The sequence below is a fragment of the uncultured Nonlabens sp. genome, from assembly GCF_947495285.1.
In the GTDB taxonomy this organism is placed as follows: Bacteria; Bacteroidota; Bacteroidia; order Flavobacteriales; family Flavobacteriaceae; genus Nonlabens.
In genome coordinates this window covers 1-57,671 of the sequence record NZ_CANLXZ010000012.1, presented here as the reverse complement: position 1 = coordinate 57,671, position 57,671 = coordinate 1, and the positions used below count along the sequence as shown (strand labels likewise).

45 protein-coding genes and 1 pseudogene (1 of these 46 running past the window's edge) are annotated in these 57,671 nt (G+C 34.2%); 21 read left to right on the top strand and 25 right to left on the bottom strand.

Annotation, left to right across the window (positions count from 1 at the left end; all coding sequences use genetic code 11):
* On the bottom strand, nucleotides 1–4,564 hold the 5' portion of the coding sequence (locus Q0838_RS06760; RefSeq protein ID WP_298952661.1) for a LamG-like jellyroll fold domain-containing protein. Its footprint begins 56 nt before the window's first position; only the first 4,564 of its 4,620 coding nucleotides appear in the window; the start codon lies at nucleotides 4,562–4,564; its stop codon lies off the left edge, out of view.
* Nucleotides 4,565–4,941: 377 nt separating this feature from the next.
* Complete coding sequence (locus tag Q0838_RS06755; protein ID WP_298952660.1) at nucleotides 4,942–6,171, bottom strand: glycosyltransferase; 1,230 nt, start codon at nucleotides 6,169–6,171, stop codon at nucleotides 4,942–4,944.
* Nucleotides 6,172–6,370: 199 nt separating this feature from the next.
* Between Q0838_RS06755 and Q0838_RS06750 the strand changes: the two genes are divergently transcribed.
* From Q0838_RS06750 to Q0838_RS06715, 8 genes are all read left to right on the top strand, one after another.
* A complete protein-coding gene (locus Q0838_RS06750) occupies nucleotides 6,371–7,135 on the top strand; it encodes an AAA family ATPase (RefSeq protein WP_298952658.1) in 765 nt (254 codons plus the stop codon).
* Between the two features lie 5 nt (nucleotides 7,136–7,140).
* Nucleotides 7,141–8,037, top strand: a complete 897-nt coding sequence (locus Q0838_RS06745) for a ParB/RepB/Spo0J family partition protein (RefSeq protein WP_298952656.1) — start codon at nucleotides 7,141–7,143, stop codon at nucleotides 8,035–8,037.
* Complete coding sequence (locus tag Q0838_RS06740) at nucleotides 8,030–8,614, top strand: DUF5683 domain-containing protein (RefSeq protein ID WP_298952654.1); 585 nt, start codon at nucleotides 8,030–8,032, stop codon at nucleotides 8,612–8,614. Before Q0838_RS06745 ends, Q0838_RS06740 begins: the two co-directional genes overlap by 8 nt.
* Before the next feature lies 1 nt (nucleotide 8,615).
* The gene (gene dapB / locus Q0838_RS06735; protein WP_298952652.1) at nucleotides 8,616–9,317 is read left to right on the top strand and encodes a 4-hydroxy-tetrahydrodipicolinate reductase; all 702 of its coding nucleotides are present in this window, start codon (nucleotides 8,616–8,618) and stop codon (nucleotides 9,315–9,317) included.
* A gap of 39 nt (nucleotides 9,318–9,356) precedes the next feature.
* Nucleotides 9,357–10,997, top strand: a complete 1,641-nt coding sequence (gene lepB / locus Q0838_RS06730) for a signal peptidase I (protein WP_298952650.1) — start codon at nucleotides 9,357–9,359, stop codon at nucleotides 10,995–10,997.
* Between the two features lie 12 nt (nucleotides 10,998–11,009).
* Nucleotides 11,010–11,624 carry a WbqC family protein gene (locus Q0838_RS06725; protein WP_298952648.1) on the top strand — a complete coding sequence of 205 codons (615 nt, stop codon included), beginning with the start codon at nucleotides 11,010–11,012 and terminating at the stop codon, nucleotides 11,622–11,624.
* Nucleotides 11,625–12,473, top strand: a complete 849-nt coding sequence (locus tag Q0838_RS06720; RefSeq protein WP_298952646.1) for a DUF1853 family protein — start codon at nucleotides 11,625–11,627, stop codon at nucleotides 12,471–12,473.
* A 247-nt stretch (nucleotides 12,474–12,720) separates the two neighbouring features.
* Complete coding sequence (locus tag Q0838_RS06715) at nucleotides 12,721–13,212, top strand: DNA starvation/stationary phase protection protein (RefSeq protein WP_298952644.1); 492 nt, start codon at nucleotides 12,721–12,723, stop codon at nucleotides 13,210–13,212.
* A gap of 409 nt (nucleotides 13,213–13,621) precedes the next feature.
* Here Q0838_RS06715 and Q0838_RS06710 read toward each other — a convergent pair whose 3' ends face one another.
* The 3 genes from Q0838_RS06710 to gyrA all read right to left on the bottom strand — a co-directional run bounded on the left by Q0838_RS06710 (nucleotide 13,622) and on the right by gyrA (nucleotide 17,998).
* Nucleotides 13,622–13,804, bottom strand: a complete 183-nt coding sequence (locus Q0838_RS06710; RefSeq protein ID WP_298952642.1) for a hypothetical protein — start codon at nucleotides 13,802–13,804, stop codon at nucleotides 13,622–13,624.
* Between the two features lie 468 nt (nucleotides 13,805–14,272).
* Nucleotides 14,273–15,457 carry a tetratricopeptide repeat protein gene (locus Q0838_RS06705; protein WP_298952640.1) on the bottom strand — a complete coding sequence of 395 codons (1,185 nt, stop codon included), beginning with the start codon at nucleotides 15,455–15,457 and terminating at the stop codon, nucleotides 14,273–14,275.
* 15 nt (nucleotides 15,458–15,472) lie between these two features.
* Nucleotides 15,473–17,998 (bottom strand): DNA gyrase subunit A, encoded by a 2,526-nt coding sequence (gyrA, locus tag Q0838_RS06700; protein ID WP_298952638.1) that lies wholly within the window; start codon nucleotides 17,996–17,998, stop codon nucleotides 15,473–15,475.
* 268 nt (nucleotides 17,999–18,266) lie between these two features.
* Between gyrA and Q0838_RS06695 the strand changes: the two genes are divergently transcribed.
* Entirely contained in the window at nucleotides 18,267–20,831 is a 2,565-nt protein-coding gene (locus Q0838_RS06695) for an ATP-dependent Clp protease ATP-binding subunit (protein WP_298952636.1), read from the top strand.
* A 390-nt stretch (nucleotides 20,832–21,221) separates the two neighbouring features.
* On the opposite strand, the gene Q0838_RS06690 is transcribed toward Q0838_RS06695, so the two are convergent.
* A complete protein-coding gene (locus Q0838_RS06690; RefSeq protein ID WP_298952634.1) occupies nucleotides 21,222–22,760 on the bottom strand; it encodes an NAD(P)H-hydrate dehydratase in 1,539 nt (512 codons plus the stop codon).
* A gap of 147 nt (nucleotides 22,761–22,907) precedes the next feature.
* Between Q0838_RS06690 and gcvT the strand changes: the two genes are divergently transcribed.
* A complete protein-coding gene (gcvT, locus tag Q0838_RS06685) occupies nucleotides 22,908–23,990 on the top strand; it encodes a glycine cleavage system aminomethyltransferase GcvT (protein ID WP_298952633.1) in 1,083 nt (360 codons plus the stop codon).
* Between the two features lie 11 nt (nucleotides 23,991–24,001).
* Entirely contained in the window at nucleotides 24,002–24,817 is an 816-nt protein-coding gene (locus Q0838_RS06680) for a sugar nucleotide-binding protein (protein ID WP_298952631.1), read from the top strand.
* A gap of 71 nt (nucleotides 24,818–24,888) precedes the next feature.
* Here the strand turns inward: Q0838_RS06680 and Q0838_RS06675 are convergent, their stop codons facing one another.
* The 4 genes from Q0838_RS06675 to Q0838_RS06660 all read right to left on the bottom strand — a co-directional run bounded on the left by Q0838_RS06675 (nucleotide 24,889) and on the right by Q0838_RS06660 (nucleotide 29,863).
* Nucleotides 24,889–26,133 (bottom strand): DUF3999 family protein, encoded by a 1,245-nt coding sequence (locus Q0838_RS06675; protein ID WP_298952629.1) that lies wholly within the window; start codon nucleotides 26,131–26,133, stop codon nucleotides 24,889–24,891.
* A complete protein-coding gene (locus Q0838_RS06670; RefSeq protein ID WP_298952627.1) occupies nucleotides 26,117–28,534 on the bottom strand; it encodes a DUF2339 domain-containing protein in 2,418 nt (805 codons plus the stop codon). Before Q0838_RS06670 ends, Q0838_RS06675 begins: the two co-directional genes overlap by 17 nt.
* A 188-nt stretch (nucleotides 28,535–28,722) precedes the next feature.
* Entirely contained in the window at nucleotides 28,723–29,562 is an 840-nt protein-coding gene (locus Q0838_RS06665) for a 1,4-dihydroxy-2-naphthoyl-CoA synthase (protein ID WP_298952626.1), read from the bottom strand.
* A gap of 34 nt (nucleotides 29,563–29,596) precedes the next feature.
* Nucleotides 29,597–29,863: a hypothetical protein gene (locus Q0838_RS06660; protein WP_298952625.1), complete on the bottom strand. Its 267-nt coding sequence runs from the start codon at nucleotides 29,861–29,863 to the stop codon at nucleotides 29,597–29,599.
* Nucleotides 29,864–30,382: 519 nt separating this feature from the next.
* Here Q0838_RS06660 and Q0838_RS06655 point away from each other — a divergent pair.
* The 6 genes and pseudogenes from Q0838_RS06655 to Q0838_RS06635 form a co-directional block, all read left to right on the top strand.
* Nucleotides 30,383–30,774, top strand: a pseudogene (locus Q0838_RS06655) (transposase); the annotation flags it as partial.
* Between the two features lie 17 nt (nucleotides 30,775–30,791).
* On the top strand, nucleotides 30,792–35,987 hold the full coding sequence (locus tag Q0838_RS06650; RefSeq protein ID WP_298952624.1) for a T9SS type B sorting domain-containing protein: 5,196 nt from the start codon (nucleotides 30,792–30,794) through the stop codon (nucleotides 35,985–35,987).
* A gap of 138 nt (nucleotides 35,988–36,125) precedes the next feature.
* Nucleotides 36,126–36,248 carry a T9SS type A sorting domain-containing protein gene (locus Q0838_RS14375; protein ID WP_366942028.1) on the top strand — a complete coding sequence of 41 codons (123 nt, stop codon included), beginning with the start codon at nucleotides 36,126–36,128 and terminating at the stop codon, nucleotides 36,246–36,248.
* Nucleotides 36,249–36,505: 257 nt separating this feature from the next.
* Nucleotides 36,506–36,916: a DUF2452 domain-containing protein gene (locus Q0838_RS06645; RefSeq protein ID WP_298952623.1), complete on the top strand. Its 411-nt coding sequence runs from the start codon at nucleotides 36,506–36,508 to the stop codon at nucleotides 36,914–36,916.
* Nucleotides 36,917–37,074: 158 nt separating this feature from the next.
* Nucleotides 37,075–37,437, top strand: coding sequence for a BlaI/MecI/CopY family transcriptional regulator (locus Q0838_RS06640; RefSeq protein WP_298952622.1), 363 nt, complete (start codon nucleotides 37,075–37,077; stop codon nucleotides 37,435–37,437).
* Nucleotides 37,434–39,230: a M56 family metallopeptidase gene (locus tag Q0838_RS06635; RefSeq protein WP_298952621.1), complete on the top strand. Its 1,797-nt coding sequence runs from the start codon at nucleotides 37,434–37,436 to the stop codon at nucleotides 39,228–39,230. Before Q0838_RS06640 ends, Q0838_RS06635 begins: the two co-directional genes overlap by 4 nt.
* Before the next feature lie 413 nt (nucleotides 39,231–39,643).
* Here the strand turns inward: Q0838_RS06635 and Q0838_RS14370 are convergent, their stop codons facing one another.
* Both Q0838_RS14370 and Q0838_RS06630 read right to left on the bottom strand, forming a co-directional pair.
* Entirely contained in the window at nucleotides 39,644–39,979 is a 336-nt protein-coding gene (locus tag Q0838_RS14370; RefSeq protein WP_366942027.1) for a DUF5916 domain-containing protein, read from the bottom strand.
* On the bottom strand, nucleotides 39,915–42,083 hold the full coding sequence (locus Q0838_RS06630) for a DUF5916 domain-containing protein (protein ID WP_366942026.1): 2,169 nt from the start codon (nucleotides 42,081–42,083) through the stop codon (nucleotides 39,915–39,917). Before Q0838_RS06630 ends, Q0838_RS14370 begins: the two co-directional genes overlap by 65 nt.
* A gap of 232 nt (nucleotides 42,084–42,315) precedes the next feature.
* Here Q0838_RS06630 and Q0838_RS06625 point away from each other — a divergent pair, with 232 nt between their 5' ends.
* A complete protein-coding gene (locus Q0838_RS06625) occupies nucleotides 42,316–43,536 on the top strand; it encodes a GAF domain-containing sensor histidine kinase (protein WP_298952620.1) in 1,221 nt (406 codons plus the stop codon).
* 81 nt (nucleotides 43,537–43,617) lie between these two features.
* On the opposite strand, the gene Q0838_RS06620 is transcribed toward Q0838_RS06625, so the two are convergent.
* The 8 genes from Q0838_RS06620 to Q0838_RS06585 all read right to left on the bottom strand — a co-directional run bounded on the left by Q0838_RS06620 (nucleotide 43,618) and on the right by Q0838_RS06585 (nucleotide 51,334).
* A complete protein-coding gene (locus Q0838_RS06620; RefSeq protein ID WP_298952618.1) occupies nucleotides 43,618–44,046 on the bottom strand; it encodes a PepSY-like domain-containing protein in 429 nt (142 codons plus the stop codon).
* Nucleotides 44,047–44,144: 98 nt separating this feature from the next.
* Nucleotides 44,145–45,695, bottom strand: a complete 1,551-nt coding sequence (locus Q0838_RS06615) for an SDR family oxidoreductase (RefSeq protein WP_298952616.1) — start codon at nucleotides 45,693–45,695, stop codon at nucleotides 44,145–44,147.
* A 170-nt stretch (nucleotides 45,696–45,865) separates the two neighbouring features.
* Nucleotides 45,866–46,786, bottom strand: coding sequence for an EamA family transporter (locus tag Q0838_RS06610; RefSeq protein WP_298952614.1), 921 nt, complete (start codon nucleotides 46,784–46,786; stop codon nucleotides 45,866–45,868).
* Nucleotides 46,787–46,908: 122 nt separating this feature from the next.
* A complete protein-coding gene (locus tag Q0838_RS06605; RefSeq protein WP_015363839.1) occupies nucleotides 46,909–47,103 on the bottom strand; it encodes a cold-shock protein in 195 nt (64 codons plus the stop codon).
* A gap of 343 nt (nucleotides 47,104–47,446) precedes the next feature.
* A complete protein-coding gene (locus Q0838_RS06600; protein ID WP_298952607.1) occupies nucleotides 47,447–47,899 on the bottom strand; it encodes a KTSC domain-containing protein in 453 nt (150 codons plus the stop codon).
* A gap of 71 nt (nucleotides 47,900–47,970) precedes the next feature.
* On the bottom strand, nucleotides 47,971–48,990 hold the full coding sequence (locus Q0838_RS06595) for a hypothetical protein (RefSeq protein WP_298952605.1): 1,020 nt from the start codon (nucleotides 48,988–48,990) through the stop codon (nucleotides 47,971–47,973).
* A gap of 176 nt (nucleotides 48,991–49,166) precedes the next feature.
* Complete coding sequence (gene lpxD / locus Q0838_RS06590; protein ID WP_298952603.1) at nucleotides 49,167–50,159, bottom strand: UDP-3-O-(3-hydroxymyristoyl)glucosamine N-acyltransferase; 993 nt, start codon at nucleotides 50,157–50,159, stop codon at nucleotides 49,167–49,169.
* A gap of 125 nt (nucleotides 50,160–50,284) precedes the next feature.
* A complete protein-coding gene (locus Q0838_RS06585; RefSeq protein ID WP_298952601.1) occupies nucleotides 50,285–51,334 on the bottom strand; it encodes an NAD(P)-dependent alcohol dehydrogenase in 1,050 nt (349 codons plus the stop codon).
* A gap of 210 nt (nucleotides 51,335–51,544) precedes the next feature.
* Here Q0838_RS06585 and Q0838_RS06580 point away from each other — a divergent pair, with 210 nt between their 5' ends.
* Nucleotides 51,545–51,997, top strand: a complete 453-nt coding sequence (locus Q0838_RS06580) for a tRNA (cytidine(34)-2'-O)-methyltransferase (RefSeq protein ID WP_298952733.1) — start codon at nucleotides 51,545–51,547, stop codon at nucleotides 51,995–51,997.
* Between the two features lie 52 nt (nucleotides 51,998–52,049).
* Here Q0838_RS06580 and Q0838_RS06575 read toward each other — a convergent pair whose 3' ends face one another.
* Nucleotides 52,050–52,736: an OmpA family protein gene (locus Q0838_RS06575; protein WP_298952599.1), complete on the bottom strand. Its 687-nt coding sequence runs from the start codon at nucleotides 52,734–52,736 to the stop codon at nucleotides 52,050–52,052.
* A gap of 280 nt (nucleotides 52,737–53,016) precedes the next feature.
* Here Q0838_RS06575 and Q0838_RS06570 point away from each other — a divergent pair, with 280 nt between their 5' ends.
* Nucleotides 53,017–54,324 carry a DUF2254 domain-containing protein gene (locus tag Q0838_RS06570; protein ID WP_298952597.1) on the top strand — a complete coding sequence of 436 codons (1,308 nt, stop codon included), beginning with the start codon at nucleotides 53,017–53,019 and terminating at the stop codon, nucleotides 54,322–54,324.
* Nucleotides 54,325–54,344: 20 nt separating this feature from the next.
* On the opposite strand, the gene Q0838_RS06565 is transcribed toward Q0838_RS06570, so the two are convergent.
* The 4 genes from Q0838_RS06565 to nadC form a co-directional block, all read right to left on the bottom strand.
* The gene (locus tag Q0838_RS06565) at nucleotides 54,345–54,770 is read right to left on the bottom strand and encodes a DUF2147 domain-containing protein (RefSeq protein ID WP_298952596.1); all 426 of its coding nucleotides are present in this window, start codon (nucleotides 54,768–54,770) and stop codon (nucleotides 54,345–54,347) included.
* A 66-nt stretch (nucleotides 54,771–54,836) separates the two neighbouring features.
* On the bottom strand, nucleotides 54,837–55,400 hold the full coding sequence (locus Q0838_RS06560) for a chalcone isomerase family protein (RefSeq protein ID WP_298952594.1): 564 nt from the start codon (nucleotides 55,398–55,400) through the stop codon (nucleotides 54,837–54,839).
* Nucleotides 55,401–55,428: 28 nt separating this feature from the next.
* Complete coding sequence (locus Q0838_RS06555; RefSeq protein WP_298952592.1) at nucleotides 55,429–56,361, bottom strand: YihY/virulence factor BrkB family protein; 933 nt, start codon at nucleotides 56,359–56,361, stop codon at nucleotides 55,429–55,431.
* The gene (gene nadC, locus Q0838_RS06550) at nucleotides 56,354–57,220 is read right to left on the bottom strand and encodes a carboxylating nicotinate-nucleotide diphosphorylase (RefSeq protein ID WP_298952590.1); all 867 of its coding nucleotides are present in this window, start codon (nucleotides 57,218–57,220) and stop codon (nucleotides 56,354–56,356) included. The genes Q0838_RS06555 and nadC overlap by 8 nt, the downstream gene beginning before the upstream one ends.
* Before the next feature lie 196 nt (nucleotides 57,221–57,416).
* On the opposite strand from nadC, the gene Q0838_RS06545 reads away from it, so the two are divergent.
* Complete coding sequence (locus tag Q0838_RS06545; protein WP_298952588.1) at nucleotides 57,417–57,602, top strand: hypothetical protein; 186 nt, start codon at nucleotides 57,417–57,419, stop codon at nucleotides 57,600–57,602.
* Nucleotides 57,603–57,671: the final 69 nt, after the last annotated feature.

Genomic DNA, 57,671 nt, shown 5'->3' with positions numbered 1-57,671 from the left:
GATAATTACCACTAGCTATTTGAGATGTATCTAGTTTCAGTATACCTACTTTTCCAGTCATATCATAAGCTTTTACCTGCTGTCCCAGCAAATTGATTATGTATAAATCACTTACTTCTATTTCTACCGGCTTTTTAATATGAACCTCAGATAGATTATTAGGTGTAAATACAACTACATCTGTTTGATTTACATCCACTAATTCGTTACTTAGAGTTTGTGGTAATGTGAATATTACAGAAAATCTATCTTCATAAGTACCAGCAGTTAATGATGGGCTTGTATAATCACCGTTCATCAAATCTACATAAGTATTTAAAACATTATCTCTAATAAAAATGGTCTGAGTAGGTAGTACATTCAGTAAATCATCTATAGTTATACTAAAAGTACTATCATCCCTTAATTTAATAGATAAAGGTAATTCAGTTTGAAACTCAATAGATGGAATTCCTTGAATAGTAAACTTATCCGAATTTATTTTCCAAGACATATCATCAATTTGTTCGTCTAGTAATTTACCGTCATAACCTCTATCAACCTGATAAGTAGTCAAAGGATCTACAGTAAGTAGTAACTGTCTGTGAATTAAGTTAGAGGAGTCAAAACCTAACATTATCTTACTACGAGAATCTGAGCTTGTATTGATCATTTCATCTCTTAGAATAGGATTGCTACCTGGTGCAGCAACAAATATACTCTGACCGCTAGACTCCTTTCTAAATTCTCGTTGAGCGTTTCTAAATCTAATCTGACCACCATCATTAATACCAGTTACAAAGAAACCTTGTGCTACAGGAATGTATCGTTGAGGTACCTTTGTCGGCACACCACCCTGATTAACATCTGGATTAGAAGTACCAAGAGTAGCATTAGGAACACCACCAGAAAAATTATAGGTAGCGTAACCTCCTTGATAATCAGCTAAAACATGAGTATCTCCACCCCAATGCTCCCAATAATAAACAGTACCATCAGTATCAGGATTATCATCAATAAAAATATGAGTATCAATAGCACTAGGATATGGGTTACCAACTAAGTAGTCATTACCATTATCTAAATTTAGGTTAATATCTCCATTATTAGGTTTACCAACAAAGATATAATTTTGAAATGCATCTGTTGATCCAGTACCTTTCATAGTCCATCCTTCTCCAGCTAATTGATTTCCTGTAGGTCCTGCATATTCCCAGTTTGCATAGGTATTACTAGTTGTATTACCATATTTATACAACCATCTTCCAGAAATAGTTGCCGCTGTTGATGCTGTTCCTGGAACACCATCTCTAACACCTGTGCCAGTGAATGTAATATCTCTAGGATTATTAACTAAAGTTCCATCTTTGAGAACACTAGATATACTATAACCATTATTATTAAGTCCATTAGTTATAATACTTACTGGTGATGTCCAGTAATTATAATTATACTTATTTGAGGTTCCTTGCTGATCTATCTCTATTTTACCAGTAATGGAAGGTAACAAATCACTATCCTCACTTTGAATTAACTGAGACTCTCCTTGTAAATCTATAAAACCATTTAATTTTAATACATGTGATACAGTAATTCCTGCATCATTATCTGTAGATAATTTACCAGTGTTACTTACATCTAGACCTAAAAACTCATAGTCCTTACTGCCAGCAACCACGTTATGGTTAACCACCGCTATATTCCAATTAATCTCTCTATTTACACCATTTATTACTCTTGTAGATCCAGGTATAAAATTAGAATCACCATTAATCCAACTGTTTTCATTAGTCCAATCACCGTCAGTAGCAGTAATATATGGTAATGGCGCTGTTTGCAAGTTAATACTAAACTGATCTGGTTGTATTAAACTACCTCTATGCCCGTTACCAGATGCATCATTTAAGTGAGTACCGATATAAGTATTCATATTAAAGTAAGCCTCTAGATCTGTCCATAACAATCCAGAAACATCATTTCTTGTTATTGTTTCTGGTATTACAGTACCTTTTATACCTGTACCATCTTCATTAAGTTCTTGATTCATAAGAAAGCGTATTTCTTCTTGAGAAATATCAGTTGAAAATATTCTTATTTCTTCTAAGGTACCTGAAAAATTATCTAAGACGTTATTTTTATCTACAAATCTAGAGCCTATACAAAACCTTGAATCGTTGTTTATAGGACTAAGAAGATTTTGTGTAATATCTAAAACACCATCTATGTACAAGTTTGCTGTATTACCAGAGTAAGTAAAAGTAACATATCTCCACACATCGTTAGAAAGAGCCGTATTTGAAGTAATGGTAGAAACACCGTTATGTGTCATAGCTACACGATTATCATCAGTTAAATAGAAATGATATCCATCTGCACCATTAGCTCTTTTAGAAACAATTGTTTTATTTGAGTTAGTGCTGTTAGAACCATCTGTTTTTACCCATGCAGAAACAGAATAATTACCAGTGAACTCTATCTCATCACCCATTGCTACGTAATCATTAGAACCGTCAAACAAAATATCTCTAGGTTCTATTATTTCATGTGCTACACCGAATTTTACATACTTAATACCATCAAAATCATAATAAACCTCTTGATTTGTACCTACAGTTTTTAAGAACTTAGTCTCGATGTTTGTGGTAAAATTTTGATCATCTGCAACTATCATTACATAAGCATCGTTACCGACTAATGGTGGTAAAGAAGACAAACCTAGAGTAGAAACAGAAAGTTTAACCTCTGGAATATCGTTACCATTTTGTGAAATCTCCTTAAATTTCCAAGTACGCTCTGAAACATCTGTAAAAGTGGTTACTAGACTAGGTCCCAAATCTACTTTAAGAGGATTAGGTAATGGCATTAAGGTAGATAAAGTACTACCCCACATTAAGAAATCACCACTAGCCTCAAAAAGATTAGGGTTATTACTATTAGTATCATAAATACCACCTAAACCAACAGTAATAAAGGTATTAGGATCTACACTTTTTGCTTGTTTCTGATTTAATAAAGAGCAAGAATCAAAACCTATTCCCGAAACATTGTAAGTAAATCCATTATCTGTATTAGCATTCCACAAAGGATTACCATCAGAATCAAAATACGCTCCAGGCACGTGAGGCAAACCTACGTCTGGAAGAGGAAACAAACCTAGAGTAATACCATACTTAACAGCAAAATAAGACTCTAAACGTACCCTATCAATATCAGATTTACGTTCTGAAAAAGACATTATCTCTAGTATATCACCAGTAAAACTAGGTCCGAAAAACTCTGACCTACCTAACCAATATCTAGAATTAAGTATATCTGTAAATAAAGATTTATTAACTTCTTGCATTAAATTTGGACTCAAAGTAACACCTAAATCCACACCATCTAAAAATATATCCATACCATCGCCAGCTGCATTAAGTCTTACATTAAATACAACTGGCCGGTCATAATTAATCGTAGGATGAACTATAGCTCTACCATATCCGGTATTTGATGCTTGATTATATGCTGCAATATCTGGTGTCTCAAAACCATTAGCATCTCTATATCTACTACTTGTATTATTAATAGATACACCAGTAACATCTTCACTTCCTATACCATCAAGATAATCATCACCTAGAAAAATATCTTCCGTAGACCTACTTGCATTAATACCAGCAGTAGGATTTATAACTATAAAAATATCTCTATTATAAAAGCCAGATCTACCGAACATAGAGTTAGTACCGTCAAAAGAAACTACTGGGTTAAAATTTACATTTCTTGTAGGGTTATCATGATAAGTAGGTCTCTGGTTACCTGATGATGTAGCTTTGGTCCAATCCCCATTAATATTTGAAGCAGGATTTAAGGAAGATGAATTAAGCCACTCGTCTACTCTTGCGCCGTCACTTAATCCTTGCAAAGTTCCAGTGTTAAGCCATAATTCTAGGTTTTGCCCTATACCATTACCACAGTCAGGATAATTTTTAGGTAGTTGATTATATCCAGTAATTTTAAAATTATCAAAAGCAAATCCATCAAGCACAAAAGAACGGTTATCTGAGGCAAAAATAAATTTAAACCTTATATCGTCTTTATTATCAAATCCTTGTGACGGTAGGTCTATAGAGGCTGTAACCCATCCACCACTATTTACTGTCCACCCACCGAAGTCGGGCAACACACCACTTTCTCTAGTTATATACCAGTTAGTTGCCTCATCATTTTCTTTACCTAAAGTTGCATATGTAGCACCACCATCTGTACTATACATTAAGGTCACGCCCTCGAGTTCCCTGCCTTCCACCTCTAAATACATATCAAAGGATAAGTTCAACTTATCATACCCAGTTAAATCAATAACAGGAGATATCGCTTCAGCAAGTTCATTAGGTTCAAACGTCAAATTTGAAAGTGTTCTTTGTAAAAATACATATCGACCAGGCCCAAAGGCTGGGTCTGATGCTCTTCTCCATCTTCCATTTGGTGCAAGATTAGTAACGCTCCACGCATTATCACCTGCACCTGTAGTAAAATCTGCATTAAAGACAGTAAGCTGCTGTCCATAAACAGGAAGTATAAATAATACAACAAGTGTCATCAGGAGATTTTTCTTATAATTTAGTAGTCTTGTCATCATATCTTTGTATTTAAAATCGTATTACAATTTAATCAATAAAGCTTTAAAAAACAGAATTACATTTTACTATTCTTAAACTTACATTAACAACTTATTACAACTATTTGATTTACAGGGTTTTAAATAATTTTCATCGTAAAAAATAAAACATTAACTAAGTTTTTAATCGATAAAATGAATAATTGTTAAAATTCTTAAATAGAAAACACAATTATATATTGCTGTTTTCAGATCAATAAACACGACCCTTAAAAACCAAAACGCAGATGACTAGCGTTATCGATGAAATTATCGATAAAACGCACTCTCATTAACAGATCTCTAAAATACATCTTCAATTACTTAGGATTATTCTTTAAATCAATCCATTTAGAGAGATATTTATAACGAGATGTGGAATGAAAGTTAAGCATTTTAATAAAAAAGTCTTCTTTATTATTTTTTGTTTCCCTAGTAATAATAATACTAGATATTTTTAGCAATAAAGTTTTCGCGAAAGCGGAATGGGAAAAATTATTTTCTAATATTTTTAAAGAGCCGCTACTTAATTCTTCCCATTGTTGTTGATTATGATATAAATCAATTACTTTTTCTACATAAGCATCAACATTATTTTCAATTAACCCAAAGTTCTGTTTATCTGTGAACATGCCTTCGGCAGCTATTTGTGACATTGCCACCGGTGTAGCTGCTTGCAAGGCGTCAAATATTTTACCTTTTAAACCTGCGCCAAAACGTAATGGAGCTAGCAATAAACGGTATTCTCTTAATGTTTGTATCGCATTTATTGCATGACCCTTAATAATAAAACCTTGCTCAATATGGTGCAATTTTTTTAAACTTTCATTTTGATAGGCTCCATAAACATGTACTTCTACATTTGGTAATTTATTTCTAATTTGTGGCCATATTTTATTTTTTAAATACAAAATAGAATCATAATTAGGTTGATGTAGAGAATTACCCATCATTACAAAGTTAGATCTATCATCAAAACCTTTATGTAAAAAAGCTGTTTTTAATTTATCCTTTTTATGCAAGAAGGGTATGTAAATTAGTTTATTAACTGGAATGTCAAATTTATTGATCAATATGTCATGCTCTACCTTTGATATAATTATACTTAGGTCACAGCGATAAATTGCGGCAATTTCTCTTACAGCTGCGTCATTGTAAATATCGATATCAGTCTTTTTTTTAATAGCTACTTGCCTAGCCATTCTTAAAAAATGTAAATCTTCTGTATCGAGAATATGTAAAGTCTGGGGACTGTTATCTTTTACACGCCAGCTGTACTGCTCTTCTGTCATAAAACGATCATAGAGGACTATATCTGGACTTAACTCTTTTATAAAGTTATCAAAACTCGAGTCATTTAACAAGATCTCTTTTTCAATAATATTTAAACCGACTAAGTCCACAGAATATGCAGATTTACAACCTGCACAACTAAAGGTTACCTGATAACCATCTTCTTGAAAAACCTCCAGTAGCTGTAATATTCTATATCCCGCAGCTGTGGTTTGCGGTTCTGGCCAGTTTTTACCTATTACTAGTAATTTTTTCATGATACAAAGTTAGTTCTTAAGTAGAACTAAGGAAAAAAGGATAAAATGTATCTAACCAAATTTAATTTTTAAGCTCAAAATCAATGAAATAAAGATTTTTTTTCTTTATTTCATGTAGTGCAAGCTACGTAAAGAAAGATTATTGATAGAAATCTGATGTAAAATATTTACCTTAGCGTTTTAAAATAATAAGTATACCATGGGGAAAATAATTGCTATAGCAAATCAAAAAGGTGGAGTAGGTAAAACGACTACAGCAGTTAATCTTGCAGCATGTCTAGGAGTATTAGAAAAGAAGGTCTTAATAATAGATGCTGATCCACAGGCTAATGCTACTTCTGGACTAGGTCTAGATGTTGAACAAATAGAACAAGGTACTTATCAACTTATTGAAAACTCTATACCTGCTATAGATCTAGTGTTACCCACAGATTCTCCTAATGTAGAAATTATTCCTGCTCATATCGATCTAGTAGCTATAGAAATAGAACTTGTAGATAAAGAGAGTCGTGAATACATGATGCGTACCGCACTTGCTACTATTAAAGATAGTTATGACTACATTATTATAGACTGTGCTCCTTCTTTAGGTTTACTTACTTTAAACGCCCTTACTGCTAGTAATTCTGTTTTAATACCTATTCAATGTGAATACTTTGCACTAGAAGGTCTAGGTAAATTATTAAACACAGTAAAAAGTGTACAGAAAATCCATAACACTAATTTAGACATAGAAGGTCTATTACTTACCATGTATGACGGTAGATTAAGACTTTCTAATCAAGTAGTAGAAGAAGTAAACCAGCATTTTGAGGGTTTAACTTTTAAAACAGTTATACAACGTAACGTGCGTTTAAGTGAGGCACCCTCTTATGGAGAGAGCATTATCAATTATGACGCATCTAGTAAAGGTTCTGAAAATTACTTGAGCCTTGCAAATGAACTTATACAGAAAAACGCTTAAGCAAAATGGCCAAAGCAACTAAAAAACAAGCGCTAGGAAGAGGATTATCTGCTCTTTTAAAAGACCCTAGCAATGATATTAAATCTACCGCAGATAAAAATGCAGATAAGATAGTAGGTAACGTGATCGATCTTTCATTAGAGGATATCGACATGAATCCTTTTCAACCTAGAACTAGTTTTAATGAAGAGCAACTTAAAGAACTCGCTTCTTCTATTAAAGAACTAGGTGTAATACAACCTATTACGGTACGTAAAAAAGGTTTTGGTAAATATGAACTAGTTTCTGGAGAACGTAGATGTCGTGCATCTAAATTATTAGGGCTAGAAACTGTGCCAGCCTATGTGCGTCTAGCAAACGATCAGGAATCACTAGAAATGGCACTGGTAGAAAATATACAGCGTCAGGACTTAGACCCTATTGAAATAGCTCTTTCTTATCAAAGATTAATTGAAGAAATTGATCTTACACAAGAACAGATGAGTGAACGCGTAGGAAAATCTAGAAGTGCAATTACTAACTACCTGCGCCTTTTAAAGTTAGATCCTATTATCCAGACTGGAATGCGAGATGGTTTTATCTCTATGGGACATGGACGCGCTTTAATCACTATAGACAGCTTAGACCAGCAATTAGATATATATCAAAAGATATTGAGTGATGGTCTTTCTGTGAGAGAAACTGAAAAAATTGTAAAAGAGTCTAAAACGGGCACGCTTCCGCGAAAGCAGAATAAAACAACGTCCTTGCCAGAAAATATTTCTCAAAAAACATCTGAGCTTAATTCCTTACTGGATACTAAAGTTACTACCACCATGTCCAGCAGCGGTAAAGGTAAAATTACTATTAACTATGCTTCTAAAGCAGACTTTGAACGCATTGTAAAGTTAATAAATGAGTAAATTTATAATTTATATATTATTTTTTATAGGTATTCATGGACTTGCACAAATTAAACAAAATCCTAATACCGTTTCTCTACCACTACTCGTGGCTCAAGATAGTGTCGCGACTGTTTACGACGCAAATAGACCTGCAAAAGCTGCTTTTTACAGTGCTATTGTACCAGGACTGGGACAAGTGTATAATAAAAAGTACTGGAAAATACCTCTTGCCCTAGCAGCAGTAGGTATTCCTATTTATGTTTATACCATTAATGATAAAGAATACAATCGTTTTAGAAACGCATTTAGAATACGTCTTGCTGGTGGTACAAATGACGAGTTCTCTAATGAAGACGGAACTCCTATTATAACTACACGAGGACTAGAGCGATCACAAAGAATCTCACAACGTAATAAAGAATTAAGTCTATTGATAACAGCAGGTCTTTATGTATTGCAAATAATTGATGCTAACGTAGACGGACACTTGAGCCAGTTTAATGTGGACCGTAAATTAACTTTTCTTCCTTATATGGATTATAACACTCTTGCCGTAGGTAATACCTATGGATTTAATCTTTCCTATAATTTTTAATATGAATATCGCATTATTAGGGTATGGTAAAATGGGAAAAACCATTGAAAAAATAGCTCTAGAAAGAGGACATACCGTGGTTGCAAAAATAGGCCGTAATGACTCCATGGATGACATTACAAAGGCAGATGTTATTATAGAGTTTACTAGTCCTGAAAGTGTCATAAAAAATCTCAAAAATATTATCCCTACTCAAATACCTATTATTTGCGGTACAACTGGGTGGAATGAAAATTTAGACGAGGTGACTGATATGATTAAAGAACATAAATCAAGTATGGTTTATGCTTCTAACTTCAGTCTAGGAGTAAATATCTTCTTTGAACTTAATAAAAAACTAGCCTCAATGATGAGTCAGTTTAAAGAATATGATGTTAAAATGCAAGAAATCCATCATACAGAAAAGAAAGATGCACCTAGTGGTACTGCTATCACTCTATTTGAAGGATTAGCAAAAAGTGTAGGTAAAGAAAACTGGCATTTAGGAACAGATCTTAAAGAAGACTCTGTTGCTATTGAAGCTTTGAGAGAAGAAGACGTTAAAGGAACTCACAGTATAACCTATCAGAATAAAATAGATAGTATAGAAATAACTCACACAGCACAAACTAGAGATGGTTTTGCATTAGGTAGCGTTATCGCTGCAGAGTGGATTATTAATAAAAAAGGAATTTACACCATGAAAGATGTTTTAGGATTATAATAATCTCTATAACTATCTATCATATCACAATATAACAATATGAATTGGACAGAATGGTTAATCGTATTTATCTTAATCCAGTTAATTCACGGTTTAGGAACATGGAAAATGTATGTCGCTGCTGGTTTTAAAGCATGGCAAGCATTTGTACCTGTATTTAATGCGGTTACATTAATGAAAATAATGAATAGACCATGGTGGTGGACTATTTTACTCTTCTTACCGGTAGTAAACCTTTTAATGTTTATTGTTATATGGGTAGACACTTTAAGATCATTCGGCTATAATAAAGCAATAGATACGACTCTAGCAGTGGCAACTTTTGGTTTTTATATTTATTATATCAACTACACGCAACCTCTTAATTATATCAATGAAAGAAGTTTAGAACCTAGAACTACTGCTGGAGAATGGACTAATTCTATTTTATTTGCAGTAATAGCAGCTACCATAGTTCACACTTATGTAATGCAACCATTTATTATTCCTACTTCTTCTTTAGAAAAAACTTTGCTCACAGGGGACTTCCTTTTTGTAAGTAAATTTCATTACGGTGCTAGATTACCTATAACTCCTATCGCAGCGCCCATGGTACACGATACCATTCCTGTCTTAGGTGTAAAAAGCTATTTATCCAGGCCACAGTTACCTTACACTAGAATACCTGGTTTCCAAAAAATAAAACGCAATGATATTGTGGTATTCAACTATCCTACAGATACTATTGACTCTTATCCTAATGACGATGGTAAATATCATTATAAACCTATAGATAAGAAGTCTAACTATGTAAAGAGATGTGTTGCTATAGCTGGTGATACCATGTCTATGAAAGATGGTGTCATATTCATCAATGGTAAAAAACTTATTTTACCAGAACGCGCTAGACCGCAACATATTTATAACGTTATCACAACTAGATTAGATCTCATGGCAGACAAAGCCTACATGATAGAAAAGTATGATATTACAGAAAATATATATCAACCAGATAGAGATATAAATCCTAATAAACTGCAATTAACAGCTACTGATAAAGCTATCGAGCAGCTTACTAAAGATGGTATTATCACATATGCCGAAATGCGAAATCAGGAACTAGCAACACCTTATCGCAAAGATTTAAGAGACCGTAATGACCTATCTACTATTTATAATAAACCCAATGCTTTTCCATATGATGGTAGATTATCTAATAATAATGATGACCGTGATCCATTTTTAATTCCTGCACAAGGGATGACTGTAGACATAGATTATAAAAACATCTCTTATTTTGAGAGAATTATTGAAGTTTATGAAGGTACTGAGATGAATATTTTTAACGATATTACTCTTAAAGGAAATAAAGTACTGCTTAATGGGCAACCACTTAACTCTTATACATTTAAACAAGATTATTACTGGCTCATGGGTGATAATCGTGATAACAGTCTAGATAGTAGATTCTGGGGTTATGTGCCATTTAATCATGTGGTAGGTAAACCTGTATTTGTATGGATGAGTTATGACGGTAATAAATCATTTACATCTGCATTTAGATTTCAAAGAATGTTCACAACCGTAAATGGATCTGGACAGCCTACTTCTTACTTAATTTATTTCTTAATAGTATTAGGTGGTTACTTTGTGGTTAAAAAGATCATGAGTAATAAGAAAAAGAATCAAGAAAACTCATAATAAACGATAGCTATGAATGATTTAATTATTCATCCCTCCTACTTTGTGGATGTAATTACACTTATTCATATACATCATGCTCATAATATTATTCTAGAGCAGCAGGATAGTTATGTAAAACAAACTTATAGAAACAGATGTTACATAGGCGCCGCAAATGGTAAACTCGCACTTAACATACCTATTATCCATCAAAAAAAAGGACATTCTGTTCTTTATAGTTCGATAAAAATAGATAATTCGCAAAATTGGGCATCAACACATTTAAAAAGTATAAAAAGTGCTTATTACAGTAGTCCTTATTTTGAATATTATCAAGACGACCTAGAAGAATTATTTAAAGAAATACCATCTTCATTATTAGAGTGGAACATCAGAACCCTGCATTTTTTGATGCACCATCTTCAAATAGACCGGACTATAACTAGAGCTGTTAATTATGAGGATAACGCACTTGCAAAAAGATTAATTACTGCCAAAGGTGATGCCCTTTTTGAACTACACCCATACATACAGGTATTCCAAGAAAAGCATGGCTTTATACAGCCGTTAAGCGGTTTAGATCTATTATTTAATCTAGGACCTGCGGCTGGTAGTTATCTTAAACAGCATTACTATAAATTATAAATGGATAACAGTCTAGCGAGATTTAAAAACTTTTATAGCACTGCTACCCTATGGTCTGGCACATTATTAGGTCTTGATCAATTTCATTTTTCTAGCCTTAATTTTGATCATTTAAAAGAAAAAAATCAAATTACTTTACCTGCAATACCTCAAAGAACAGTATTAGGTAAAAGAGCAGAACATTTTTTTAAATTTTGTATAGAACAATCAAGCAATTACAAATTATTACTATCTAATCAACAAATATATAAGAATAAAATAACCATAGGTGAACTCGATTATATCGTACAAGAAAAAAAAAGTAAGCAAATTATCCATGTAGAATTAGTGTATAAATTTTATATCTACGATAACCATAAAATCATCAAAGATAAAGACCCAATAAGACTCGAGCTTAGTAAATACCAAGGTCCTAATGGTAAAGATAATTTGGTACGTAAAATGGATCATCTTAAAAACCAGCAACTACCCTTACTCTATAACCAGTATACACGAGATATTTTAGATCAGTATAATCTAGATGTACATAAAATACGTCAAGAGGTTTGTTTTATAGCCCATGTGTTTATTCCTCACCAACTATGGAATCATACCTTCGATTATATCAATAAATCAAGTATAGTGGGATATTATTTTAACTATAACGCTTTCGCGAAAGCGGAAACGTCAAACACCTATTACCTACCAAAAAAATCTGAATGGAAAATGAAGCCTCAACAGCTGGAGGAATCTTTTACCTTTATTCAAATTTTAAAATTAACATCAGCAAGTTTAACGCGTGGATTTGCACCGTTAATATGGATGCAACTAGAAGATAGCACGTTAGAGCGCTTCTTTGTGATCAAATAAACATTCTATACATAGAGCTGTATTATAATTAAATCATTCGCTCCTATTTGTGATTTCATAAACACATTTTAACTCAATATTCAAAGCATGGTTAACAGGTACTACCTACCTTTATAGTATTAAAACAAGATTATAATTTCTAGGACATATATAAAACCTAGAATCTTAATCAATGATGATACATGTAGTAGATTGGTTAATTTTAAAACAGCTACATAATCTTTTAAACAACTAAAATAAACGAGAAATGAATTATTTAAATTTTGATTTAGAAAAAGCAAAAAACACGAGTAAAGAACTTAATATATTGCTCGCAGATTATCATCTGTACTATCAAAAATTGAGAAATTACCATTGGAATATAGTAGGACGCTCATTCTTTGACCTTCATGTAAAATTTGAAGAAATGTACAATGATGCCATTATAAAGATTGATGAAGTTGCAGAACGTATTTTAACACTAAGATACCAGCCTACCTCTAACTATAGTGATTATCTTAAATTATCTAACTTAAAAGAAACTAAGTCAGAGCTTACAGATATAGAAATGGTAAACAACCTAATTGATGATCATGGAAGTATTCTTACACAAATGGCTCAGGTTGTAAGTGCTGCTGGTGAATGCGAAGATGAGGGTACCATTGATCTAATAGGCGCTTATATCAGAGAATTGGAAACTACAACATGGATGTTAGACGCATGGAGAATGAATACAGAGAGTACTAGAAAAGCTATATAGCATTTCTAGTCTTAAATAATCGATAGGGATTATTTGTATTTGAATGATATTAATGAGGCCTTAACAAAGACGACTACTTTGCTAAGGCTTTTTTGATTTATAGGTTTTTATAGTGTGCATGCCATAGATCTGGTGTTAGCATATGGTGTGATGGATGTCACTCTTTAATATTATATAGTTAAATCGACTTTCTTATTAGTTTGTTTTTTTAATTCTAAAGGTGTTTCATATAGAGTTATATTCACTTTTTGTTTTAAAACACCGGCAACACATTCTTTTACAGTCCTTTATTAAGAATCATATTTCATCGGCATACGTGTGGTTATCTTATTATCTTCATCTAGATTTGATAATTATTTGAGTAATATTTTCAACCTCTATTTGAATAATGCTTCAATTCTATTAAAAATCACTGTGTATAGAACCTACCTTTTAATGCCATATCCTGGGCTAACCATAAACCATTGCTATCATATCTTATAGCAACGTTTACTTTTACTATCTTTATAGAATAATAGGCAGCTCTTATTAAATGTAGGTAACTAGGGCTTGTTATTTTTCTTAGAAGTATTTCATATTCCGTCACGTCCATATCGACAAGGATGTCTAATATGATAAATTCATAATCGGCTCTCTAGGCGATATATTCTGCTCTGGCTTCTGTTCTGTCTTGCAATTTTACTTTTACCTACAACTCTAGAATACGCTGCACAGGTCTAGGTCTCTTGGACATTGTAGTTGGTATTTAGTGCTCCTCATAAAAGTTACCATATTTTTTTTGGCCATGAGCGCAAAGTTAAGCCCGCTTAAATATCATGTTTCTATTAACCTTAAACTCTTCTAAGTAATCCATGCTCTATTTGATGAATATCGTCAAGTTTAAAAGAAAGTAAATAAACCGTTGTACTGCTCTAACATATCTAGTATTTTCTGTAGTTTTCATTACACTTATGTCTGTTATTAACGTAATTCTAGGACGAGACTTCATATAAATAAAAAAAGCTCTTGAATTTACCAAGAGCTTTTTTCTATTCCGTTTATTCAAGAACGCTGTAATTACTTACATTTTAGATTTCATTTGAGCAGATTTATCTGTCATCCCTAAAAAATCATACAGACTAACTAAGGTCTCCTTAACACCTTTTTCATCTGGTCTTAAAACATGTGCCTTTTCTAAACATGAAATTGCTTGATTATAAAAATTCTTTTGCTCTGCAACTGTAGATTTTTCTAAATTGCCTGACTCTAAATAAGCATTTGACAAATTAACTAAAGCATAATAGTTATTAGATTCTAGCTTAAGGCTAGATTTAAAGTAACGTATTGCGCTTTCATAATTCTTTTTCTCTATTGCCGCGACACCTAAATTATCAAAAACCTTAGGATCAGTAACTTCAGAATCCATATTTTCTATAGCTTCTTTATACTCCTCCATCATTCCTAATGTTAATAATATGTCTGGTTTAACCAGCTTAAGAGATGAATCACTAGGATAATTTTTAAAAGCTGTTTCATAAACCTCTTTTGCCTTGATTTTGTTCTCTTTATTAACATGTAACCATACCGTTTTAAGAACGATATCTCCTAAATTAGAAATAGATTTTTCTGTATCAGGATTTGTATGGGTTTTTACTTGTACAGAATAATCCCTTACTTGTTCACTAGCAAATTTCTCCACTACTCCATTTAGGTTAGTCGCTACATAAGTAGTTTTTACTCCTGTGTAACCTTTTTCTAAAAGTTCAGAATATTTTTTTAGAGCTACATCATATTTAGCACTACTATAAGCAAGATTACCTGCATTATAAAGCATATCTAAATTTTCTGGATTACTTTGATATAATTCTTCTACCAGTTTCAGCGCCGTATCTGTGTCCCCACTTTTTACCTTGTCATTAGCAATTTGAAGTTTACTGTTTAAGATAAAATTTTGTAATATCGGTTCCAGCTTCAAGTTAGAATAACCCAAATATTTAGAGTTTGCGATAGCAGACTCTGATTTACGTAAATTATCAAGACTAACTGGTTCTACACCGGTAAGATCTATATAATTTACCACTTTAAAAAATTCATAAGCACCTGCATATTTTGCTTCTACCGCACTTTCATCTATAGAATTAAATAATTTTTGCGCTTTACTGAATTCTCCTTTTTCTGCTGCTTTAGTAATTTTTTTAATCTCCTTTTTCTGAGCAACAGCCAAAGAGGCCATTGCTAGAAAAGTAATTGTTAATTTAAATTTCATAATAATATTTTAAATTTATTCCTCACTGTCATCTATGTCAAGATCCGTACCATCTTGCTGAGCAGCAATTACACTGTCATCAGACACGTTCTCATCATCACTTTCTTCCTTTACCACCTTTGCGACAGCTGCAATAGAGTCATTTCCTTTGAGGTTAATAAGACGAACACCTTGAGTCGCACGTCCCATAACTCTTAAATCTGCCACATCCATACGTATAGCAACTCCTGATTTATTGATAATCATAAGACCATCTTCATCATTAACGTTTTTAAGAGCTACAAGGCCACCTGTTTTTTCAGTTACAGAAATTGTTTTAACACCCTTACCACCACGATTAGTCTCACGATAATCATCTAGGCTAGAACGTTTACCGTAACCTTTTTCTGAAACAACCAGGATATTAGAATCCATGTCATTTACTGCCACCATTCCTATCACCTCATCGTCATCATGAGATAGTCTAATACCTCTCACCCCACTGGCATTTCTACCCATAGGTCTAGTTTTAGACTCGTCAAAGCGTATAGCTTTACCACTCTTTAAACCTAACATTACGTGACTGTCTCCTGTGGTTAACTTTGCTTCTAAAAGTGTATCTCCATCTCTAACGGTAATCGCATTAATACCATTTGATCTAGGTCTAGAATACTGTTCTAAAGATGTTTTCTTAACAACACCTTTCTTAGTACACATAATCACAAAATGACTATTAATGTACTCCTTATCCTTAATATCCTGCGTACATATTACTGCTTTAACATTATCATCTTGTTCAATATTAATAAGGTTTTGAATAGCTCGACCTTTGGAGGTTTTACTACCTTCAGGAATCTCATAAACTCTCATCCAGAAACACTTACCTTTTTCTGTAAAAAATAACATGTACTGGTGGTTAGTACCTACAAACAAGTCTACTAAGAAATCTTCATCTCTTGTGGTACTCGCTTTCTGACCTACTCCACCTCGGTTTTGCGTTTTATACTCTGTAAGACTCGTTCTTTTTATATAACCTGCATGAGAAATAGTTATAACTACCTGCTCATCAGGGATCATATCTTCTATACTTAGATCACCGCCAGCATATTCAATTTTTGAACGACGCTCATCACCAAATTTTTCTTGAACTTCCATAAGTTCGTCTTTGATAATTTGCATGCGACGTTCTTTCTTTGCAAGAATATCTTTTAAGTCAGCAATAGTCTTCATTAACTCACTGTACTCGTTACGTAATTTATCCTGCTCTAGACCTGTTAACTGTCTAAGGCGCATTTCAACGATTGCACGAGCCTGAATTTCTGAGAGTTCAAATCTCTCAATTAACTTACCGCGAGCTTCTTCTCCATTTTTACTAGATCTTATTAAAGCAATAACTTCATCGATGTTATCACTAGCAATAATTAATCCTTCTAAAATGTGTGCTCTTTCTTCAGCCTTGCGCAGTTCATACTCTGTTCTACGTGTTACCACTTCATGTCTGTGCTCCACAAAGTAATGAATCATCTCTTTTACATTAAGTAATTGAGGACGGCCCTTTACTAGAGCAATGTTATTTACACTAAAACTAGACTGAAGTGCTGTATGCTTATAAAGTTTATTGATAACGATATTAGGAATAGCGTCACGTTTTAAAACATATACGATACGCATACCTTTTCTATCAGACTCATCTCTAATAGAGGCGATTCCTTCTAGTTTTTTATCATTGATAAGATCTGCAGTTTTCTTAATCATGTCTGCTTTATTTACCTGGTATGGTAACTCATCAACGATTATACATTCACGACCTTTTACATCTTCTATTCTTACACGACCACGTATTTTAATACGTCCACGACCGGTATGAAATGCATCTTTAACACCATCATAACCATAAATGATACCACCAGTAGGAAAATCTGGTGCTTTAATGTGCGTTATCAACTCTTCTATCTCAATATCGTTATTCTCGATATAGGCAATTGTACCATCCACCACTTCAGTTAAGTTGTGTGGAGGCATGTTAGTTGCCATACCTACAGCAATACCACTAGCTCCATTAACAAGGAGATTAGGTATTTTTGTTGGTAAAACAGTAGGCTCTGATAGGGTATCGTCAAAGTTAAGCTGCGTATCAACTGTTTCTTTATCTATATCAGCAAGCATCTCTTCAGATATCTTGCGCATCTTTGCCTCAGTATAACGCATTGCAGCTGGTGGATCACCATCTACACTACCAAAGTTACCCTGACCATCTACCATCATGTAACGCAATGACCATTCTTGTGCCATACGTACCATAGTATCATAGACGGATGTATCTCCATGTGGGTGATACTTACCGAGAACTTCTCCTACTATTCTCGCACTTTTCTTGTAACCTCTATTAGAAAGTACACCTAGTTCATACATACCATAAAGAACCCTTCTGTGTACTGGTTTTAGCCCATCTCGTACATCTGGCAACGCACGTGATACTATGACTGACATCGAGTAATCGATGTATGCTGACTTCATTTCATCCTCGATATTAATCGGGATTAACTTTTCTCCATCTGCCATGTAAATCAGATTATATTAAATTAGTTATTTTAACAACTAGCAATTTAAGTAAATCGCTAGTATTAATAAGGTGTTGAAACTGTTTTAGTGCTATTTTTATTAACACTTTTAAACTCTCGCTGTGAATAAGTTTTAATAGCTTAAATAGTAACGTAAAGTTCTGTAAATGTTACGCTTTCGCGAAAGCGAACAAAGAATTAACCCTTTTTTATCTTTCATAATGCTTATTGAAAGAATAAATTCAATACTTTTAAGCAAAAGAAGTAATATGGACGATAATTTTTCACCAAGAGTAAAGGACGTGATCGCCTATAGCAAAGAAGAGGCGTTGCGATTAGGTCACGATTTTATAGGTACAGAGCATTTAATGTTAGGATTACTGCGAGATGGAGATGGAAAAGCGATTGAGATTTTAAATAATCTATCGGTAGATCTTGACAACTTGCGTCGTAAAGTTGAGATATTAAGTCCAGCAAATCCTAATATTACGGCTACCGTAAACGAGAAGAAGAACTTGCACCTTACTAGACAAGCAGAGCGTGCACTAAAAACAACATTTTTAGAAGCAAAACTTTTTCAAAGTACTTCTATTAATACAGCACATTTATTATTATGTATTTTACGTAATGAAAACGACCCTACTACAAAGCTTTTAAATAAGTTAAGTGTAGAGTACGATAATGTGAAGGATGAGTTTAAAATGATTCTATCACAAGAAGACGGCTATATAGAAGACGTGAGCGCACAATCTTTTAGTGATGATGACGCGGGAGAAGAAATGCAAGATGGCAGCAAGGAAAATTTATTCTCCCCATCTGGTGATAAGAAAACCAATAAGAAATCTAAAACTCCGGTCCTGGATAACTTTGGTCGTGATCTTACTAGAATGGCCGAAGATGGTAAACTGGATCCTGTAGTGGGACGTACAGAAGAGATACAGCGAGTGTCACAAATTTTGAGTCGCCGTAAGAAGAACAACCCTCTATTAATAGGAGAGCCTGGTGTTGGTAAAAGTGCCATCGCCGAAGGTCTTGCTTTACGTATAGTACAGAAAAAGGTGTCTCGTATACTTTTTGATAAACGTGTCATTACTCTAGATCTTGCTAGCCTAGTAGCCGGTACTAAATATAGAGGACAGTTTGAAGAACGTATGAAAGCGGTTATGAATGAATTAGAAAAGAATGATGACATCATTCTTTTCATAGACGAAATTCATACCATAGTAGGTGCTGGTGGTGCAGCTGGATCACTAGATGCGTCTAACATGTTTAAACCTGCTCTTGCACGCGGCGAGTTACAATGTATAGGAGCAACTACTCTAGATGAATATAGAAATAGTATTGAGAAGGATGGCGCTCTAGAAAGACGTTTTCAAAAAGTAATGGTAGAGCCTACTTCTGTTGAAGAGACTGTTACTATTCTTAATAATATTAAGGCAAAATATGAAGATCATCATAATGTGATTTACACTCCAGAGGCTATTGAGGCCTGTGTAAAATTAACAAATCGCTACATGACAGATCGTTTTCTACCAGATAAGGCGATTGATGCACTAGATGAGGCTGGGTCTCGTATTCATATTACTAATATAGAAGTGCCTGAACAAATAGTTGAAATAGAAAAGCAACTAGAAGATGTCAAGAAAGAAAAGAATAACGTCGTTAAAAAGCAGAAATATGAACAAGCTGCAAAATTAAGAGACGATGAGAAGAAGTTAGAACAACAACTAGAAGATGCGCAAAATGCATGGGAAGAGGCTTCTAAACTTCATAAAGACACGGTAACCGAAGAAAATGTTGCCGAGGTAGTGAGTATGATGACTGGAATCCCAGTTAACCGTATCGCAACTAAAGAGTTAAAGAAATTAAGTAATCTTAATGAAACCATTGCAGATTTAGTTATAGGTCAAGACAAAGCAGTGAAGCAAGTTGTAAAAGCAATACAACGTAATAGAGCTGGTTTAAAAGATCCTAATAAGCCTATAGGCTCTTTTATTTTCTTAGGGCAGACTGGAGTAGGTAAAACACAACTGGCAAAGGTTCTAGCAAACGAATTATTCGATTCTGAGAATTCACTTATACGTATCGATATGAGTGAATATATGGAAAAATTTGCTATTTCTAGACTGGTAGGAGCGCCTCCAGGATATGTAGGTTATGAAGAAGGTGGACAACTTACTGAAAAAGTAAGACGCAAACCATACTCGGTTATTCTTCTAGACGAGATAGAAAAAGCGCATCCTGATGTATTTAATATGTTGCTGCAGGTTCTAGATGATGGTTTCTTGACGGACAGTTTAGGTAGAAAGATTGATTTTAGAAACACTATTATCATAATGACTTCTAATGTAGGTGCTAGAAAGCTCAAAGACTTTGGCGCATCTGGTGTAGGATTCGGCACAGCAGCACGTAAAATGGCCGAAGACGACAACGCTCGCGGTGTAATACAAGCGGCGTTAAAGAAAACATTTGCTCCAGAATTCTTGAATAGAATAGATGACGTGATTGTATTTAACTCTTTAGAAAAAGATGATATTCATAAAATTATAGATATTGAACTAGCTAAATTATTTGCTAGAATTAAAGATTTAGGATACCATTTATCTTTAAGTGATGAAGCTAAGGATTACATCGTAGAAAAAGGCTTTGACAAAGAATACGGTGCACGACCACTTAAAAGGGCTATTCAAAAAAACATAGAAGATGCTCTTGCTGAAGAAATAGTGAACAGTCAGCTTAGTGAAGGTGATTCTATCTTTATGAACTTTGATAAAGAAGAAGGCAAACTAGTAATAAAAATTGAAAAATCACCAGAGGAGCAGTCTGCTGAATAATATTTAAAATTAATTCATTTAAACGAGTCTTGAGATGCATTTCCTAAGACTCGTTTTTTTTTTTATAACCTACTGTATTAAGACTTTTATCCATAAAAAATACTATAGTTGCACTTATGAGTTGAACTCAGCGAGCAAAATTATTGGAAAAATTCTATATTAAATTTCCAACTCATTTATATAAGTGGTTTTGCGATCTGTATCATCAAAGTTTTTATCTAGATAATCTCTACGATCCTTTATGGCTCGCGCAGCGTTATCTGATAGCTATAGAGCTGTAACATTATCTATGATGTGCTTTAGATCTTTTAAACTTAAATGTTTTGAAGAAATTCAGTGGGTCATGATGGGCTGTTTAAACTACTGCAATATGGAACAAACAGTTTAACTCTATGGTTGCGCCTGTTGTTCTTGGTCGGGATTTCTAAATAGCTGTAGTATACTAGACCCTATAAAATTAGATATGATAGAAGCCTTAAGACCTTCATGGGCATAGGTTTGTGATGCTAGATCACCACTTGCGCCATGTAAGTAAACAGAAAATACAGCGGCGGTAAGTGGGTCATATCCTTGTGCGAGAAATGATGCTATAATACCACTCAGCACATCTCCACTACCAGCTGTTGCCATTCCAGGATTACCAGTACTGTTAACGTACTGATCAGAACCTGCTATAGTAATAGTATGCGCCCCTTTTAATACAAGAATCACGTTGTTTTTCTTAGAAAATTCTTGTGCTTTTTCTAATTTTGTATGACTATTTTCCCACTCACCTATCAACTCCTTAAGCTCGCCATCGTGAGGAGTTAAAATAGAATCTTTAGGTATATGCTCTAATAATTCTGGGTGCTTTGCTAGAATTTGAATTCCGTCTGCATCTATAACTATAGGAGTAGATTGTTCTTTTACCGCTTTCGCAAAAGCGGAACACGTATCCTTCTCCACACCTATTCCAGGACCTATGCATAAAACTGCATTCTTAATAGGGTTATTAAAATCGGTTATATAATCGTCACCGTCACTTACTACGGTCATAACCTCTGGTAAAGAAGATTGCATTATAAAATTACCATCTTCTGGAATGTAGGCAGTCACTTTACCTGCTCCTGCATTTATGGCTGCCCCAGAACAAAGTACAGCGGCACCCATCTTTCCTTTACTACCAGCAAATGTTATGACGTGACCATAATCGCCTTTATAAGAAAATTTCTCTCGCGGTTGATACATATTTTGAGCAGACTCTCTAGTAATTAATTGGGCTAGCGGTACTGCAGCCATTAAATATTCAGGATCTAATCCTATATTAATTATCTCAAACGTACCGGCATAATGACCTGTTTCTGGAAGGAAAAAAGATAATTTAGGGGTTTGAAAAGTAAAGGTATGGTCTGCCTTTAAAATAGCATCATCAGTTTTATGGGCTGTATTTGCATAAAGACCACTAGGCATATCGATAGCGACTTTAAATGCCTTGACACTATTTAAATAAACTATTAAATCTGCCATCCAGCCATCTACAGGTCTATTAATACCTGTACCAAAGATGGCATCTATAATAAAATCCTGAGGTGTGATTTCTGGAAAATCTTCTTTACAGCTTAATAGCACCGGCCACTCATTAGTCACGTCTTTAATACGGTCATAGTTTACTAAAAAGTCTGGGGACCTTTTTTTACTACAATTAGTGACATAAACTTTTACATGGTAACCATGTTGTATCATGTGTCTAGCTATAGCGAGACCATCACCGCCGTTATTTCCTATACCACAAAATATCTTTACAGGCACTGGTGCGCCATTTAATCGTTGATGCAATCTCTCAAAAACGAGTGTCGCCACACGTTCCATTAAGTCGTTACTAGAAATTTGTTGTTTATTAATCGTGGACAGATCAGCTTCTGCCAGTTGTTGTGCGCTTAGAATTTTCAAAGTATCAATTTTATGAATCTGCAAGTTAAGAAAATCGAGCGTAAAGCTATTTAATTAGAATTGTGAATTAGTTAGCATTTTCAGAATCTAAAAAGGTGTGCTATTTAAAGGAGAAATCTATACATTTGAACTCGCAAAAATTAGAATATGAAAAATACCGCGCTTACCGCTATACATGAATCATTAGGTGCAAAGATGGTTCCTTTTGCTGGATATAATATGCCTGTTCAATATGAAGGTGTAAATATAGAACACCAGACTGTTAGAGATAACGTGGGTGTTTTTGACGTTTCTCACATGGGAGAGTTTTTAATTTCTGGACCAGAAGCGTTAAATCTAGTTCAAAAAGTATCTTCTAACGACGCGTCTAAACTTACAGTAGGAAGAGCTCAATATAGTTATTTACCTAACGCTACTGGCGGTATAGTAGATGACATGATCGTTTATAAAATAAAAGAAGAGCAATATTTACTAGTAGTTAATGCGTCTAATATTGATAAAGACTGGGAACACATAAGCGCTCATAATACTATGAATGCAGACATGAAAAATCTTTCTGAAGATTATTCACTTCTTGCTATTCAAGGCCCTAAAGCCGTAGAGGCAATGCAATCGCTTACTTCTATAGATTTAAGTGCTATTAAATTTTATCATTTTGAAGTATCTGACTTTGCAGGTATAGAAAACGTAATTATTAGTGCTACTGGTTATACAGGCTCTGGTGGTTTTGAGATATATTGTAAAAACAAAGAGGTAGAACAAATCTGGAATAAGGTTTTTGAAGCTGGGTCTCCATATGGTATTAAACCTATAGGTCTTGCTGCACGTGACACCCTAAGATTAGAAATGGGTTACTGCCTTTATGGAAATGATATAGACGAAACCACTTCTCCATACGAGGCTGGACTAGGATGGGTTACAAAATTTACTAAAGATTTTGTAAACCACGAGCAGTTATTAGAACACAAAGAAAAAGGTGTAGATAGAAAATTAATAGCCTTTAAAATGGACGAGCGTGCTATACCTCGTGGTGGTTATGAAATTAAAGATAGTAGCCAGCAAGATTTAGGTATGGTTACCAGTGGTACTATGTCTCCATCTATGGGAATAGGAATAGGAATGGGTTATGTACCACCTATCTTTGCAACTCCTGGTAGTAAAATACACATACAAATTAGAAAAAAGTTAGTACCTGCCACAGTGGTAAAACTACCTTTTTATAAAAAGTAAAACTTACGTTTTTGAATAGAATCTTAATACTAGGCGGAAGCGGCTTTATAGGAAATGCCCTTTATAAAGAGCTTGCGCCTTTTTTTGATGTACATGCTACCTATAAAACAGATAGTAAAGTCTTTAAAAAAAACAAGCATTTTCATCAATTTGATTATGAATTAGAAAGTCTACACCTACTACTGGATAATTTAAAACCTAAATTTATAGTAACCGCCGTAAGAGGTAATGTGAATAGTCTTTTAAGAATGCATTTTGAGATATCTGACTACATAGATAATCGAGATTGCAAGGTCATTTTTTTATCTAGTGCAAACGTTTTTGACCGTTTTACTAACTACCCAAGTTATGAGTACGATAAAACACTATCAGAAAGTGTTTATGGTCGTTTTAAAATAAGAATCGAAAATGAATTGCTTAGAAAACCTGTTTCTAAATACGTCATTTGTAGAATCCCTATGATTTATGGTACGGGCTCACCACGTCTTAATGAGATCAAAGATCAGCTTAAAAAAAATGAAGCAATAGAGGTCTTTCCTAATGTAGTCATTAACGCTACACATATTAAAAAATTAGTACAGCAACTCCATTACATTATTAACAGACGCCGTCGCGGTATTTTTCATTTAGGTAGTCGCAATCTCATACACCATGTAGATTTAATTAGTGATATTTGTGAACAACTAGGCACCTCTCGCCCTTTATTAAAGCAAGTTTTTGATTCTAATGAAGATAGACATCTAGCTGTATTACCTAAGGATAATTTACTTCCTAAACATCTTCAACTTACCATAGAAGATGTAGTAGAAAGTAGTGTTACTCTTTAAAGTATTTTAAAGAAGATTTATTTTAGTTCCGCTTTCGCGAAAGCGGAATTTATACAAACACTACTCTATTCTTAATTCTTATCGTTAGTATTACTCAACATCTTAAAAGTAAAACCAGCTAATAAAGTAATAACAATTCCCATAACCACCCAAAGCCACCATTCGTTTTCAAATAAAGGTGACACTTCAGTGGGCTTTATTTTATCAATAGTCACTTCTTCACCTAATCCTAAACTAGTTAACTGAGCAGGAATGGTGTTTTTAAATTTCCGTATGTCATAATTAGGTCGGTAACCGGCCTCATTCCCATAAGCGAGTACATAGTCTGCTGGCTGGGTAAACCTAGCTATTAATTCATGTTTATAACCTTTTACAGCCACTGATGTAATGTCTAGCGATTGATTATCGCCATTTAAAACAGATATTCTAAATTTTTGAGCGATCGTTTTATTAATCTTAAAATCATTAGATTCTAATGAATTAAGAGTCGCTGTGCTTATGTTGCGGTAGTTATATCTCCACCCTTTTTCTGTATGAATACTGTCAGATAGGTAAGATATATTGATCGTTCTGAAGTAATCATAATTCGCATCTACATGAAGTTTAATGCTACTTACAGGAACTTTATTTTCTAACTCAAATTCAAACACACTCGACTTTGTACTCTTATCCTCCTTAAGTTTCATAGTTTTAACACGATGCTTTACTACATCACCATCTATGAGCTTATCCATAGAGATTAAAGCATATTCTAACACAGGCTGTTGATCACTTCTCACTAACACACGGAAATATCGATAACTAGATTCTGGTAAAACTAAATCTGTAAACGTATACACAGAGGTCGTGTTATGAATGTCTAGTATTCTATAATTTTCTAGAATCGTAAACCACTGTTTAAGGTCATGACTACCTTCTAGATTTACCTTCCAGTCAAAGTTAGTATCCTTAAATGACAACTGTATATTATTAATGCTAGTCGGTGCGTCTAACCTAAAGGTAAAATAAAAGCCTTTATCAGTTTTTGAGGTATTTATAATCTCAAAAGGGTGTTTTTGAGAAATGGCCTTTTCTTTATGAATCTTTAAAATATAAGGCACCTCGATAGTATCTAGCGATGTAGATATTCCATAAATTCTCATATCATTTAAAGATGGAGATACCTTACTAAATACATCATCTGGTACAGTAATGGAATGCCAATCTTCTTTTACAGGATCTAGAGACCTCTTATAATTGTACTCTTTTAATTGAGCAAATGATATAACGCTAACTAACAGCGTTAAAACAGTAAAAAGTTTAATCTTCCTTTTCATTATAATTGATTTGGTTCTTGTATTTATTGTAAAGGAATGAGATAATTAAAAGCAATACTCCTAGAGATACAAATACTATGGTTTTTGAAATGGTGTTTAAATGTGCGATGTCATAGAAGAATAGTTTTATCAATGTCACACCGAATAATCCCATGCCTCCTATTCTTAAATAAGGTTTGTTTTTTAAAATTCCAAAACCTATGAGTAAGAAAGAGTACACACCCCATAATATACTTAGTCCTAATTTATAAGCATCTGTTGCACCTGCTATATCGAGCCAGTGTATTAACTCACTACTTATTATCCATACTATACTTATATGTAGAATAAGATCATAGGCGATTTTAAAGCCTTTGGCTATTCCTGGCTTCTTTATAAATCGATATAAAGTGAGCATTGCAAAAGCAACAAATACGTACGATACATAACGTATTAGAAGATAGAAAACACCTCTATTGTAATATTCTGATGTGGATAGATAGGCTTCTCTTAAATTACTCATTTCATAAAGGCCTTGTACTAGGAAGATGAAGAGAGTTAATACCGTAAATATTAACCCAGCCTTTTCTAGAACCGTGTTCTTAATTTTCTTGTAATTAAAATAAGATAATAAACTTATAAATAAGAATGTGTAATTAATTATCCAGATAGATTTGAAATCCTTGATACTAGAATCATAGACATCACTCGCATAAGGGCTAGATCCTTCAGGTAACTGGACTCGAGAAATATTATACCATTGATCAAAGTAAAATTCTATTTCTAGTCTAAATGCACAGTACAACGTAAAAATTAAAACAGACGGTATGGCATACATAACCATTTTATAAAAAATACCGTCTTTAGAAAGTGCCGATACAAAAGTTTCTTTCCTTTGAAGATAAACTATAAATCCTAGTGCTGCTACAAATAACATAGAACTCATAAAACTTATATTCAACAAAGGAGTGATATCGCTATAAGAATCTATATCATAAATATTATAATCATTATCCCAATCTTGAAATAGGCTTAAAGTTGCCAATAGCATAATGGCATAAGATAGCTTTTCATAAATCTCAATTTTCTTTGAGGTGCCTAACCAGAATAGCAATACTGCTTGTGCCGTCCATAATAAAGTCACCCAGTTACCGTCTAGCTGCACCGGTATGGCAATAGATATAAAGGCAAGTACTAATGCTGTGGCTAGATAAAACAATTTCCTATCGCTTTTCTTCTGTTTATAAATGACTGTTGCAACTACAAAGTGTACCACCGCATTACACAATGTAAATAGACCTAAATATGATGCACCAGTTTCATTATTACTTAAGATAGCAAATCCTAAACCGTAGAAGACAAAAGAATTTAAGAGTAATAAGACAATATCTGGAACTGCAAACGCCTCTTTTTTAACCAGTTTATAAGAGAGAAAAGTAAGGTAGAATATAACAAAGAATACAATTAAAAACCCTAGCGCGAGAGTAAAGTGTTCTTGATCCTGGTAATCCATTATCATCCAAGAAATAAAAATGAACCAGGTAAAAGCAAACGAAGAATAATACAAGGGTTTCCAGTATTTTTTAAACGCTAAAATGAGTATCCCTATATTTATAATTGCTATATAACTAAAGAGTATTTCTACCTGACCAGAACCATTACTTAGTAAAAATGGAACTGCATAAGCGCCCACCAATCCTAGATGCGCGATAATCTGTTTATTATAATTAAGCGAGGCGACTATGGTAAACCCAGTAAATACTAGCATGAGAATAAAGGCGACCGTTTGCGGTATCAGTTCATAAAAACTGTAGGCAAAGAAAGTAATAAAGTAAAGTATAACTATCGCTCCACTTACTAACACAGCACTATAAGATTCATATTTCTGTTTTAGTTTCATCCCAAAACCGAACAAACCTATAGCAGATAAATACCCTAATATAATTCTAGTTAGTGGACTTATTAAATCATTTTCTATAGAATACTTAGCGCCTATCCCTACACCTATAACTGTAATAAGAATACCTATTTTATTTAATAAGTTCTCTCCTATAAATTTTTCCAGATTAGATTTTTGAAGTGGTGATTTCTTTTTAGGCTCTATGTTTTTTTTAGAATCTACAGTCTTTTTACTGGGTGCCGTATCCCAATTATCAGTAGAGATAGGCTGACTATGTTGTTCTTGTTGCTGATTAGAAAATTCCCAATCTGCCATGGGGTTATTAGATACAGTATCTGTTTCTGTAACAGTAGGTTTTTCTACCTCTAACTTACCTTGCTCATTGCTAGCTAGTACAGAGGACTGTAATTGATTAAGTTGTGTTTTTAACTCAAATATCTCGTAATTAAAAGCTTCTTGCTTTTTAGAAAGAATTGCTAATTTTTCAATAAGCTGATTAATAACATCTTGTTGATCTGCCATAAGAATGTGGTTGAACTAGATATACTTGTAGGCTATATCTGGTGCTAATGTAAGTAAAAAGTCATGGAACTAAGTACCATATATATAGTTAAAACCTAGGATACAAAAAGCTCTCAATTTAACCGTAAAATAAAAAAGTGCCAATTATTAAGATTGACACTTTTTTAGTTCTAAAATTATTAATAGAATTATGGGATATAACGATCATTTCCCCATTCTGGAACACGTTTTTCTAAGAACGCCTCTCTACCTTCTTTAGCCTCGTCAGTCATATAGATAAGACGTGTCATTTCTCCTGCAAAGACTTGTTGCCCTACCATCCCGTCATCAGTGGCATTCAAAGCAAATTTTGCCATTTTTATAGCAATAGGAGATTTCTTAAGAATTTCCTGTCCCCACTCGTAGGCGGTTTGATCCAGTTCTTCATGCGGTACGACAGCATTTACCATTCCCATATCCATAGCTTCTTGTGCACTATACGTGCGACCTAAGAAGAAAATCTCTCGAGCTTTCTTTTGTCCTACCATTTTTGCTAGATAAGCACTACCATAACCTGCATCTACACTCGCTACATCTGTGTCAGTTTGTTTAAATACCCCATGTTCTTTACTAGCTATAGTCATATCGCATACTACGTGTAAACTATGTCCTCCACCTACGGCCCAACCAGGTACTGCACAGATAACAACCTTAGGCATAAAACGTATCATACGTTGCACTTCTAGAATATTTAATCTACCAGTACCAGAGTCATCTTTATAACCATCATGCCCACGAGCATTTTGATCGCCACCACTACAAAAAGCCCATCCACCATCTTTCTTAGAAGGTCCTTCTCCAGTAAGAATAACCACACCTATAGAAAGATCTTCTTGTGCGTCATAAAAAGCCTTTATAAGCTCGCTCACTGTTTTAGGTCTAAAAGCGTTGCGCACCTCTGGTCTATTAAAAGCAATACGGGCTATACCGTCAGCTTTCTTATAAGTAATATCTTCAAATTCTATAGCAGTTTTCCAGTTTATGGACATATGATTCAGTTTTTATACAAATATAAGGTCTATCCTATTTATACCACACACGTAACACTTGAATCATATACACATGACCACCGTGCATGTTTAGTCTATTTTGCTTTTTATCATTTTTTATATGAGGGTGTTTAGGCACGACCACCGTTTCTATATTTATAATCTCGTTATTATAATTTTTTCTAGTCCAGTCATTTAATCGCAACATAACTTGGCTTTGATTTTCATAAACTCTTCCTGTCCAAAATTTCTTCTCTAAAACCTGAGGCTCAAAATCTATAAAATGTATTTCGTTTGTCATGATATATATGTAGTTGTAAAATAATATTTGTTACACCTACTTAAGAAATCAAGGCAATCATAAACATCTACTCTATAGAAAACCTGGATACCGATCATCGATTCATGATAACAGATTATGGTTTCAAAATTAATTTTCCATGGTTAATTATTTGTAATCAAGCGAAATAAATTTACATTTATTTTTTTTAGAGGATAATATTAATTGAAGGTTAAATCAATAATGAATTAGATGAGCAATATTTCAAAATTTGTAATTTATGGAGATGTTATTTAAAATTTTATTTTAAAAAATAACTCCATGAAATTTGATCAATACATTTACCATACAAGGTGTTTCAAATTTTATAATCATTTGCATTATCTTTTTTCACAATATTAATGAAACAGAATTCAAATATTTTTTTGAGTTTATTATTTAATTTCTGATTAATGAACCTTATAAATATGGGAAAAGGTATTAATAGTTGACAAGGTCCAGCATGGAATTTAATGTATAACGAACGTAATTTAATGATAATTAAAAGGAGTTTACCTGAAGCCTTTAAATGACACTTCTGTAAAATCTTTAACACCAATATTTGAAGAACACATAAGTACCTCAACTAAAATATTAACGGATAAATAGAGGGCTGCAAATCCTTAAAAAAAACTTCAATTTTGAACAGATTTACAATAATAAAGGTGTTGATTTTAAATAAGTACACATGTATTGTTAGACTAGTTAAGCCCTGGATAAGAAAACTACCTCCTCATGTTAGTACATGGCATGTTCAAGCTTATTTTGATGAGTTTTGCTTTAGAATAAATGGTTCTCATTTTAAAAATAGCATTTTTCATAAAACAATTATCAGAATGTTTGAACCTAATACTATTTATAAAAATCAAATAAAACAGAGGCTGTCTGTATAATTCAATAACTTTTTAAAATGAAAATATTTTACCTTTTATTCATCATTTGCCTGTACGGAAGTCATATTAATGCTCAAGTTATAACCGCAAGCAGCAGTAGCGGCGAAGCTAGTATACAAAAATCAACCCCAGAAGTAGCATCTATACAATCTGGTGAAAGATTTAACTACACCATTGAATTTCAAAACTTAAATAGTAATAACACACTGGTAATTACAGATATTATTCCTGCAGGATTATGTTTTGTAGCTAGTGATGTAAGAGCAAACAATGCTTTTATAGATCAAAATGGTTTCCCTGTAAATTCACCCAATACTATTCCTAATTTAATAGATACTAGTGCTTTACCTACGGTTGTATTTAACATACCTAATAATATACAACGTGGCTCTTTCACTATAGCAGTAAGCTTTTGCGCTGGAGAAACACCTAATGGATTTAGTGTAACAAATAACATTTGTGCAGATTATACTAGCAATGGAAACACAGAAAATTTTTGCACGTCGCCAGGACTAACAAGTATAGCAAGCGCTGTAAATCCTTGGGGTGCCATTTCTAAAGAAGCTATTTTACCTGCCGTAAACGATACTGCAGGAAATACATTTGTTCAAAACACAAATAGCATTGCAAATTATAGAATCATCATTCAAAAAGGTCCTGCTTTTCAAGGCATTTCTTTTGGAATGCTTAACCTAGAAAATGTAACAATTTCTGAAATAGCTTCACCTCCTTGTGCCGTTGTTTCTTTGATAAGTGGTCCAGGAACATTTAATACAATTACAAGTCAAATAGAATTGAACAACAGCCTCATAGGCTCTGATCCTTTTCCCTTTGTAGAATTTATAGTTGAAGTGGATTATTCTCCCTGTGGCATGCTTGCCGAAGGACAATCTTTAAGCAACACCGTTGAACTTAACGGTACTCCAGTGGGACAAACTGCCCAAACAAATATAGCGAGCGCAACCAGCATTGTTACAGCGACCAGTGCATTACCTGCTCCAGAAGAAAATAGTGCTATAGGAAAAACAGTCGTTGCTAAAAACCCTGTGGCTGGTTGTCAAGGTAGATACGACCTATTCTTCTTTAATGCTGATAACCGTGCTATAGGTAACTATGAGATTATCGATGTAATACCTCCTGGGTTAATACCTGTAAGTTATGAGGTTATAGGAACCATAAGCTCGTTTAGTCCTAGTGGTGTTTTTGATGTATTTATAAATGGAACTCTAGACCGTAGTTTCACATTACCTGACGATAGTGGCCAGCGTTTTAACTGGAATGGGGCAAGTGGAGATGAGATTAGAATTGTAGCTCAAAACACCACGCAAATTTATCCAGGTGATGATGTAGGAATAGGTATCTTTTTTGATGTTGATGCTTCCACAAGCCCTGGTGATCTTCTCACAAATTGTGTAGACTTTACTGCTGATATCATTCTAGATAACGCACCAAATGTACCTACAGGTAATCAGTCTTGCATAGATCTATTAATAGAAGCACCTTCAATGGATGTATGTATTGTTAAAAATGTAAGGATAGCAAATACTCCTGATCCTTTTACTACCAGTATCACAAACGTAGTTCCTAACGATGAAGTAGAATTTCAAATTTGTGTGCAAAATAATGGTAGTATTGATTTTAACGGCCGCATGGAAGATGTATTAGATGCTCGTTATGAATTTGTTTCTGTAGATAACACTAATATGCCTACTGCCACTACTTTTAACCTAAATGGACAAACACTAGAGTGGAATAATATAAGTATTGATCAAACCTGTGAAGTTTTTACTTATGACACTGGTTGTGCGATAACAGATACTTTTTACTGTGCTACGGTACGCGTGCGCATTAGACCACAGACTAACGCTGGTAATATTGATAATAGCGCTTCAATAATTGAGAATACTGGTGCTATTCTCGATACTTCTGACTTTGCCAAAGTAAATGTCATCGACTCCTCTGTTTTGATTTTAAAAAAAGAAGTTTCTCTTGATAACATCACTTTTCAAAGCACACCTCTGATAGTAGATCCTAATTGCTATGACACTATTTATTACAGACTAACGGTAGAAAATATAGGAAATAGAGATGCCACGCAATTTCAAATTTTTGATGAATTGCCTGCTTTTGGAGATCGCTTTTTCCCTACTTCACTGAATCGCAACAGTACTTTTTCATTTGAAAATATAATTACTACTAGTAATGATTTTACGATCTCCTATTTGAATTACATACCTTCAAATATTTTTGATTCTTCTAATTTTAATTGTCCTTCTACAACAACTGGAAATACTGGATTTACCGCAGGAAATAGCAGAACCATACGTTTTGAGAATACAAGAACCCTTTCAAACACAGATACTTTTGAAATTGTGATTGAAGCAAGATTACCGGCTAATGGGTTGACCTCTTTTGATATTGCAACAAATAGTGCCTATGCTATTAATTGTGATTTAACTTCTAATTTGATCGCTTCTTCTAGTATAACTTCTCCGGCTATAATTGATATTCAAAAGACGGTAGAAGCTGGCCCAGATTTGGAAATTACTTTCTGTTCTGATAGTAACCCTTTTACCCTTTTTAACTTTTTTGGAGGTGAGGCAGACTCTGGCGGGAGCTGGTCACCACCTTTAACAACTGCAGGAGTTTTTGATCCGATGGTGGATGCGGCTGGAGTATATACGTATACAGTAACAGCAGTTCCATCATGTGCCACTGATACTTCAGAAATGACTATAATCGTTGAAGAACAACGTGATCCTGGCACAGACGGTAATCTTACTTTGTGCAGTACAGGTGCACCTGTAGATTTATTTAATTCTATTAATGGCACTCCAGATAATGGAGGTTTATGGTCCCCTTCACTTAACAGCAACACAGGTGTTTTTGATCCAGCGATAGATCCCGCAGGAAGTTACACCTATACGTTACCTGCAACATCTGCATGTATAGAAGTAAGCTCCATGGTTAACGTAACAATAAATACAGCAGTAAATGCTGGTGATGATAATACCGAAGATTTATGTTCTACTGGAGCAACTGTAGATTTAACTACTTTATTAAATGGAACTCCAGATGCTGGAGGTACCTGGTCGCCTCAATTAATAAGTGGTACAAGTATTTTTGACCCTACCATGGATGTTGCTGGAATCTATACCTATACCGTTTTAGGAAATACACCTTGTCCAGACGACTCTGCGCAATTAACCATTACCATTACCACATCACCAGATCCAGGAATGGATGGCAGTCTAGAAATATGTGCAAATGCAAATGCCGTGGATCTTTTTAACTCTCTAACAGGAACGCCGGAAACAGGTGGTGTATGGACGCCTGCATTAACTAGTACAACTGGTGTATTTGATCCTACTATGGATGCGGCAGGAACTTATACCTATACTTTACCAGCCTTGAATTCTTGTCCTCCAACTACAGCTCAAGTGACCGTAGTAAAAATTACCGAACCAGATCCAGGACTAGATAATACCGAAGATTTATGTTCTACTGGAGCAACTGTAGATTTAACTACTTTATTAAATGGAACTCCAGATGCTGGAGGTACCTGGTCGCCTCCATTAGTAAGTGGCACAAGTATTTTTGACCCTACCATGGATCCTGCTGGAGTTTACACCTATACCGTTTCAGGTAACGCACCTTGTCCAGATGGTAGTGCTCAATTAACCATTACCATTACCACATCACCAGATCCAGGAATGGATGGCAGTCTAGAAATATGTGCAAATGCAAATGCCGTGGATCTTTTTAACTCTCTAACAGGAACGCCGGAAACAGGTGGTGTATGGACGCCTGCATTAACTAGTACAACTGGTGTATTTGATCCTACTATGGATGCGGCAGGAACTTATACCTATACTTTACCAGCATTAAATGCATGTCCTCCATCTACTGCTCAAGTTGCAGTAGATGTGACTCCAGCTCCAGATCCAGGAACAGATGGATCGATTGTATTTTGTAACACAAGCATTCCTGTTGATCTGATAAGCGCTTTAAATGGAACCCCTGATACCGGAGGCTCTTGGAGTCCAGCTTTTAATTCTGGCACAGGCATATTTGACCCAGCTGTTGATGGTCCTGGTATGTATACGTACACAATAAGTCGCAACGGTTGTATGGATGAGAGCGCAGTAGTTGCCGTTAACTTTAATCCTAATGTCGTTATTGCTGCACCTGGAAATCTGGAAAAATGCGATCTTACAGGAGGTAATGATGGACTCACTATTTTTGATTTAACACAACAAGAAAATGTTATTCTAGGAGGTTTAGATCCTTTGACCCATGATTTAACCTATCATTTAACAAGTGATGATGCTATCAATGGAGTCCCTGGTATCGCAACAAACTACCAAAACACAGCAATTAATGAAACCATTTATGTACGAGTAGAAAATAACGTTACAAATTGTTTTGCGACTACTAGCTTTGAGATCACAGGATTATTATTACCAGAACCTATGCTAGAAGACGAGTATGAAGCTTGTTTTAATGAAAATGGTGTACCTATCGACCCTTCGAGACTACCACTTCTCGATACACAGCTATCTACAAGTGAATATACCTTCAGATGGTTTTTTGCAGGTAATGAGGTTATGGGAAGTACAGATGGTAGTTTTAGAGTAAACGCTATAGGTGATTATGAAGTAGAAGTTACTAATCGTACTACAGGTTGTGTAAATATAGATCGTACTACTGTAGTTCAAGAACCTTACTTAATGGCTGAGGCTGTACTTTCCACTACTCAATTTGACAACAGTCCTGTAATCACAGTAAATGTGACTAACGACCGTGGAGATATGTACTGGTATCGATTAGATAATGGACCATGGCAACGTAGTAATATATTTGAAAATGTAGACGACGGTATTCATATAGTATCTGTAAAAGGTCCTAATAGCTGTGGTATCGCTACAGATGAGGTTTTAGTTCTCAGATATCCTAGATTTTTCACACCTAATAATGATGGATTTAATGATTACTGGCAAGTAGAAAACCTCACTGATAATGGCAATAAATTATACATTTTTGACCGTTATGGCAAGCTACTTAAACAATTATCATTAGTCAGCCTAGGATGGGATGGAACATATAATGGTGCTCCTATGCCTTCGTCAGATTACTGGTTTTCATTAGAATATACAGATCCTAACACAGGCCAAATGTCTATTTTAAAATCACATTTTAGTTTAAAAAGATAAGATTTGTTGAGGTCTCGCTTTCGCGAAAGCGTAATTAATATCATCTACTGTGAATTACTGTTAATGCTCTGAAACCTACCGTTACTCGTTTATGTATTGAAATTCATGATTCTTTAGAACATTTTTGTTTCATAAAAAATCATAAAAGGTAATTATAATGCAAATGATGGAATTGATAGCAGTAAGTTTGAAACAGGAATTTACTTTGTTGCTATTAAAAACAGCAATCAGTGGCAATCTTTAAAATTTATAAAACAATAAAGATGTTTCTAAATACGCTTTCGCGAAAGCGAGATTCATCAAGTCATACATACAACTTCATAGTAGTCAGAAAGTAAAATCATCTTATAACCGTGTGATACTAATCTATACTTACATAACTTAGCGCAGTAATACAGCAGTTTTAGGGGACTGATGTATTAAAAAAAATCGAGGCACATACATCTGTCTCGATTTTTTGTTTAAGAAATTCATGTTAATGTTATACAAAACAAAATTGCAAGTCGTAAATTTGTAACATGAGCGAGGATAAAAAACCAGATTACGTAGTATATGATGAAGAGACAGGCACTTATAACGCCGCACTTCTTCCCTATTCTAGCGGTGTTGCCGCTCCTAAAATTACTACTCCTGATATTACATCATGGAAACAGACTAACATTAATAAAGTCAACCATGAGATCAAATCCCAATTTGACCAACTTAAAGAGCAGTACGATGCCATGGTTAAAAAATTTGAAGATAACCAGTTGGTCTATGGAGCAAAATTCTCTTTTGAACCTATAGTAGGTGAAATCTATCATCTATATAAAGGACGTAAAGATGGACAGCCATTCTTATCTGTCATAGAACCAGCAGAATGTTCTTGGGATTTTATAGGCACCTACCGCCTTACTTCAGAGAAATTGTGGGAAGAAATAAACGCTTAATTTCTATCACGCACTTTCTATACTTTTTATAGAAAAACGAAATAATTAATTAAATAATTGATTTTCAATTACTTATTAATTATTTACGTATTATTCAACTAAAAAATTAGTTTAAACTAAACAGTTAGTTTAATTTTGAACTAAGAACTTAGTTACATATGAAAACACTCACTACTGCCGAAGAAGAAATAATGCAGCACCTATGGTCGCTTAAAGAAGCAAACGTAGCAAGCATTATAGAAAAAATGAAATCTCCTAAACCTGCTTACAATACCGTTTCTACCATAATTAGAATTTTAGAAAACAAAGGTTTTGTGGATTATCGCAAAGAAGGTCGTGGACATATCTATTTTCCTAAAGTAAATAAAGAAGCCTACACAGCTGCCACTGCTGGTAAACTAGCTAGTAATTATTTTAAAGGTTCTTTTAAAAATATGGTTTCATTTTTTATGGAACAAGAAGACCTAAGCGTACAAGACCTAGAAGAGATATTAAATGATATTAATAAGAAGAAATCATGATACAACATATCTTACACAGCTCCATACTTGCCATATTATTTTATGGTGTTTATCATCTATTTCTAAGAAAAGAAACGTTTTTCCAGTGGAACAGAGCTTATTTACTAGCTATTCCTTTGCTTAGTTTAACGATTCCGTTTTTGGGCGCGCCTTTTTCTATAGACATGACTCCAGTAGTAATAGATGAGGTGGCACCACTCGCATCGCTAGATATAGAGAATATATCTATGATAAGTGAACAACCTATTATCACAAAGACATCAACACCTATTGATTATAAAATGATCGCCGTGATTATTTATAGTATCGGTACATTTATCAGTCTTCTATTTTTTCTATATAATGTGGCCAGCATAAAAGAGATGATTAGGAAAGGAACTACTCATTTCAAAGATGGAATATGGATTACTAAAACCTCTCAAAAACTTACTGCTTTTTCATTCTTCAAGAATATAGTAATAGATGAAAATCTAGATTCTAAAAAGGTAGATGACATAGTAGCTCACGAAATTATCCATGTAAAACAATTACATTCTTGGGATTTAATGGCTTATGAGGTGTATAAAATCCTTTTCTGGTTCCACCCTATTTGTTATATCGCACAAAAAGAATTAAAACAAGTCCATGAATACATCGTGGATCATGTACTAACTAAAAATCAAGAACCTATAACCTATCAAGAGTCTTTATTGAATACTGTTTTTGGCGCAGAACAGTTTTCACTAGCCAGCTCTTATTTCAATAAATCACTTTTAAAAAACCGAATCCTTATGTTACAAAAAAAGAAAAGTACCACAAAAGCTTTATTAAAACTAGCTTACTTACTTCCTATAGTATTGGGTAGTTTGATTTTTACAGCTTGCACACAAGACGTGGAAGAGTTGAAATCACAAAATGGGATAAATATAGAATCTAATGATGAAAAATTAGCATTCTTGCCTCGTTTATCAACCTTTAAATATGGCGCCAAGGATTTTTATAAAGGAATAACCCAAGACGAAATAATTTTTTTAAAGTCATTTAAAGATAAAATGGCGACTTCTTCAAAGGAGAACAGACCAGAAATATTTGAAGGAATGGATTTGAAACGTTATTTAAAAATTTCTAAAAAGTTAAGCGAGAACGGAGAAACATTAGTTGTAGACGATACAGATAATAGATTTCACATTCTAAAGATAACAGAATCTCCAGATTCAGAACCTAGTTATACTGGTGGTCCAGAAGCGTGGAATTCTAATGCATCTGATACTATAGTTCAAGGTTTTCTTGATGGAATAGGAAAGGATAATGTATCTGACCTTACAAATGAAGAATACAGTAAATTATGTTCGATCATATTAAAAGCAGTGACCACTTCATCAGATTACATAAAAGAAATAATAGAAATAGAAGAAGTTTTTCCAGTTTCTGATGAAATTGATCCTGATGCCGAGGTTATTTATCAAGACGTTCCATTTGCCATGTTAGAAGAAGTAGCTCATTTTGAAGACTGTATAGGAACTCAAACCGAGATTAAAAAATGTACTCAAGATAAAATCACCCAGTTTGTAAGCAAAAACTTTAATACAGAGATTGCACAAGACTTACCAGGACTCCATAAAATTGCGGTTCAATTCAAAATCGATAAAAATGGAAATGTTGTTGATGTGAAGTCTAAAGCTAAAAATAATCAACTTCAAAATGAGGCTGTCCGTGTAATTAACAAACTACCAAAAATGATTCCTGGTAAACAAAAAGGTAAAGAGGTTGGTGTTATTTATGCACTACCTATTATTTTTGAAATAAACGAATAAACGGTACTTATTCCGCTTTTTTAAAAACGAAACAAACACAATCAAAGCGATTCTTTACTAAAAAGAATCGCTTTTTTATTTTGACAACTAAAAACATCAACAATTTAAATAACTGAATACTAGAATGATAAAAAACGCATATTTAATATGTATTTTACACAACAATTGAAAGCGATGATCACTAAGGTGTTCTGTAATAGATTTTCTTTTGCTATTCTTTTTTATTCTTTGATTAGCTAACTAGGTACTGGTTGTTACTTATTTACAGCAAGGTATTTTAGCTTTTATTTGTTTGTGATGGAAATTTAAAAAAAGTGAAGTTTTGGCTGGTGATTTATCGAGTTTACATAGTGAAGTGGTGTTGGTTTTTATTCCGCTTTCGCGAAAGCGGAACCCTTATCCTGCTTTTTACATTACATAAACTTTTTCTTTTTACTTTTAAAAAAGCCTGGCAGCTGATTGTAATCTAAGAAGTATTGCACCTTTAAGGATATGGTGTGGTTAATAGGCTGATCAAATAGGGTATTAAAACTGTTGTTAAAGTTTTCCATAGCTTGTGCATCTCTATTAAATAACTGATTTCTATACAGTGCGGTGATGAAACTGCCTGGGGCAAACTGCCAGGAATAACTGAGGTCAAAATTCCACGTACTGAAGTTGATATTAGGATCACTAGGTAATGTGCTAGCAGTTTCCTGTGGTGCGATCCAGACGACCGTTTTCTTTAAGAGAAAACAAGTTATTGTCATATTCTACAATACCCCAATAGTGTCTCAAGGTAAGCGATAGCGTGTGGTAGGGATTAAAATTATAGCTGGCGTTAAGTATTTGCTCTATTTCTATACGATCCCTATCGCCAAAGATGACTTCTTCTCCTACCTGGGTGACGTAGCCTCTATTTGCTTTATAATACTCTCTATCTATAAAATAACTGAGTACAAATTTATCATTAAAACGCATGCGAGGTCCTAAACCCAGCCAGTAATTCATGTACTTTCTATCTTTTTCTAGAAAACCTTCTATCCCACCATAGGCACTTATAGCTAGTTTTTTATTATCGTTAGAATTGAACCAAAGGGTGGTATTTACTAAGTTTTTAGTAATAAAAAAACTTCCTTCTTTTCTAGGTTCAAAGTAATCGTATTGTTTACCTGGTGAGAGGTTTAAATTAAATCCATAATTGTTAAGGCTGGTTGTGGTGCCATTTATGTTACCTCCTATTTTTAAACCGGTAAAGGTGCCAGGACTAGCTAGTCTAGTGTAATCTAAATAGCTACCCATATAGATATTATTCCACTTCCCTTTTGGTTTAAAGGTCCTGTAGTCTACATTTATTCCAAAATCGTTAAAATTGTTTCTAAACTGAAGTCCGAGGTCGTTAATGTCATACTTAGTGTCTGCAAAGCTATGGTCAAAGTTATAACGCCAGTTACCGCTTATAGTTCTCGCTCTGAAAAAAGAGCTGTAACCTGACTGTGTTCCAGTTTCTAGATTTAAGTGACTCATTTTTACCTGACTTTGTATGTTATAGGTATTTGATTTATTTACAATATCTGCAAAGAGTGCGGTAACGTTTGCGTCTCTAAAACCACCGTTACGTGTGGTGTTGGTATTTATGATACCGGCGCTAGAGTTTTTATTGAATTGCTGGTCTACGACTATAATATTATAGTTAGTAAGCGGCTCTATAAGTTCCTTACTGCGTGTTCCAGTGATGGTGTTTTCTATGGTGGCATAGGTCTTATCTGTAATGCTATTAAAGAGTCCGATACCTAGTCCGTTTTTAGTTCTACCAGATACTTTTAAGGCATTGAGTACTTTTACGGTTTCTGGATAGTCTATGATAACTTCTGTACTACTGGTGCTAGGAAATGTAGATGGTGCGCTACCGACACGTCTAGAGAAAAAGAGATTTGCTTTACTGAAAAGGTCGACACCTTCTGTAAAGAACTGTCGTTGCTCTGAAAAGGTTTGCTCAAAAGGTCCTAAGTTAAGAGAGACGTCATCAAATCCTGCCTGACTGTAGTCTGGAATAAGAGTCGCGTCTAGGGTAAAGTTTTCAGTTATACCGTATTTAACGTCTAGTCCTGCGTTAAAATCGGTCTGTGTCTTGCTGTTAAAACTGCTGCTTACTCCAGAGATAAATGGGTAAAAAGCAAGTCTAACTGGTGGTTTTAAGTTTTTGAGCCCTTTTAACTCGCCGTGGTAGAGTCCTATATTTCCTTTAGTGGGGTCCAGCTCGTTCCATGTGTATTGTGAGTTGTTTCTTCTAAAGCTGCGATGAAATTGTATGCCCCAGGTCTCTACATTTTTATTATCAAATCTCAGGCATCGATATGGAATTTTCATTTCTAGAGACCAGCCGTCTTCATTGATCTGTACGGCACTGCTCCACACCGCATTCCAGCCGAAGTCTTCTCCTATACTAGGGTTTGCTATCGCATCTGCTTGTGTGCCAGATGCAAATACAAAGAACTCGGTGTCGTTTTGTGCATCGTTATTAGGATTTACTACAAAGCCAAAAAAGTCTGATTGTGCAAAGTTGTCTCTGCTAGAGAATTGTTTTGCGATTTTTGAAGGGTCGTCATACAAATATGCTGCTACATAAATGGCGGTGTCGTCATAGGCCATTTTTACAATGGTCTTGTTATGCAAAGAATCTGGCACGCCCATGGTAGGTTTAAACTGTATGAAGTCCTTGGCTTCTTGTGCGTATTTCCAAATATCTTCGTTTAATTTTCCATCTATTTTAATAGGTGCAGCAGTTTTCTCTATCTGAAGGTTTTTCTTCGCTTGAGCAAAGGTAAGTGTAGTAAAAAGCAACAGTAAAAAGATAGAAAATATATTTTTCATTATATGATTAGATTAGTTTTTTAAGGACTTGAGGTTTTCATCAATGTTACAGTTGCATAGCGCTTTCAATAATTAAAAGCTGATAATAACGGTAAAACACTAGTAATAGTAGTGCTATTTTGATGGGTATAAAATAGTCATAGTAGTAAACGTTAAAAGCGTAACAAAATGAATTCTAATACTCTATTAATATTCTTTATTTGTAAAAATTATTTCTTATACAGATAAAAGAATGATAAGCGCTCCCATTACAGATAATGAATCAAAGAGACAAGAGGCAGTAGAAAAATACCGACTGTTAGATACTATGCCTGAAGATAGTTATGATAATATCACTTCTATAATTGCTAGTGTCTGCGATGCTCCCATATCTTTAATTACTCTAGTAGATAAAACAAGAAATTTTATAAAATCTGGTCACGGAGTGAATATTACAGAATCGCAAAGAGACATCTCTTTTTGCGGTCACGCTATAGCTAGTGACGATGATATTATGATCGTACACGACTCCCGAGAAGATATACGTTTCAAGGATAGTCCATTATTAACTGATTTTAACGCCGTTTTCTATGCTGGCGTACCTCTAGTAGATAATAATGGATACAAATTAGGTTCACTATGTGTTTATGATAATAAACCTAGAACACTAACTACCGACCAGATTAAAGCTTTAAAGGCTATGGGAAAACAGGTGATGCATCTATTTGAAGAACGTTATAAGACATTTACACTTCTTGCCATGCAGGAAGAGCTAAAAGAGCGTAATGAAGAATTAAAGGATTTTGCAGGGATAGTATCTCATGACTTAAAAGCGCCGTTATCTAATATTATAATGATAACTAAGCTTTTAAAAGAAACTGAGAAAAACCTATCACAACAGTCCATGGATTACCTAGGTTATCTAAGAGATAGTTCTAATAGTATGAGTCGTTACATAGATGGTATTTTACAATTTTACAGGAGTAGCGAGCTGGTTACCGAAGAATATGATAGCGTTAGTTATATCGATACTATTGAAGATGTGATCGCAATGACTGTAAAAGATGAACATATCAAGGTAAATTATATACCGGTATGCGACACTACTATATTAACTCATGAGGTTGCTTTAAAGCAGATCCTAATGAATTTAATGACTAACGCGATTAAGTATAATGATAAAGAAAAGACTATAATAAATATTAACCTAGTAGAAAATAAGGAAGAATATGTTATTACGGTAAAAGATAACGGTACTGGTATTGCCCCAGAGAATTTGAAATCTATTTTTAAGCTGTTTTACATCGCAACGCAAGAAGATCGTAATGGTAAACAAGGTACAGGAATAGGACTTGCTACAGTGGCCCGATTAGTAGAACATATGCAAGGTAAAATTACAGTCGCCTCTCAACTAGGACAGTGGACAGAGTTTAAACTTACCTTACCTAAAAAAGCAACAGTGCAGACTATCTAGCACAACTTTAAATTTAATAAAACCCTTATCGCTTATGAGATATAAAGCAATAAGGGTTTTTTAGTTATAGCAGCAATAGAATTAGACCTTAGTCCCATCTTCTCTATACTCTACATCCATGTTTTTTCCTTTTTGTTTAAATTCTATATCATAGAACTCACCTTTTGTAGCGCTCATTACATGCTCTGCCTCTTGTATGGTTCTATCAGGAAATTCTTTTTCTATCGCTTCTTGTATTGCTTTAGGAATTTCTTTATCCTTAATAGAGTTTTCTGTTTCTCTCCAAGTACCGTCTGCATGAAAATCTGCACGATATTTCTCTCCATCTTTTTTAAAATGAGCTTCCCAATAGCCATGGTCGTCTAGTTCAAAATCTGGATCTTTTTCACCAGGATATTTAAATTCAAATGCATCTGATACTACTTGAGGTACCTCTTTTGAAGACCTGGTCTGACAACTAGCGGTAATTGATATAAATAATAAAGTAAATAATACAACTGTATTTTTCATGAAAATCTGTTTTAGATAAATTTAAACAGAGAAATATAAATTTCTACTTAATACTGTATTAATATGTGTTAGGAGATGTTAAAATGATAATAAACAACTTACCAACTTATAGGCCTATAATCCTTTAAAAATTTACCACACCAGTGTTTACCTGTATTAATTCCATCAAATAATGGATCCATCACACGCGCCGCACCATCTACTATATCTAGCGGTGGCTGGAAATCATGAACTTCTTGTTTCTTTTTAGACAGTTGTACAGGGTCCTCATCAGTTACCCAGCCAGTATCTACCGCATTCATGTAAATACCATCTTTAGCAAGTGTGCCAGCAGCGGTATGGGTTAACATGTTAAGAGCAGCTTTGGCCATATTAGTATGTGGATGTCGGTCTTCTTTATGGAACGTATGAAACTTCCCTTCCATCGCACTTACGTTAATGATGTGTTTTTTTCCAGTATGATCCTTCTTCATAATTTCAGAAAGACGGTTACAGAGTACAAACGGCGCTACAGAATTTACCAGCTGTACCTCTATCATTTCGGTAGTTTCTATCTCGCCCAGTTTTAAGCGCCAGCTATTGGTTTTTCTAAGATCCACTTGTTGTAAATCTGCATCGAGTTCTCCTTCAGGAAAAACCTCTTGAGTTACTAGTGCTTTATCAAAACTATAAGGTATTTGAGATAATTTTGCACTGGCTCTTAAACCTATACCAGGTTCTGGACCGTGCCAGGTTACCGGCATATTTTTATTAGGTGACGCACCAGGAGTTAATTCTTGTAACTCGTGTAAGCATTTGTAATGATCTGTGAGGGTTTCCTGTGCAAAAAGAGGTAACTGCTCAAAGGTTAATTCTTCATTAGGCATTAAATGCGCATAAAATCCAGAAGGTCTTCTTACGGTTTGTGCAGCATTATTGATAAGAATATCCAGACGGTCATATTTTTGCTCTATGTAGTTACAAAAGATCTCTACGCTAGGTATGTGCCTCAGGTCCAGACCATGAATATGTAAATTATGTCCCCATTCTTTAAAATCTTCTTCTTTAGAAAAACGTAAGGCACTATCGTGTGGAAAACGAGTAGTCGCAACCACCGTTGCACCACCACGCAATAACATTAAGGTAATGTGGTAACCTATTTTAAGTCTAGAACCGGTAATAATGGCTACTTGTCCTTTTACATCGGCATTTTGAAAACGTTTTGCATAATTAAAATCACCGCAATCGGTGCACATCTGGTCATAGAAATGATGTAGTTTTGTAAACATGGTTTTACACACGTAGCAGTTACGTGGTGATTCTAGCTCACCGGTTTCCTTTTGAGATAAGTCTGCTGCGGCTAGTAATTTAGGTGCTGTAAATATGGCATCTTCTCTCGCACTTCTTATTCCTGTTTCTTTACGAGCATGTTTATCTCGTTCTATTTGCTTTCTTTTGGCAGCTTTTTTTGCATCTTTTTTACCGCGCTTGTATTCTTCTCGAGATGGTCTGGATAATTTACCTGCGGCTTTTAGTAACGCAACACGCTGCTCTTCTGGTAGCTCAAATACACGTTTAGGATCTTCAATTAACTTATTAAGTGTTTGAATACAAGCTTCTATTTCTTGTATAGAAGTGTTTTCATTTTCTTGAATTTTATCCCTATTCATAGTGCTTTTTTCTAGGTGCAAATTTAATGGTTATCACAAGAATATGAAGCGCTATTTATTAAGATAATATAGAGAATGGTTGTGGAGGTTCCGCTTTCGCGAAAGCGAAAACAAAATCAATTTAAATAGACCAGTTAAGTTCTTTACTTTACTTACAGAACTAAGTACGTTTACCTGTTCTTAGGAAAGGGCTTCAAGTCATCTTTATCTCTATTTCTACTGTTGATAAAGTATACTCCAGTAATCATAATAGCGGCAGCAATCAAGGATCGTGTGGTTACTTCTTCGTCCAGGAAATACCACCCTAATAATAGGGCTACCACAGGGTTTATATAAGAAGAAGTCGCAACTTTTTCTGTAGAGATATTCTTTAAAAGGAAATTAAATGCTGTAAATGCCGCTATACTACCGAATATAATCAAACAGCCTAAAGCGATATAGGTAGGTTCTTGCCAGGTGACGGGAGAAGACCATGACTCTTTAAAGGTAAAACTAGCGAGAGCGAGTATAACACTAGCCATTATCATTTGATACCCAGTCGAGACAAAGAAATTAGTAGGTACGTCAGCTTTGGCAACAAATAAGCTACCTGCACTCCAGCTTAAAATACAGCTGATAATCATGACTATACCAGTGATTGCTCCTTCTTGGGTAGTTATTTCATTTTGACTAACTAAGATGTACATACCTACTAGTCCTAGAATGACACCTATAACAGATTTTAATTGCAATGCCTTGCGCTGCACGAGACGCATGAGCAACAGAATAAATAAGGGTTGTAATGCAGCTATAAGTGCTGCAAAACCAGTGTCTACATATTTTAATGCCCATACAAAGACACCGTTCCCATAACTAAGAAAAAGAAAACCTGCTAGTGTACAGTTAAAAAATTGTTTTTTAGTAATGCTAAGACTGTAACCTAGTAATTTTGCTATTATAAAAATAAGGATGCCAGCAAGCGAAAATCGGATACTGGCAAGCATAAATGGTGGCAACTCGGTCACCGCCATTTTATTCCATAAATAGGTAGATCCCCAAAATACATAAGTGGAGAAAAAAGCAAGACCTATTAAAGCGGTTTTTCTATTCATATAAACAAAGCTATGTTAATAATCTTTATAGAAAGGTAGGTATCTATTAATATTATTAAAAAAGAGCATAAAAAAAACCCATCTAAATTAGATGGGTTTTGTAAGAAATTTAAAGAATCGAATTAGTCGATTACTCTAACATTAACGGCGTTTAAACCTTTTTTTCCTTCTTTAAGTTCAAATTCAACTTTGTCACCTTCACGGATCTCGTCGATTAAACCTGTTACGTGTGCAAAATGTTCCTGACCTGATCCTTCTTCTGTGATAAATCCAAATCCTTTTGCGTCATTGAAAAATTTTACTGTACCTGTACTCATTTGTAATAATTTAAATTAATAATACTTCTTATTTGATTTCAAAAGCTGTGCCACAAGAGTATTCACCATGGAAAAGCTCGTTACAATCAGACAATAGAATAAAAAACTAAATAAGAAATCTCACTAATCTTTATGACTACATGTTCTAATCATGATGCAAAAATAATGTTTTTAATTAATGTAAAGCAATAAAAACATGAAATAGATTTAAAATTAGTGAAATAATCGATAAACAACTCAACACCAAAGGTTTATTTAAAATAAAAATTATACTAAACGTGTAAAAAAAAATAGCCCTATCGTTAGGGATATGGCTATTTCTTAAAGTCTAAATTTTAAAATCTTAAGCTTGTTGTTCTTCGTCTTTTTTAGACTTGCGGTATAAGTACGTTTCAAAGATATTACGCTTTGCAAATCTGTAACGGTTGTCTGCATTTATAAGTTTTTTGAAGATTTTTACATCTACTCCAAAATATTCATAAGTACTACCATCTGTAAAAACTACTTCTAGCACACGTCCTTTGTGATCAAAGTCTTTTATACCGGTGTTAGTTATGGTTTCTTTATATTCTGCTAGATTAGCTTCCTTAGTTTCTGGAGCTATACTAACAAGAAAGTGGTAACCATCTATAATGGTTCTACTCATTACCTCTGCCTCTTCTTTCTTATCATCACCTTCCTGAAATTTATCAGGGTGCCATTCTTTAACTAGGTTACGGTAACTTTTTTTAAGTGCTTTAAGTTCAATGTCCTTTTCTACGTTGAACATTTTCTTATACTGATTAATACGCTTCATGTGCTCCTCTTTTTTAAGGCGGCGCAAAAATACATCTTTAATCTAGATGGAAAACATTAAAAATTAGAATTCTACAATTCCTTTTCTGGTAAAGTAGGCAGTTGTTGATTTTTAGTAGGCTTAACGACAAATGGTGTGAACCAGTCCCAGGTAATTCCTATTTTAAAACGAGCAAAATTATCCAAAAAACGGTAGTTATAATCGTCACGACCTATAGAAAACTGCACTAGAATACCTAAGTCGCTATCCCATGGGTATAAAATACCGCTAGTTTCTGATCTATAAGGAACACTAGAGGGATGTGAACCTATGGTATAATTTAATTGCTGACTTAAAGTATACCTCATCTTTTTAAGATGAGAAGTATATTCATAACCTATTTCTAACTGGTGACGGCCTAAAATATCTATATCTTCAGGATTATAACCTCCAAAATTTGCAAAACCTAAAAATTTATCGTGATACAATTGATACGTGGCTGTAATAGAATGAATTTTTTGAGGAATATTATCTACGTTAAAAGTATTGAGGCGGTAGTTAAAACTTAATCTTGTTAGGTTAGTTGAAAAATTACCTCCACTTCTATTCAATAATTCTGCGAGGTCGGTATCATCTGTAAAGCTGTTGTATAATGCTATACTTTCTTCAGAACTGTCTTCAAACTCTGTACTAAAAGCGCTACCTGCTTGTCCATTACTATAATGGCCAGACTCTAGGGCTACGGTAAGAAAATTATCATGATTTGTTTTTATGATTTTTTGCCATCCCAATAATACCTTATAACTAGGTGTTTTAACTGGTTTAGACTCTTGGTTATAAATTCTAAATTGAGGCTGAAAAGATAAATAGACCGCATCACCATTTGTTATTGTATCTTTATTAAGCGCTTTTCTTAAATCATTATAAAGACTGTAGTATACCACAGGTCTAGCCTCCAACAAAATATCTTCATATTCATTATTACCTAAACCTACAGACAAATCTGGTCTTATAGCGATAGGATAGTATTCTTTAAAACCACTAATCGCGTCCTGCTGGCCATAAGAAGTGAAATAAATAAGGCATAAAGCAAGTAGTAATATTTTATTCATAATTCTGTTTTTTGAGTTTAAAAAATTAAAGCGTCAAATTTAGTATATGAAATAAGCTTATTGCTGCCTTTTAAAATGCTATTAACATTAATTTCAACAAATAACTGAATAAATTTCTCAGCTATCAAAACACATTTTTATCAAAAAAAAGAATCTTTTACTTACTTAAACAAGAACTATTTTTTTGCTAGTTTGCGCAATGCCACCCATTGCTTAAGCATTTCTCTAGAGTCTACCGCTGGGTATCCTAATACGGTCTGTCCTGCTTTTACATCGTTCATTACACCACTACCAGCACCTATAGTTGCACCAGACTCAATAACCGTATGGTCTTTAATACTGGCACTACCGCCTATAATAACACCATCACCTAGTGTTACAGAACCTGCTAGACCACTGTGACCAGCCATAATGCAAGATCTACCCAATATACAATTGTGTGCTATTTGAACTAGATTATCGATTTTACAACCATCACCAACTATGGTAGAATTAAACTTTGCACGATCCACACAAGAATTTGCACCTATCTCTACTCCATTTCCTATTATCACATTACCTATGTGTGGTATTTTAACCAGTCCACGACCATCGTCTGCAGGGCGGTAACCAAAACCGTCTGCTCCTATACTCACATTAGTATGAAAAATACACTGCGCTCCTATTTGAGATCGCTCTCTTATAACCGTACCAGACCAGACTACTGTCTTTGGACCTATCGTGGTGTCATCAAAAATACTAACGTTATGGTACAGCACCACTCCATCTCCTAGAACCACATTTTTACCTACGTAACAATGCGCCCCTATCTTAACACCTTTACCTATAGTTGCGGTATCGTCAACTACAGCTGTTGCATGAATATCTGTATTAAAAGCAGGTGTTTCTGGTTGAAAAGCTTCTAGTAATCTCGCCATAGCAAGATCTGCATTTTTAACTTTGATAAAAGCACGATTATCACCAGGTTGAAGATCTATAGTATCATTTATAATAGCTACGGACGCGTTAGAGGCTGCCCAGAATTTTGCATATTTCCTATTACCTATAAAAGTAAGATCGCTATTTGAGGCATTTCTTATCTCGTTAACACCTGTTATAGAATAAGTTGTATTACCTACTTGTTCTCCTTTAAGGATCTCGTTTATTTGTTTTACAGTAAATGAATGCATAAAATAGTTAGTTGTTGAGTTGTAAATCTAAGTATTTATAAAACAAATGAAGCAGTGTGTAAAAACAAGTCAAAAAAAAAGACCGTACAAAACGGTCTTTTAAACTTAAATTTTTTTAGAATATCTTAATTCTTCAAAGACTGCATGTCTATAACAAAACGATATTTAACATCATTATTTTGAACTCTCTCAAAGGCAGTGTTGATTTCATTCATATCTATCATCTCTACATCGGACACTATGTTGTGCTCTGCACAAAAATCTAACATCTCTTGTGTTTCTTTAATACCTCCTATTAAAGAACCTGCTAAATTTTTTCTTCTCAAAATAAGGTTTGCACCATGTACATTTTCTAGAGGTTCTATTGCGCCTACTAGACACATCGTACGATCTCTTTTCAATAAAGCTAGGTAAGGATTTACGTCATGACCTACAGGAATAGTGTTAAGAATAAAGTCAAAGGAATTTGCGTGAGCACTCATCTGGTCTGCATCTTTTGAAATAATGACCTCATCTACACCTAGACGTCTCGCGTCTGCCGCTTTACTCTCGCTAGTGGTAATCATAATGGTTTTTGCACCCATGGAAACTGCAAATTTAATTCCCATGTGTCCTAAACCACCTAAACCTATAATTCCTACCTTATCACCTTCTTTTACATTCCAATGTTTTAATGGCGAGTATGTGGTAATACCTGCACAAAGTAATGGAGCTACTGCTTTTATATCCAGTTTTTCTGATACCGATAGAACAAATTCTTCTCTCACGACTATAGTTGTCGAGTAACCACCTAAAGTATGTCCTCCTATAAATTTATCTTTACTATTATATGTACTGGTAGAACCATTTTCACACCACATCTCCATATCTTCTTCACAAGCGCTACAAGTCTGGCAAGAATCTACCATACAACCTACACCGACTAGATCACCTATTTTATACTTAGAAACTTCATTACCTACTTGAGTAACCCTACCTATAATCTCATGACCTGGTACGATAGGGTATTTTGCGTTTCCCCAATCGTTTTGTTTAGCATGAATATCACTGTGACAGACACCGGTATAAAGTATATCGATTTTTACATCATTCTCGTTAAGATCACGACGTTTAATAGTGATTTCTTTAAAATCAGCCTCTTTGCTTTCTGCTCCGTATGCTTTTACTTCTTGCATTTATTATATTTTAAATCCCTCCTTATCGGTACAGGTATTATGATTATTATTTAGTTTTGCAAAACTAGCTAGAAATACACTTTAAATGGGTTAATAACGCGTTAAAGCAATGGTTTTTTTTATTATTAATATTTGTGAAAATTCCGCTTTCGCGAAAGCGGAACACATCTAACTACATTCTTCTACTGTATCTTTACCTTCTTAAAATAAATTATGTTGCATATAGTTCTCATAGAGCCAGAAATTCATACCAACACTGGTAATATAGGTCGTTTAAGTCTTGCCACAGGTTCTCATTTACACCTGGTAAAACCGTTAGGATTTGAATTAAGCGATTCTAGATTAAAAAGAGCAGGACTGGATTACTGGCAACATATAGAGTTAAGCATCTATGAAAATGCCGATGAATTTTTTGAAAAGAACAAAGATCGATCTATGGCGTTTTTGAGCAGCCACGGTACAAGGGACTATACCGAGATTCCTTTTAAAGATGAAATGATGATAATATTCGGGAAAGAGTCTAAAGGTTTATCGAGTGATATTACCGATAGATTTAAAGATCATTTATACAAAATACCTCAATACAGCGAGCATATACGCAGTATTAACCTAGCAAATGCAGTAGCTGTAATTACTTATGAAGGATTGCGCCAGTTGAGATGAATAAAAAACCCAACCATTTCTAGTTGGGTTAAATTTAAAAATGGGCAAGCGTCTATTGTTTAGATTCCATTTGCGCTTCCCTTCTCATTTCTTCTCCTGCTACTATTCCTATCTCTACTCTTCTGTTCTGCGCTCTACCTTCGGCGGTTTCATTAGTTGTTTTAGGAGACTCCTCACCGCTGTAAGTCATTGCTATTCTATCGCTAGCAATACCGTGTGTGGCTAGATAATCTCTAACACTCGCAGCTCTTTTTCTAGACAACTCTAGGTTGTAATCTTCGGCACCCTGGCTATCTGTATGACCTGCAACCAGCACCTCTGTACCGGGATACCTGTTCATGACATCTAATAATTTATTAAGAGTAGTCTGTGAGTTTTCATTAAGCAGCGATTGATTAGTAGCAAATTTTACTCCACTACCTTCGTCAAAGGTTACTACTATTCCTTCTCCTACTCTTTCTACATCTGCACCAGGTAGGCTAGCTTCTATTTCTTTGGCTTGCTTATCCATATTGCGACCTATTAAGTTACCAGCGATACCGCCTATGGCAGCACCTACTACAGCACCTTCAGTCTGGTTATCGCCATCGCCTACATTATTTCCTATAATTAAACCTAGAATAGTACCACCTGCAGCACCTATTACTGTACCTTTTTGCTGACTATTGCTATTTTTAACTGCACCACAACTTACTAATAAAGCCGCTGCAATTATTATTGTGATTATATTTGATTTCATAATTTTAGTTTTAATAATTGTTTTTAATGAAAATTGAATTCAACAAATAAATTATATAAATCCTACCTAAATAGTTAACAGTTTACTAATTATTGAATCTTTAATATATTGTATATCAGTTTTCTAATCGGTTATCGTTAGAATATTCCTACAATTTTATCAGATAAATATTTAGCTTTTAAATAGTTAACAATGATTATTATTAAAAGCGATGAAGTTCTCTAGATTTATAATTGTTAAAATAGGTACGAGGTTCTTATGAGACCTATATATTTGTGTAATGCAGTCTTTAATAATACGTCTACGCTCCTTTTTCAATACCATTACAGGAAGTATTGCTTTCTATCCTACATTTTATGCGATAATAGCTATCCTATTTGCAATAATAATGAAGGTTGCTGAAGGGTATGGAATTTCTAAAAGCTTACAAGAATCCTTACCCATTATCGTTATCAACGACATCGATACGGCGCGTAATATTTTAACCACATTAATAGCAGGTGGGATTTCCATGCTCGTTTTTTCCTTTTCTATGGTGATGTTACTTTTAAGTCAAGCAGCAGCAAATTATTCTCCTAGAGTGCTCCCTAACTTAATTTCTAATAAAAGACATCAATATATTTTAGGCTCATTTCTAGCAACCATACTCTACAATATTATCACTATAATAGGTATAGAACCTACTGGAGATAATTATCAACTACCAGGATTTTCAGTTTTATTAGGAATATTTAGTACCATAGTGGCTCTTGCAGCATTTGTTTATTTTATCCACAGTATTTCTACCAGCATACAGATCAATACTATTCTAGAAAATATATATAATAAGTCTAGTAAAAGACTGCAGGTTCTTATAAAACAACAAACGATACAAGATCAATTTCCTGAGACTAATCAATGGTACACGTATTTTACTAATAGAAGTGGTACGATACAAAACATAAGCGTAGAAGGCTTAAAAAAATCATGTGAGACCTGTAAAACTAGATTTGAAATGCTTATAACTAAAGGTAAATACATTCTAGAAGGAGAAGCTCTTTTTAAATCTGAAGTAGAATTAAATAACAGACAACAAACAGAAGTTTATAAAAATTTTAATTATTCCGAATCTGAATTAGTAAGCGATAACTATACCCTAGGTTTTAAACAAATTACAGAAATAGGTATTAAAGCCATGTCACCAGGTATCAATGATCCAGGTACAGCTATAGACACCATAGATTACCTAACTGATCTTGTACGTTTAAGAATGCTTAAGAAAGATCACAATATTGTACTTAATGAAGATAAAGAGGTGCTTATAAAATTAAACACCACAAAATTTGAAGATCTTATCTATGATATATTTGCCTCCTATCGCAAGTACTGTAAAGAAGACCTATCAGTAATGAGTAAATTATTGCAATTATTCTCTCTTTGCATGGGTAGAGAAGCCTGTCAACAGTCTTATTATACTGCACTATATTTACAAGCAAAATTACTAGTTCACGATGCACAAGAATCTATTTCAAACTCGCATGATATTGATCGATTAAAGGCACAATTTGAATCCATAGAAACTCAATACCATCAATTATCTAGTAATTGATTTATTAAGTAAGTATCCATTTAAAGCCTTATCCATGTCTGGGTTCTATAAAAAATAGCTATGTAACCTCGTACGTTTAAAAGGTTAGGATTATCCTCATCCAGCCATATTTTACAGGTATAGGTTTTACCATTTTCTGGATCAAGAATATCGCCATCTTTGTAAACGTTTCCTTTTTTTTCAAGACCTTGTATAATTTCTAATCCTAGAATCGGAGCATCTTTCTGCTCTCCATCACAATTAATACATAGTGCGTTCTTAGGTGCATTCTTGTCTAGTATTTTAGCTATTTTACCATAGATCTTTCCATCTCTTTCATAGATTTCTACATGCGCTTTTACCACACCAGATTCATCGTCTATGGTTTTCCAAGTGCCGGTAACAGGTTGTGCATGTGCTTTTGCAAAAGCGAGAACACAAAGAACTATAAAAACTAAATATTTCATTTTATGAGAATTAAAAAGCCCATGTAAATTACACAGGCTTTGATTTATTAATAAGTCGTAAATAGATTATTTACCTAACATACCGTCTTTAAGATCATCATCTGCAGGGTCTTCACCTAACCAGATACCGAATAATCCTTTCTTAAACTTTAATCCAGCGATGGTACCTAATTTCTTACCATTTTTAGAAACCTTAGTTCCTGTTCCAGGAGCATAAGCTATTTCAAAATGATCACCTTTTACGATGGCTTCACTAAAAAGACCGATAAATTCATTGATTTGAGATTTAATCGCAGCTCTTTCCTTATCTGTACAGCTATCCTCAAAACCATCTTCTACAGCGCTTTTCATTTTACTTTGTGTCACTTTACTATCGGTAATGTCTAATGTAATTGCCATAGGCTGATCTGCGTTTACAAGAGCAGATCCATTGCTACTCTTTTTTACAGTGTATAAAGCACCCACATAAAGCTCAAACCATAGTTTCTGTCTCACACCAGCTCCATTTAAAGATAATTCCTGACCAGATACAGTTAGGTTTTTTTCTATAGAAACCCCTTCAATAGTTTGTTGTGCAGTTGCAGTGTATGTTCCTAGAAGAGCCATAACTGCTAAAAGTAATTTTTTCATTTTTAAATATTTTTAGTTTTTAAATATACTACACAGATTTCAAATTTCGTGCCTTTAATGATCTAAGTGATGCATTTAATTCAAATCCTAGCAATAAAAGATTAGAATTGAGCCATATATAGACCATGAGAATAAGCAACGCTCCTATAGATCCATAGATCTCGTTATAAGAAGAAAAATTATCTATATAAATACCGTATAAATAGGAAAATATGATAATTAAAAATGTGGTTACCAGTGCGCCTATAGATAAAAAACTACTAGTCCTTCCATCCTTTGTACCGGTGTAATAAAGCGTACATATAAACATGAATAACATAATTATCAAGGTTACATACCTTAACAATTTGAGCCATATTTCCATAGAATCTTGTGTCATGAAATCTCTACTGCGCAATTCTGATATCCAGTATTCTACTACACCAGCTAGTACAACACCTAGAAAAAGAAAAATAACTAACATAATAGAAACGGCTATGGCGACTGCATACTGTCTAAAAAAACCACGATTTAACTCTGAATGAAAACTGCGCTCAAAACCATTAAAAATAGCATTAACACCGTTTGCCATTAAGAATAAAGAGGTTAAAAATGCTACGGTAAGTAAACCGCTATTCTCTTGTAATGCGATTTCTTTAAAAATATTATCAAATGCACCTGCTGCTTGTGCTGGTAATAAATCGTTTACAAAGAGTAATACTTCTTCTTGAAAATTATCTATTTCTATAAAAGGAATTAAATTAAGTATAAATAGAATGAAAGGAAACAACGCCATGAAAAAACTATAAGAAATAGCACTCGCACGGGCAGAAAATGCTCCTTTAACAATGCCTAAGTAGTAGGTCTCGCATAAATCCCAGGCGGTCATCCCTTCAAATCCAGGAAGTTGCCACTTATCAATTAATGCCACTACCCACGATACTACAGGTATGCGGTCTATTATCTTTTTTAATTTACTCATGCACCGCTTTAAGACTTAAATCTAGATTATACACACTATGAGTAAGCGCACCACTAGAAATAAAATCTACACCACATTCTGCATATTTTCTTGCAGTATCTTGTGTTATACCACCACTACTTTCTGTAAGACATTGATCGCCTATCAACGCTACTGCTTTTCTGGTATCTTCATAATTAAAATTATCTATAAGAATTCGGTAGACTCCATCATTAGTAAGGATTTCTTTAATCTCTTCTAGATCTCTAGCCTCTACTATAATTTTAAGATCGCGATTTGTATCTTTTAGATATTGTTTTGTTTTCTGTATAGCTTTTGAAACACCGCCAGCAAAATCGATGTGGTTGTCCTTGAGCATTATCACGTCGTATAATCCATATCTGTGATTAACGCCGCCACCTATTACTACTGCCCATTTTTCTAGAATACGTATTCCAGGTGTGGTTTTACGAGTGTCTAGAATCTTTGTGCCTGTACCTTCTAATAGATCTACAAATAATTTAGTTTTTGTAGCAATCGCACTCATGCGCTGCATGGCATTTAGCGCCAGACGTTCTGCTTTTAAAATAGACTGTGAAGAACCGGTTACATAAAATGCTTCGTCCCCATATTTTACAGGACTACCATCTTCTATTCTAACGTCTATTTGTAAAGTGGGATCTACTTCTTTGAATACCGCTTTCGCGAAAGCGACACCTGCCAGTATCCCGTCGTCCTTAACTAGCAATCTTGCCTTACCTACAGCTGTAGTAGGTATGCAGGATAAACTACTGTGATCTCCATCACCTACATCTTCTCTCAGTGCATTTTGGATAATGCGTTTTATTTCTTCTTGTGCTTCTTTTGAATTGTAGTCCATCCTATTTATTTACATCTCAAAAATAAGTCTTTACTTTATTATGTTAGAATTTTTGAGCCATGCTTTTTATAGTTCACGCAATGAAATGAGCAGTTCACTCATTTAAACTTTATATCAATGCTTAATTGTTAGAAATTACATCAAAATTAAACGGCATGTTAATTGATAATCTGATTTCTCTATAAAACCTAACCTCATGAAAAAGTACTGCAATACATTTCTCGCGTTTTTATTCTTATTCTCTCTTTACACAACTGCACAGCAATCTCCTGTTCTTAAAGTAGGTGATAAAGATATAGGTTTATCTAAATTAGATATAAATGTTAAAGTAACTGGTAACCGAGTGGTAACTACTTTTGATATGTTGTTTTACAATCAATAGCGTCCTAAACGTTTAAAAAGAGAAAGGGAAATTTGTTCCTCAAAGTTACCTTTGTGGTGCAACACAAAA

Coding starts and splice junctions, on each gene's coding strand:
- Q0838_RS06725 (WP_298952648.1), top strand. CDS start 11,010: ATGAATGATTTAATTATTCATCCCTCCTACTTTGTGGATGTAATTACA.
- Q0838_RS06605 (WP_015363839.1), bottom strand. CDS start 47,103: ATGAGTACAGGTACAGTAAAATTTTTCAATGACGCAAAAGGATTTGGA.
- Q0838_RS06570 (WP_298952597.1), top strand. CDS start 53,017: ATGCAGTCTTTAATAATACGTCTACGCTCCTTTTTCAATACCATTACA.
- nadC (WP_298952590.1), bottom strand. CDS start 57,220: ATGGACTACAATTCAAAAGAAGCACAAGAAGAAATAAAACGCATTATC.
- Q0838_RS06630 (WP_366942026.1), bottom strand. CDS start 42,083: ATGAAAAATATATTTTCTATCTTTTTACTGTTGCTTTTTACTACACTT.
- Q0838_RS06740 (WP_298952654.1), top strand. CDS start 8,030: ATGAGTAAATTTATAATTTATATATTATTTTTTATAGGTATTCATGGA.
- Q0838_RS06560 (WP_298952594.1), bottom strand. CDS start 55,400: ATGAAAAAATTACTTTTAGCAGTTATGGCTCTTCTAGGAACATACACT.
- Q0838_RS06755 (WP_298952660.1), bottom strand. CDS start 6,171: ATGAAAAAATTACTAGTAATAGGTAAAAACTGGCCAGAACCGCAAACC.
- Q0838_RS06745 (WP_298952656.1), top strand. CDS start 7,141: ATGGCCAAAGCAACTAAAAAACAAGCGCTAGGAAGAGGATTATCTGCT.
- dapB (WP_298952652.1), top strand. CDS start 8,616: ATGAATATCGCATTATTAGGGTATGGTAAAATGGGAAAAACCATTGAA.
- Q0838_RS14370 (WP_366942027.1), bottom strand. CDS start 39,979: ATGACAATAACTTGTTTTCTCTTAAAGAAAACGGTCGTCTGGATCGCA.
- Q0838_RS06715 (WP_298952644.1), top strand. CDS start 12,721: ATGAATTATTTAAATTTTGATTTAGAAAAAGCAAAAAACACGAGTAAA.
- lpxD (WP_298952603.1), bottom strand. CDS start 50,159: ATGCATTCATTTACTGTAAAACAAATAAACGAGATCCTTAAAGGAGAA.
- Q0838_RS06545 (WP_298952588.1), top strand. CDS start 57,417: ATGAAAAAGTACTGCAATACATTTCTCGCGTTTTTATTCTTATTCTCT.
- Q0838_RS06695 (WP_298952636.1), top strand. CDS start 18,267: ATGGACGATAATTTTTCACCAAGAGTAAAGGACGTGATCGCCTATAGC.
- Q0838_RS06675 (WP_298952629.1), bottom strand. CDS start 26,133: ATGAAAAGGAAGATTAAACTTTTTACTGTTTTAACGCTGTTAGTTAGC.
- Q0838_RS06705 (WP_298952640.1), bottom strand. CDS start 15,457: ATGAAATTTAAATTAACAATTACTTTTCTAGCAATGGCCTCTTTGGCT.
- Q0838_RS06670 (WP_298952627.1), bottom strand. CDS start 28,534: ATGGCAGATCAACAAGATGTTATTAATCAGCTTATTGAAAAATTAGCA.
- Q0838_RS06710 (WP_298952642.1), bottom strand. CDS start 13,804: ATGGACGTGACGGAATATGAAATACTTCTAAGAAAAATAACAAGCCCT.
- Q0838_RS06640 (WP_298952622.1), top strand. CDS start 37,075: ATGAAAACACTCACTACTGCCGAAGAAGAAATAATGCAGCACCTATGG.
- gyrA (WP_298952638.1), bottom strand. CDS start 17,998: ATGGCAGATGGAGAAAAGTTAATCCCGATTAATATCGAGGATGAAATG.
- Q0838_RS06595 (WP_298952605.1), bottom strand. CDS start 48,990: ATGAATAAAATATTACTACTTGCTTTATGCCTTATTTATTTCACTTCT.
- Q0838_RS06660 (WP_298952625.1), bottom strand. CDS start 29,863: ATGACAAACGAAATACATTTTATAGATTTTGAGCCTCAGGTTTTAGAG.
- Q0838_RS06615 (WP_298952616.1), bottom strand. CDS start 45,695: ATGAATAGGGATAAAATTCAAGAAAATGAAAACACTTCTATACAAGAA.
- Q0838_RS06555 (WP_298952592.1), bottom strand. CDS start 56,361: ATGAGTAAATTAAAAAAGATAATAGACCGCATACCTGTAGTATCGTGG.
- gcvT (WP_298952633.1), top strand. CDS start 22,908: ATGAAAAATACCGCGCTTACCGCTATACATGAATCATTAGGTGCAAAG.
- Q0838_RS06665 (WP_298952626.1), bottom strand. CDS start 29,562: ATGTCCATAAACTGGAAAACTGCTATAGAATTTGAAGATATTACTTAT.
- Q0838_RS06645 (WP_298952623.1), top strand. CDS start 36,506: ATGAGCGAGGATAAAAAACCAGATTACGTAGTATATGATGAAGAGACA.
- lepB (WP_298952650.1), top strand. CDS start 9,357: ATGAATTGGACAGAATGGTTAATCGTATTTATCTTAATCCAGTTAATT.
- Q0838_RS06750 (WP_298952658.1), top strand. CDS start 6,371: ATGGGGAAAATAATTGCTATAGCAAATCAAAAAGGTGGAGTAGGTAAA.
- Q0838_RS06565 (WP_298952596.1), bottom strand. CDS start 54,770: ATGAAATATTTAGTTTTTATAGTTCTTTGTGTTCTCGCTTTTGCAAAA.
- Q0838_RS06650 (WP_298952624.1), top strand. CDS start 30,792: ATGAAAATATTTTACCTTTTATTCATCATTTGCCTGTACGGAAGTCAT.
- Q0838_RS06620 (WP_298952618.1), bottom strand. CDS start 44,046: ATGAAAAATACAGTTGTATTATTTACTTTATTATTTATATCAATTACC.
- Q0838_RS06585 (WP_298952601.1), bottom strand. CDS start 51,334: ATGCAAGAAGTAAAAGCATACGGAGCAGAAAGCAAAGAGGCTGATTTT.
- Q0838_RS06575 (WP_298952599.1), bottom strand. CDS start 52,736: ATGAAATCAAATATAATCACAATAATAATTGCAGCGGCTTTATTAGTA.
- Q0838_RS06720 (WP_298952646.1), top strand. CDS start 11,625: ATGGATAACAGTCTAGCGAGATTTAAAAACTTTTATAGCACTGCTACC.
- Q0838_RS06610 (WP_298952614.1), bottom strand. CDS start 46,786: ATGAATAGAAAAACCGCTTTAATAGGTCTTGCTTTTTTCTCCACTTAT.
- Q0838_RS06635 (WP_298952621.1), top strand. CDS start 37,434: ATGATACAACATATCTTACACAGCTCCATACTTGCCATATTATTTTAT.
- Q0838_RS06625 (WP_298952620.1), top strand. CDS start 42,316: ATGATAAGCGCTCCCATTACAGATAATGAATCAAAGAGACAAGAGGCA.
- Q0838_RS06600 (WP_298952607.1), bottom strand. CDS start 47,899: ATGAAGCGTATTAATCAGTATAAGAAAATGTTCAACGTAGAAAAGGAC.